The sequence below is a fragment of the Pantoea sp. 1B4 genome (assembly GCF_016925765.1).
In the GTDB taxonomy this organism is placed as follows: Bacteria; Pseudomonadota; Gammaproteobacteria; order Enterobacterales; family Enterobacteriaceae; genus Pantoea; species Pantoea agglomerans.
Genome location: NZ_JAEUWZ010000003.1, coordinates 115,344 through 173,014, shown reverse-complemented (window position 1 = coordinate 173,014; position 57,671 = coordinate 115,344). Strand labels below are relative to the sequence as shown.

Annotated in this window: 46 protein-coding genes and 5 pseudogenes (1 of these 51 only partly in view); 21 read left to right on the top strand and 30 right to left on the bottom strand. The window is 51.8% G+C overall.

What is annotated here, in order from left to right:
- The first annotated feature begins 1,792 nt into the window (after nucleotides 1–1,792).
- Nucleotides 1,793–2,866 carry a RepB family plasmid replication initiator protein gene (locus tag JNO11_RS20535; protein WP_010256943.1) on the top strand — a complete coding sequence of 358 codons (1,074 nt, stop codon included), beginning with the start codon at nucleotides 1,793–1,795 and terminating at the stop codon, nucleotides 2,864–2,866.
- A gap of 1,365 nt (nucleotides 2,867–4,231) precedes the next feature.
- Here the strand turns inward: JNO11_RS20535 and JNO11_RS20530 are convergent.
- The 4 genes from JNO11_RS20530 to JNO11_RS20515 all read right to left on the bottom strand — a co-directional run bounded on the left by JNO11_RS20530 (nucleotide 4,232) and on the right by JNO11_RS20515 (nucleotide 8,611).
- Nucleotides 4,232–5,419: a diguanylate phosphodiesterase gene (locus JNO11_RS20530; protein WP_325177767.1), complete on the bottom strand. Its 1,188-nt coding sequence runs from the start codon at nucleotides 5,417–5,419 to the stop codon at nucleotides 4,232–4,234.
- Nucleotides 5,420–5,671: 252 nt separating this feature from the next.
- Nucleotides 5,672–5,881: a DUF1471 domain-containing protein gene (locus JNO11_RS20525; protein WP_325177766.1), complete on the bottom strand. Its 210-nt coding sequence runs from the start codon at nucleotides 5,879–5,881 to the stop codon at nucleotides 5,672–5,674.
- A gap of 200 nt (nucleotides 5,882–6,081) precedes the next feature.
- Entirely contained in the window at nucleotides 6,082–7,866 is a 1,785-nt protein-coding gene (locus JNO11_RS20520) for a GGDEF and EAL domain-containing protein (protein ID WP_325177765.1), read from the bottom strand.
- A gap of 520 nt (nucleotides 7,867–8,386) precedes the next feature.
- Nucleotides 8,387–8,611 (bottom strand): DUF3606 domain-containing protein, encoded by a 225-nt coding sequence (locus JNO11_RS20515; RefSeq protein ID WP_325177764.1) that lies wholly within the window; start codon nucleotides 8,609–8,611, stop codon nucleotides 8,387–8,389.
- 376 nt (nucleotides 8,612–8,987) lie between these two features.
- On the opposite strand from JNO11_RS20515, the gene JNO11_RS20510 reads away from it, so the two are divergent.
- Together JNO11_RS20510 and JNO11_RS20505 are read left to right on the top strand one after the other, a co-directional pair.
- On the top strand, nucleotides 8,988–9,221 hold the full coding sequence (locus JNO11_RS20510) for a transcriptional regulator (RefSeq protein ID WP_325177778.1): 234 nt from the start codon (nucleotides 8,988–8,990) through the stop codon (nucleotides 9,219–9,221).
- Nucleotides 9,222–9,396: 175 nt separating this feature from the next.
- Nucleotides 9,397–9,885, top strand: coding sequence for an Hsp20 family protein (locus JNO11_RS20505; protein WP_010671953.1), 489 nt, complete (start codon nucleotides 9,397–9,399; stop codon nucleotides 9,883–9,885).
- 74 nt (nucleotides 9,886–9,959) lie between these two features.
- Here the strand turns inward: JNO11_RS20505 and JNO11_RS20500 are convergent, their stop codons facing one another.
- The 4 genes from JNO11_RS20500 to JNO11_RS20490 form a co-directional block, all read right to left on the bottom strand.
- The gene (locus tag JNO11_RS20500; RefSeq protein WP_325177763.1) at nucleotides 9,960–10,478 is read right to left on the bottom strand and encodes a MerR family transcriptional regulator; all 519 of its coding nucleotides are present in this window, start codon (nucleotides 10,476–10,478) and stop codon (nucleotides 9,960–9,962) included.
- Between the two features lie 67 nt (nucleotides 10,479–10,545).
- Entirely contained in the window at nucleotides 10,546–10,725 is a 180-nt protein-coding gene (locus JNO11_RS24875; RefSeq protein ID WP_346267501.1) for a MerR family transcriptional regulator, read from the bottom strand.
- A gap of 196 nt (nucleotides 10,726–10,921) precedes the next feature.
- Complete coding sequence (locus tag JNO11_RS20495; protein WP_010256969.1) at nucleotides 10,922–11,131, bottom strand: CsbD family protein; 210 nt, start codon at nucleotides 11,129–11,131, stop codon at nucleotides 10,922–10,924.
- A 171-nt stretch (nucleotides 11,132–11,302) separates the two neighbouring features.
- Entirely contained in the window at nucleotides 11,303–12,520 is a 1,218-nt protein-coding gene (locus JNO11_RS20490; RefSeq protein WP_010256973.1) for a diguanylate phosphodiesterase, read from the bottom strand.
- A gap of 959 nt (nucleotides 12,521–13,479) precedes the next feature.
- On the opposite strand from JNO11_RS20490, the gene JNO11_RS20485 reads away from it, so the two are divergent.
- Entirely contained in the window at nucleotides 13,480–13,713 is a 234-nt protein-coding gene (locus JNO11_RS20485) for a hypothetical protein (RefSeq protein WP_060678836.1), read from the top strand.
- 75 nt (nucleotides 13,714–13,788) lie between these two features.
- On the opposite strand, the gene JNO11_RS20480 is transcribed toward JNO11_RS20485, so the two are convergent.
- On the bottom strand, nucleotides 13,789–14,118 hold the full coding sequence (locus JNO11_RS20480; RefSeq protein ID WP_010256979.1) for a hypothetical protein: 330 nt from the start codon (nucleotides 14,116–14,118) through the stop codon (nucleotides 13,789–13,791).
- Between the two features lie 642 nt (nucleotides 14,119–14,760).
- Here JNO11_RS20480 and JNO11_RS20475 point away from each other — a divergent pair.
- Complete coding sequence (locus tag JNO11_RS20475; protein WP_187508462.1) at nucleotides 14,761–16,419, top strand: methyl-accepting chemotaxis protein; 1,659 nt, start codon at nucleotides 14,761–14,763, stop codon at nucleotides 16,417–16,419.
- 603 nt (nucleotides 16,420–17,022) lie between these two features.
- The gene (locus JNO11_RS20470; RefSeq protein ID WP_311974018.1) at nucleotides 17,023–18,948 is read left to right on the top strand and encodes a methyl-accepting chemotaxis protein; all 1,926 of its coding nucleotides are present in this window, start codon (nucleotides 17,023–17,025) and stop codon (nucleotides 18,946–18,948) included.
- 55 nt (nucleotides 18,949–19,003) lie between these two features.
- Here the strand turns inward: JNO11_RS20470 and JNO11_RS20465 are convergent, their stop codons facing one another.
- From JNO11_RS20465 to JNO11_RS20450, 4 genes and pseudogenes are all read right to left on the bottom strand, one after another.
- Complete coding sequence (locus tag JNO11_RS20465; RefSeq protein ID WP_033774061.1) at nucleotides 19,004–19,804, bottom strand: MBL fold metallo-hydrolase; 801 nt, start codon at nucleotides 19,802–19,804, stop codon at nucleotides 19,004–19,006.
- A 77-nt stretch (nucleotides 19,805–19,881) separates the two neighbouring features.
- Complete coding sequence (locus tag JNO11_RS20460) at nucleotides 19,882–20,997, bottom strand: metallophosphoesterase (RefSeq protein WP_323169550.1); 1,116 nt, start codon at nucleotides 20,995–20,997, stop codon at nucleotides 19,882–19,884.
- 98 nt (nucleotides 20,998–21,095) lie between these two features.
- Nucleotides 21,096–21,218 (bottom strand): hypothetical protein, encoded by a 123-nt coding sequence (locus JNO11_RS20455; RefSeq protein WP_325177762.1) that lies wholly within the window; start codon nucleotides 21,216–21,218, stop codon nucleotides 21,096–21,098.
- Nucleotides 21,219–21,234: 16 nt separating this feature from the next.
- Nucleotides 21,235–23,563, bottom strand: a pseudogene (locus JNO11_RS20450) (FdhF/YdeP family oxidoreductase).
- Nucleotides 23,564–23,830: 267 nt separating this feature from the next.
- Between JNO11_RS20450 and JNO11_RS20445 the strand changes: the two are divergent.
- On the top strand, nucleotides 23,831–24,271 hold the full coding sequence (locus tag JNO11_RS20445; protein ID WP_325177761.1) for a cyclophilin-like fold protein: 441 nt from the start codon (nucleotides 23,831–23,833) through the stop codon (nucleotides 24,269–24,271).
- Nucleotides 24,272–24,537: 266 nt separating this feature from the next.
- Here JNO11_RS20445 and yajD read toward each other — a convergent pair whose 3' ends face one another.
- Nucleotides 24,538–24,885, bottom strand: a complete 348-nt coding sequence (yajD, locus tag JNO11_RS20440) for an HNH nuclease YajD (protein WP_003850685.1) — start codon at nucleotides 24,883–24,885, stop codon at nucleotides 24,538–24,540.
- 334 nt (nucleotides 24,886–25,219) lie between these two features.
- On the bottom strand, nucleotides 25,220–25,387 hold the full coding sequence (locus tag JNO11_RS20435; RefSeq protein WP_009093121.1) for a hypothetical protein: 168 nt from the start codon (nucleotides 25,385–25,387) through the stop codon (nucleotides 25,220–25,222).
- A 290-nt stretch (nucleotides 25,388–25,677) separates the two neighbouring features.
- Here JNO11_RS20435 and JNO11_RS20430 point away from each other — a divergent pair, with 290 nt between their 5' ends.
- Nucleotides 25,678–28,782 carry an efflux RND transporter permease subunit gene (locus JNO11_RS20430; protein WP_045139847.1) on the top strand — a complete coding sequence of 1,035 codons (3,105 nt, stop codon included), beginning with the start codon at nucleotides 25,678–25,680 and terminating at the stop codon, nucleotides 28,780–28,782.
- Nucleotides 28,783–28,841: 59 nt separating this feature from the next.
- Here JNO11_RS20430 and JNO11_RS20425 read toward each other — a convergent pair whose 3' ends face one another.
- Both JNO11_RS20425 and JNO11_RS20420 read right to left on the bottom strand, forming a co-directional pair.
- Nucleotides 28,842–29,867: an alpha/beta hydrolase gene (locus JNO11_RS20425; RefSeq protein WP_325177760.1), complete on the bottom strand. Its 1,026-nt coding sequence runs from the start codon at nucleotides 29,865–29,867 to the stop codon at nucleotides 28,842–28,844.
- A 68-nt stretch (nucleotides 29,868–29,935) separates the two neighbouring features.
- Nucleotides 29,936–31,060, bottom strand: a complete 1,125-nt coding sequence (locus JNO11_RS20420) for an MFS transporter (protein WP_081113840.1) — start codon at nucleotides 31,058–31,060, stop codon at nucleotides 29,936–29,938.
- A 203-nt stretch (nucleotides 31,061–31,263) separates the two neighbouring features.
- Between JNO11_RS20420 and JNO11_RS20415 the strand changes: the two genes are divergently transcribed.
- A complete protein-coding gene (locus tag JNO11_RS20415) occupies nucleotides 31,264–32,208 on the top strand; it encodes a LysR family transcriptional regulator (protein WP_325177759.1) in 945 nt (314 codons plus the stop codon).
- A 16-nt stretch (nucleotides 32,209–32,224) separates the two neighbouring features.
- Here JNO11_RS20415 and JNO11_RS20410 read toward each other — a convergent pair whose 3' ends face one another.
- On the bottom strand, nucleotides 32,225–32,401 hold the full coding sequence (locus tag JNO11_RS20410) for a KGG domain-containing protein (RefSeq protein WP_010257023.1): 177 nt from the start codon (nucleotides 32,399–32,401) through the stop codon (nucleotides 32,225–32,227).
- 202 nt (nucleotides 32,402–32,603) lie between these two features.
- Here JNO11_RS20410 and JNO11_RS20405 point away from each other — a divergent pair, with 202 nt between their 5' ends.
- On the top strand, nucleotides 32,604–32,900 hold the full coding sequence (locus tag JNO11_RS20405) for a hypothetical protein (RefSeq protein ID WP_033770131.1): 297 nt from the start codon (nucleotides 32,604–32,606) through the stop codon (nucleotides 32,898–32,900).
- Between the two features lie 44 nt (nucleotides 32,901–32,944).
- Here the strand turns inward: JNO11_RS20405 and JNO11_RS20400 are convergent, their stop codons facing one another.
- Both JNO11_RS20400 and JNO11_RS20395 read right to left on the bottom strand, forming a co-directional pair.
- Nucleotides 32,945–33,232, bottom strand: a complete 288-nt coding sequence (locus JNO11_RS20400; RefSeq protein WP_010257030.1) for a type II toxin-antitoxin system RelE/ParE family toxin — start codon at nucleotides 33,230–33,232, stop codon at nucleotides 32,945–32,947.
- Nucleotides 33,232–33,471: a type II toxin-antitoxin system RelB/DinJ family antitoxin gene (locus JNO11_RS20395; protein WP_010257033.1), complete on the bottom strand. Its 240-nt coding sequence runs from the start codon at nucleotides 33,469–33,471 to the stop codon at nucleotides 33,232–33,234. Before JNO11_RS20395 ends, JNO11_RS20400 begins: the two co-directional genes overlap by 1 nt.
- A gap of 359 nt (nucleotides 33,472–33,830) precedes the next feature.
- Between JNO11_RS20395 and JNO11_RS20390 the strand changes: the two genes are divergently transcribed.
- Together JNO11_RS20390 and JNO11_RS20385 are read left to right on the top strand one after the other, a co-directional pair.
- Nucleotides 33,831–35,804 carry a methyl-accepting chemotaxis protein gene (locus tag JNO11_RS20390; RefSeq protein WP_325177758.1) on the top strand — a complete coding sequence of 658 codons (1,974 nt, stop codon included), beginning with the start codon at nucleotides 33,831–33,833 and terminating at the stop codon, nucleotides 35,802–35,804.
- 104 nt (nucleotides 35,805–35,908) lie between these two features.
- Nucleotides 35,909–36,925, top strand: coding sequence for an NAD(P)-dependent alcohol dehydrogenase (locus JNO11_RS20385; protein WP_010257039.1), 1,017 nt, complete (start codon nucleotides 35,909–35,911; stop codon nucleotides 36,923–36,925).
- A 49-nt stretch (nucleotides 36,926–36,974) separates the two neighbouring features.
- Here the strand turns inward: JNO11_RS20385 and JNO11_RS20380 are convergent, their stop codons facing one another.
- A complete protein-coding gene (locus tag JNO11_RS20380) occupies nucleotides 36,975–37,643 on the bottom strand; it encodes a DUF2268 domain-containing putative Zn-dependent protease (protein ID WP_163641587.1) in 669 nt (222 codons plus the stop codon).
- A 350-nt stretch (nucleotides 37,644–37,993) separates the two neighbouring features.
- Between JNO11_RS20380 and JNO11_RS20375 the strand changes: the two genes are divergently transcribed.
- Both JNO11_RS20375 and JNO11_RS20370 read left to right on the top strand, forming a co-directional pair.
- On the top strand, nucleotides 37,994–38,773 hold the full coding sequence (locus tag JNO11_RS20375) for an MBL fold metallo-hydrolase (protein WP_061703005.1): 780 nt from the start codon (nucleotides 37,994–37,996) through the stop codon (nucleotides 38,771–38,773).
- A 76-nt stretch (nucleotides 38,774–38,849) separates the two neighbouring features.
- Nucleotides 38,850–39,842, top strand: coding sequence for a helix-turn-helix domain-containing protein (locus JNO11_RS20370; protein ID WP_325177757.1), 993 nt, complete (start codon nucleotides 38,850–38,852; stop codon nucleotides 39,840–39,842).
- A 91-nt stretch (nucleotides 39,843–39,933) separates the two neighbouring features.
- On the opposite strand, the pseudogene JNO11_RS20365 reads toward JNO11_RS20370, so the two are convergent.
- Nucleotides 39,934–40,337 (bottom strand): annotated as a pseudogene (locus JNO11_RS20365) (H-NS family nucleoid-associated regulatory protein).
- Nucleotides 40,338–40,612: 275 nt separating this feature from the next.
- On the opposite strand from JNO11_RS20365, the gene JNO11_RS20360 reads away from it, so the two are divergent.
- Nucleotides 40,613–42,175, top strand: a complete 1,563-nt coding sequence (locus tag JNO11_RS20360) for a sensor domain-containing diguanylate cyclase (protein WP_325177756.1) — start codon at nucleotides 40,613–40,615, stop codon at nucleotides 42,173–42,175.
- 68 nt (nucleotides 42,176–42,243) lie between these two features.
- On the top strand, nucleotides 42,244–42,681 hold the full coding sequence (locus tag JNO11_RS20355) for a VOC family protein (protein WP_022624259.1): 438 nt from the start codon (nucleotides 42,244–42,246) through the stop codon (nucleotides 42,679–42,681).
- 237 nt (nucleotides 42,682–42,918) lie between these two features.
- Here the strand turns inward: JNO11_RS20355 and JNO11_RS20350 are convergent, their stop codons facing one another.
- Nucleotides 42,919–43,320 (bottom strand): H-NS family nucleoid-associated regulatory protein, encoded by a 402-nt coding sequence (locus tag JNO11_RS20350; RefSeq protein WP_010257055.1) that lies wholly within the window; start codon nucleotides 43,318–43,320, stop codon nucleotides 42,919–42,921.
- 886 nt (nucleotides 43,321–44,206) lie between these two features.
- Between JNO11_RS20350 and JNO11_RS20345 the strand changes: the two genes are divergently transcribed.
- Nucleotides 44,207–44,380 carry a DUF2256 domain-containing protein gene (locus JNO11_RS20345; RefSeq protein WP_325177777.1) on the top strand — a complete coding sequence of 58 codons (174 nt, stop codon included), beginning with the start codon at nucleotides 44,207–44,209 and terminating at the stop codon, nucleotides 44,378–44,380.
- A gap of 52 nt (nucleotides 44,381–44,432) precedes the next feature.
- Here JNO11_RS20345 and JNO11_RS20340 read toward each other — a convergent pair whose 3' ends face one another.
- From JNO11_RS20340 to JNO11_RS20330, 3 genes are all read right to left on the bottom strand, one after another.
- Entirely contained in the window at nucleotides 44,433–44,735 is a 303-nt protein-coding gene (locus tag JNO11_RS20340) for a hypothetical protein (RefSeq protein ID WP_029519489.1), read from the bottom strand.
- Between the two features lie 105 nt (nucleotides 44,736–44,840).
- The gene (locus JNO11_RS20335) at nucleotides 44,841–45,383 is read right to left on the bottom strand and encodes a YfaZ family outer membrane protein (RefSeq protein ID WP_033770122.1); all 543 of its coding nucleotides are present in this window, start codon (nucleotides 45,381–45,383) and stop codon (nucleotides 44,841–44,843) included.
- Nucleotides 45,384–45,446: 63 nt separating this feature from the next.
- Nucleotides 45,447–45,683: a YgdI/YgdR family lipoprotein gene (locus JNO11_RS20330; protein ID WP_010257065.1), complete on the bottom strand. Its 237-nt coding sequence runs from the start codon at nucleotides 45,681–45,683 to the stop codon at nucleotides 45,447–45,449.
- A 1,011-nt stretch (nucleotides 45,684–46,694) separates the two neighbouring features.
- Here JNO11_RS20330 and JNO11_RS20325 point away from each other — a divergent pair.
- The 3 genes and pseudogenes from JNO11_RS20325 to feoB all read left to right on the top strand — a co-directional run bounded on the left by JNO11_RS20325 (nucleotide 46,695) and on the right by feoB (nucleotide 50,124).
- Entirely contained in the window at nucleotides 46,695–47,075 is a 381-nt protein-coding gene (locus JNO11_RS20325; protein WP_089415104.1) for a YgiW/YdeI family stress tolerance OB fold protein, read from the top strand.
- Between the two features lie 495 nt (nucleotides 47,076–47,570).
- Nucleotides 47,571–47,795 (top strand): FeoA domain-containing protein, encoded by a 225-nt coding sequence (locus JNO11_RS20320; RefSeq protein ID WP_022624265.1) that lies wholly within the window; start codon nucleotides 47,571–47,573, stop codon nucleotides 47,793–47,795.
- Nucleotides 47,795–50,124: pseudogene (gene feoB, locus JNO11_RS20315) on the top strand (Fe(2+) transporter permease subunit FeoB). The gene JNO11_RS20320 and the pseudogene feoB overlap by 1 nt, the downstream one beginning before the upstream one ends.
- Before the next feature lie 435 nt (nucleotides 50,125–50,559).
- On the opposite strand, the pseudogene JNO11_RS20310 reads toward feoB, so the two are convergent.
- A pseudogene (locus JNO11_RS20310) lies at nucleotides 50,560–51,598 on the bottom strand (tyrosine-type recombinase/integrase).
- 956 nt (nucleotides 51,599–52,554) lie between these two features.
- Between JNO11_RS20310 and JNO11_RS20305 the strand changes: the two are divergent.
- Complete coding sequence (locus tag JNO11_RS20305) at nucleotides 52,555–53,004, top strand: SgcJ/EcaC family oxidoreductase (protein WP_325177776.1); 450 nt, start codon at nucleotides 52,555–52,557, stop codon at nucleotides 53,002–53,004.
- Nucleotides 53,005–53,301: 297 nt separating this feature from the next.
- Here the strand turns inward: JNO11_RS20305 and JNO11_RS20300 are convergent.
- The 3 genes and pseudogenes from JNO11_RS20300 to JNO11_RS20290 all read right to left on the bottom strand — a co-directional run.
- Nucleotides 53,302–54,522, bottom strand: a pseudogene (locus tag JNO11_RS20300) (monooxygenase).
- The gene (locus JNO11_RS20295; protein ID WP_325177755.1) at nucleotides 54,515–55,975 is read right to left on the bottom strand and encodes an MFS transporter; all 1,461 of its coding nucleotides are present in this window, start codon (nucleotides 55,973–55,975) and stop codon (nucleotides 54,515–54,517) included. The pseudogene JNO11_RS20300 and the gene JNO11_RS20295 overlap by 8 nt, the downstream one beginning before the upstream one ends.
- Nucleotides 55,976–56,331: 356 nt before the next feature.
- Nucleotides 56,332–57,671 carry the 3' portion of an LLM class flavin-dependent oxidoreductase gene (locus tag JNO11_RS20290; protein WP_325177754.1) on the bottom strand. Its footprint extends 70 nt past the window's final position, so only the last 1,340 of its 1,410 coding nucleotides appear in the window; the start codon falls outside the window, past its right edge; it ends in the stop codon at nucleotides 56,332–56,334.

Genomic DNA, 57,671 nt, shown 5'->3' with positions numbered 1-57,671 from the left:
GCATTCCGATTCTGATAAATCATCTGCCAGTCTGCAGGTTGCTCGTTAAATTGTTTTCGTGTTTTTTTAATGGTGTTTTCAGCATGAAAATTCAATAAAAGTTATTATAAATCATTTAATTAAGCGTGAAATGGCCTGGTGAAAAATTTCCAGGATTAATGCACTTTCACTCAACATTTACTGCTGACGTAGAGTTTTACTCAGAAGCTATTACAGTGCTTTTGAACCTGAAGGAGTAGGCATAACGGTAAAGTACGCAAGTAATCGTTACCGCTATCATTGCTAAATTAAGATCACTGCTTCCAAATCTATACCTTTTATGCCTTGTCATTATGTAGCGTTCATAATCTGCGTTGCTGCCTGTCAACATAATGTCAGGCGTTTTTCCGCATAGGGTTTTTATTGCAAGGCTTAATCCAGAAAAGATAGGGATTTAATTCCCTTCATCATTATGTGATGTCACGAATCAAAATCATGGAAGAGTTAAGACTGCCGATTTTAGAGCATGAGTAGGAGTAGAGAACAGGCTTAATGCGGCAAGGCTTAGAGCAATATTAATTGGGGCAAGTCACCATAATGTAGCTATGCCGGACAGTCAGAATTAACGCTCTGCTGTGCTTGATTCAGATCCGGATACTATCTCTTCATCTTCATGTCATTCTTACATTCCTGAAATTACTTCATTCATGCTAAGCCTATTTATTAGTTTAAGTTATTATGCCGAAAGCATTTTTTCTTACTGTCGTTCTTCCTGTTGTTCCTTCACTGGCGCCTTATTAATTTATTCCGGGAACGTTATTTTAAGTGCTTTTTTTAGTATGTCTGACAGATTCTGAGTACTGACAAAACAAAGATATTACGTTAAGTAAAAATCGCATGGTGTTTTCATCATGAAAATGAAAAATAATTCATTATTTATCAAATAGATAGGCGATTAATGTCATGGTGAGTTTTCTGTATTTTCACTGACCGATTTTCTGAGGCCTGATTTAAACTTATAACCTTAAAGATTTAATGGTTATAGGTGTATGCAACATTCCAGTCTTACCTATGCTCAGCGTTAGATCGTTTTAGCAGTAAAAGACCTTCTCAGTCGTGCTTCTGATAAACCGCACATTCAGAACTGAAGGTGAAAATCACTTCTGACTGGGACTCTCAACTAATTCTTTGTTTTGTGTGTTTTATCCCCGTTATCCACAGGCCAGATCCAATTGGTCGATCCTCAATAGATCAAATTGAGATCCTTAACAGATCCCTGCAGCGTCTGAAGCCTTGTGACACAAGGCCTGGAAGGAGGTCAGTAACCACTGTAGCGAGAAGAATAACCACTATAACGAGTATAACAACCACTATAGCGAGAAAAGCAACCGCGCTGGCGAGTACTCAACAACCACTATAGCGAGTAAATGGCCTGAATCGGTGTGCATAACCCTGATTATGCGTAGATGACGGCTTCTTCCAGGGTGCTTGCGATGAAAGAGTGAGATCCAGTAAAGGGGGGAGGGCGGTGGCTCGACTCTTTTTCAGTTAGTTTTCTCAGGTTATCCACTGAATAGATCCAATAACAGATCCATTTAAGATCCTTATTAAGTTCCTTAAAGATCCCAGCACCGCCTCAGGCCACGGTATGACTACGTTAAAGCCGGGTCGCTAACCACTATAACGAGTAAAACAACCACTATATCGAGAGAAATAACCACTATGGTAAGTAGATTAACCGCTGTAGTGAGTGATAGTATCCACTGTATCGAGTAACAGCGGCTCTCGCCTGTTCACATCACGGATCTTCCTAATGCCAAGAAAAGAACCAGATATCCTGAACATAGCTGATGCGTTTAGCGAAACAGATAAACGTACAGGTGAAGTTGTTACTCTTACCCCCAACAGTAACAACACCGTCCAGCCGGTAGCATTGATGCGACTCGGTTTATTTGTTCCGACGTTAAAATCCACAGCGCGCAGTCAGAAAAACCAGATGAACGCCATGGATGTGACCCAGGATCTTAAACAGTTATCCCTGGTCAGGTCAGAAGGCTATGACAACATTAAGATTCTGGGTGCCCGCCTGGATATGGATAATGATTTCAAAACCTGGGTCGGGATCATTCGTGCATTCGCTACGCATGAGTGTCTGGGAGACACGGTAACGCTCTCTTTCGTTGAATTTGCCAAACTATGCGGCATACCCTCAGTGCGTCTCTCCTCGAAGCTCAGGAGCCGTCTGGATGCTTCGCTGACGCGTATTGCCTCTAACACCCTGACTTTTACCAGCAAGGGCGGAGAGAACTACACGACGCACTTGGTGCAGTCTGCGAAATACAGCATCAAGAAGGACACGGTAACGCTGCAGGCCGATCCCAAGATCTTTGAGCTGTATCAGTTCGACAGAAAGGTTCTGCTGCAGCTTAAAGCCATCAATGAGCTGGCACGCAAAGAGTCTGCTCAGGCGCTCTACACCTTCATTGAAAGCCTTCCGCCGAAGCCTGCGCCGATATCTATGGCGCGTCTGCGCGCAAGACTTAACCTGACATCGCGTGTGATTACCCAGAATGCCACCGTCAGAAAGGCCATGGAGCAGTTAAAAGAGATCGGCTATCTCGACTACACCGAAACCCGACGTGGCTCATCAGTCTACTTCTGGGTTCATTACCGTCATCCTAAGCTGCGCCCGGCCGAACTGCCGCTCAGTAAGTCAGGCCTGATCGATGATGAGATGGATGAGTTTGACGATCTTGATATCGATTCCGACGTAATTGACGTCAGCCTGCCTGAACCTGTGATTGAAGAGGATAGCAGTGAGCTGGTTATGGTCTCGCGTGAGGAAAAAGAGCTACTGAACAAAATCAGGAAGCAGAAGAAGCAATGACACGCTTTCTGTAAACATGCTACTCCGCTTTCAACCTTTTATCGGGAACACCGGGCTGAAAGCCAATAACCACTGTAGCAAGTAACGTTACTCACTATAGTGGTTAGCAGCCCTACAGCAACATACGTAACGCCTGTCTGAACAGGTTAATCGCGTTATTAATCACTCCCCATCGACAGGGCCTGAATTGAGCCCGGTGCTGTGTTTACTCTCTATAGTGGTTAGGCTCTCCCGGGAGAGCTGTCTCAAAAAGCCCAATAGTCAGAATGAGCCCCAATATTTACTCGCTATAGTGGTTACCCGCCTGATCACGGCACAGAAAGTGCGCCCGTCATGAAGTATTCACGCTGGCTGTGCAGGAAATTCGGTGTTATTACTCTTCTCGCTATAGTGGTTATCTCCTCCGTTACCGCGCTTTTTCATCTCCCTTTCATCCACCCAGGGTGGGTAAACTACTCGCCACAGTGGTTATCAGGTTTTTTTATCGCTAAAGCGGTCAGTTAATGTTCAGATATTGGCGCTGATGAATGAGATATTCTCGCTACAGTGGTTGTTAATTGGGAGCAGAAATGAGGAGCTTACTCGCTATAGTGGTTGTTATTGTCACTGGCCTATGCTCGATATAGTGGTTACCTTGAATATAGTAAGCACTCACTATCATTTATTGCACTGTCAGTAAAAGACTTCCTGTTAAATTGCCAAATGCCCACACCTATAAATGGTTACTCGCCACAGCCGTTAAACGGTGTGCCGTGCTTCAGGTTTTTGCAGTTATAGAGCTTAGCAGCATTATTAAAAGCACCTTTGCAAGGCCCCACACAAGGCGGATTGTGCAATCAAGGGGCAAAATTCATTGTTGAGAGAGAGATCGGTTTTTTTACTCGCTATAGTGGTTATGACTGAATGAAACCGTACCTGGAGTACCTGAAACAAAGGGTAATGCGCCTTCGCGCTGCAATTTAGAAGGACGGATGACGATTTACTTGCTCTGCTTACTCGCTACAGTGGTTTCCGAACCCTGAATATCGTTACTTTACTCGCTACAGTGGATAGGCGATGAAGTTTGATCCTAAAGAAGGATCCGCCACTGATTTGCTTACTGGAAGAGTTAAACAGGTAACTTTACTCGCTACAGTGGTTATCAAATAGAGTTAAGCCAGAATGAGTACAGAGATTAAGGTATGGCCGGAACCATCAGGAATGCGCTGCCGTTATCCCTGTCACAAGAACGGGTCCGATGGGGGCGCGGGGGGAGGGGAGGCGTTTAGCGGGGCCGCTGCGGCTTTGATGCTGCTCTGCAGGACATTGGTGAAGAAAGCGGCCTCGCGCTGACGTACCGCTTTATCACCGTTGGGACAGAGAGTGTTACATCGCCTCCCGGTATTCCGGCCAGGCAACGGATTGTGCTTCATAGCGCCCTGCGGCTGCGAACAGCGTGCCCTGGAAGTTGATCACACCTGCAGCCTCCAGCCACATCCACTCTTCTGCCTGTACGATCCCTGCCGCGATAACGGTAATTTCCAGTGCTGAACAGCATTTAATAATCGCCTGAACCACCGCCTGCTTTGGTCCACTGCGATGAACGTCGCGGGTGATACCGGCATCAATACGAATGCGGTCGGGCTGAATGTGAGTCAGCAATGACAATCCCGCGGAGCCGTCACCAAAGTTGTCGATCGACAGACTGATTCCGACCGCTTTTAGCGCGCGTACAGCTTCAGAGAACGCTTCCAGCTGCGAGATCACTGCGGTTTCACTTACGCCAACTACAACCTGCTCAGGAACCAGTCCCGCCTGCTTAATAGCGGTCACAATATGATCGACGGCATCGGGTATCACCACCAGCGTCATAGGCAGCAGGCTGACGTACAGTGTCATACCGTCCGGGCAGACCAGGCCAGCATGGGCAAACGTCTTTTTCACGGTTTCCAGATCGTTAACATAAAGCTGATCACCTGAGGTGTCGTCGGCGGGAGCAGACCTCAGGGTGGTCGCTTCAATCGCTGTAACCTGACGAGCGAGGGGATCCACCACCGGGCGGAAGCTGACGCCTTCTGTCTCCGGACGGGAGTCCGGCACATCATTGTGCTCAGAAATAAACTCCCAGTAACCCGGCGGGAGGACCTCGTAGTAGTTCTCTTTCTCACGAGACTCTACAAACGTGCGCAGGAATTGCAGTGCCCGATCATCATAGGTCAGACGGTATTTTGACGTCCCTTTATCCAGCACAGCCTGCAGGAGCGACGAGCGATCGTGTTCACGCAGGTCAAAGAGTGCCATGCCCGCATTACCAAAGCGGCGGTAAGGCGCATAGTCGCGCATCAGCTCCACCACATTGTGGTGCCGTCGATCTGCACAAATTCTCTGATAGACTGCCTTAATGCCCGCTTCCGGACCCTCAAGTAATTGAAAAAAATGGGTACCGTTAAATAATAAGATGCCGGTCACGTCGTGAGCTGCATTTATTTTGCTGGCGTTGTCGACCATCGCGGGCAGAGTTCTGATGGGAAAGTCATCTGAAATATGGCTGCGGTATATTATGGTAGTCAGCATGTGCAGCTCCGTTTTATAAGATTGTTGCGCACACGCTAGCATTGTTCAAAGAATGTTTCATCTCTCCTTATTCACTGTCGCACAGACTGCACCACGGCAGGTGGCAGTAAGCGAAGCGGCAAATTACGGGGCTCGGTTGCAACAATCGTAATGGGATCAGAGACGCTGAACCTGAGCAGACGAACTTATGCTTCCTGCATAATAAAAAAAGGCCGCCGTAATGGCAGCCTCATCGTATTGGAGGGTTAAATGTTATTTGATCAGTTCAGCAGAGACATAAGCTCGATTATCAACGCGTGCGCCGGTAATTTTATAGGATGCACCTGAATCTTTGGCCTGTGCCGCGACTTTCGCTTCAGCAGCATCCAGCGTAGAAGCGGTAGCGGTAACAGTCTGGGCAAAACTACCGAATGAAATCAGAGAAAGTGCAGCAACAGCAACGAAAGTTTTGATGGATTTCATGGTCAATTCCTTAGCGTATTTCAGTCAGGGAGAGGCGTTTTTCCTCGATGGAATGAATGATAGGCGCGATATCGCCAGACTGATATAGCTAACTTTTGCTGATATTGATCAAATATTTTGAATTATCTCCGTGGGAGATATCAGAGATCGTTCAGATCGCTAAAAACGCAATCTGATATCAGATTGCGCCAGCTCCAGTTTTAATGACACTCGCCACGCAGCTTCCAGTGCAGCCAGTGATCCAATGCTTCTTCGTTCAACGGCTTCGAATAGAAATAGCCCTGAGCCTGATCGCAGCCATACTCGGTCAGGGATGTTACTGCATCCGGACACTCAACCCCTTCTGCCACCACGGTATAATCCAGCTCTTTAAGCATGGCGATGATGCTGCGTGCAATGATGCGTGAAGCCGTGTCAGAGGAAAGCTCACTGATCAGGGAACGATCCAGCTTAATCACATCAAGCGGCATGCGACGCAGATAACTGATATTGCTGTAGCCGGAACCGAAATCATCGAGTGAAATAGTGAATCCTCGTGCTCTGAGCATCTCCAGCCCGCGCAGGGCGGCCGGGCTTTCAAGGATACGTTCGGTTTCCAGACATTCGATTCCCAGCAGAGAGGTCGGGAGCTTAGATTTGACCATCTTACTTTCCAGCGCTGAAGCGAACCCCTCGCGCGCAAAGTCACGTACGCTGACGTTTATCGTTAGCGGCAGCTGGATGCAGTTATTCCTCAGCCGGCTAAGGCGCTCAACCGCCCGATCGATAATCCAGGCTGTCAGCACAGAGAGCAGATCGGTCTGCTCAGCCAGCGGGATAAAGGCGGCAGGTGAAAGCTCGCCCCGGCTGGGATGTTGCCAGCGGATAAGCGCTTCCAGACCCACGGGTTTACCACTTTGCAGGCAAATTTTCGGCTGATAGACCATATATAGCCCGATGTTCTCGCGTAATGCCGTTTTAAGATCGGTCATCAGCAGGAAATCTTCTGAACGCTGCGTTTCAGCCTCAGCGTCAAAGCGCTGAGAGGGCAGTCCGCGGCCGACCGCTTCATGCAACGCACTGACCGCACGGCCTAATATTTCAGATGCTGGCATGCTGCCAGCGACAAAGTCAGCCTCACCGGTATGGGGAGTCAGCGCGACCGACAGACCTTCATCCATGTCCGCACTGATACCTTCCAGACGACCGGCTACCCACGCGGCACTGAGTCGGCTATCTGCTCGGGTCAGGATAGCAAAGCGGCCGGTGGCCACCGTATAGATCATCTCCCCAACCGCCGGACGCAGGCGCAGCGGCAGCAGAGTGGCCATATCTTTCAGCAGGCTCTCAACCGGGCTCATTCCCATGGTGCGGGCCAGTTCATAAGCACGCGACATATCGATGCAATCAATCAGAACCAGACGGCGTGGCGTGGTATCGCCGGCAACGGCAAGATATTGCAAATCACGTATCAGGCGCTGACGGTTAGGTAGCCCGGTCACCGGATCGGTAAAACCCGCCGAGTGCCAGGCTTCAAGAAAAGACATTACCAGCGTAGAGAGCAGCGTTAAGGTCGTCACCTGGTCACTGGGAAACGCATGCGGTTCGGTGTCGGTCACACATAGTGTGCCCAGAATAATACCATCGCGTGTTTTCAGTGGCACACCGACATAAAAGCGGATAAAGGGTGAGCCAGTGATCAGGGGATGCGTGACAAAACGCGCATCGTAATAAGTATCAGGGACGATCACCGCACTGTCGCTATCAACCACGTGACGACAAAGTGAATCCGCACGCGTTGAGCGTTGCAGTTCAAAATTGTGTGATGCCCGAACGGTCTGGAACTCATCATCCAGCACCGATATAAAGCTGCCCGGGATACCCAGGGCCTGACTGGCTAACCGGACAAACTTCCGGAGAACTTCATCGCGGCTTTCATCAGGGTCGCGCAACGCCTGTAAGGCGCGACTGCGGCGCTCATTGTCGCCGTTTAAATTGTTTAACATGTGTGTAGAACCCCCGCACCGGCTGATTACGGAGCGAAAAAAGAAAACTGTCCGGAGCGAAATGTGATTCGGGCGGCAGGAATTATGGCGTGATTTTTTATTTTCAACTTGATAATAAGGGACTATGCAGCGGGTGTCTCTTAATATTTTCTTTAACGCATTAAAGGGGTTGTTACGATTCGAAAATTTAATCGAAGATGCGCCTGATTATTTACATTTGTACATTTTATATAGCCAGGAGAGGGTTTTTACGGTTGTTAATGTTTATTTTCCGTCAGGAGATGAATAAGCATTCAGGGTGGTTAATGTTATTTCTAAGTCAGTTTTACAATTAAACAGGTCTGCAGCCAGAGACGGATCGCTATCCGCTGGTTGCTCAGGAAGATAACCTATTAAAAATACAGGTAAAAGCCTGAAAAAATGAAGACCGGCAGATATGACCTGTCAGTGTACTCCTGACTGCTATAGGTCAATCCACCGCAAGACTGCCAGTAACGTGTCGCTTCAGACAGTAATCAGTTTAACCTTTCATGCCGTGTGTGAATTGTATCGGACGACGTGGCGGCGGGTTTTGCTCCAGCCAATCACGAACCTGTTCGGTCCGCGGCCCTCGCTCGCGGATCGCGCGTGTCAGCCTTTCCTGTGTTGTCCTCAGTTCCTGGGTCCAGTAGGTGATTTGCCACTGTTCACGAATTTCCACCTGCGACAGATCGTCGGGCGAGCGACGCTGGATAGGATTTTTCATTCATTATCCTCCTCTTTTTCAATGATGCAGCCTGAACATGACTCTCAGGCTATACCTCTATCCTGATGAAAAAAGGAAGATTGAGGTAGCGGATTAATCCCTGAATGGCCCTTAAGGCAAATAACAGGATAATTCCTGGCAGGAGGAATAAAGCACTCTATGGAAATAGAAAAGTCTCCGTCAGGGCGAAATATGCCGCTTCGCTTATAAAAAAAGCATGCATGATTTTTAAACCTGAAATTTGACATTTATTTAAAATAGTCAATTATTCTGTGGTCTTTTCGTTATGGCCGCTCTCAGGTCGCTTCGCTTTTATTGATGGCGAAGCGCTGTGCCTTTGCGGTTTAATCATGTTGAAGGAGTCTTTGTTTGGTGAATCGTCCCCCCCAGGCCGCCTGTGGTCGTCCAGAGTAATGTGCGTGAACTTCGTCTTGCCGCCGGGCTCTCACAGCAGAGCGCCGCTGAGCGTTTTGACCTTAGCCTGCGCGTCTGGCAAACCAAAGAAGCCGCAGGTAACCCGACACTATTAAGTCAGGGAGAATATGAGTTGCTGTTATTACTGGCTGGCTGTCATCCCCATTTTGCTCTTGCACCTCAGAGCAAAAAGTAACGGCTGTGTTAATACCCTGAAATTTATTTCTGTTGTAACCGGCTGTCTGATAACGGTAAAAAAATTATATTTACCGACTTGAAAACTGACTACTGATCCCTATTTATAGAGATGATCGGAAATATGAGCCCGATCAGATGAACTTTTGGATGAACCTGTTCAGGAGATTATCACCATGTCAGTACAACAATTTTCAGTGTTCCCTTCGCTGGCTGATTCAGTCTTTTCAGACCGCTTTAACCGCATCGATAAATTGTTCAGTCAGCTTACTGGCGACAGCCCGGTAACGTCGGTTCCCGCTTACGATCTGCAGCGGGTAGAGGATAATCGCTATGCGTTGACCGTCAGTGTACCTGGCTGGAAAGAGCATGAACTGGAAATCGAGTTACGAGGCGGACGGCTTTCAGTGGCCGGTCACAGAGAGAAACCGTCACAGGAAGCGTCTGGCGAGGCCCGGGAAGAGAACACCAGCTGGATCCACCGCGGCATTTCCCGACACGATTTCCAGCTGAGCTTTTCCATTCCAGAGCACATGAAGGTCACCGGAGCCAGCCTGGCGGAAGGTCTGCTTAGCATTGATCTGATCCAGGAAATACCGGAGAGCGAGAAACCGCGCCGTATCCCGATTGCGATCGGCGGTCAGCGAACTCTTGAACATCAGTAACATGAACAGGGCGGAAACGGCACAGGCTGTTTCCGCCTTTTTTATTCACTGGCAGGTAAGAAAGTCAAAAGAGTTCAGGCGCTGGCTGCCATAAGGCTGATTTGCGACGGTAAGCCGGTATTCGTTCCGGTCAGCATGATCGGTTCACCCGCCTCAAGACTGGAGTGAAATGCAGCCTTCATCGATGCACTGATACCATCACCACACCACATCAGATGATGCTCAAAGCGGCGTTGCGCCACGGCGGGGATACCTGACGCATCTGCTGCAACTTCAACCCGAAAGCCCTGTCCGTTAAGCCGTATCGCTTCCATCCAGATCTCGGTTTCATCTGTGACGCTGACCGCTTCAAGAAACAGCGGTACGGTGCTGCGTCGTTGTGAGGCTAGCGCCAGGCGCTCCCACTGACTGACTACCGCTGAATGAAAGCGCTGCTGGCGCCGCGCCGCACCTTCGCTGAGGTCAGTGCGCAGCCAGAGGTTGAGCGGCCGCAGGTAGCGATTAACATAATCATCACCACAATAGTCGGTATTCATCATCTGTAGTTCGCGATCAACATCTGCGTCCGTATTGTGCGCCAGCAGATGCAACATATCCTCTTCCCGACAGGCCCAGCCGCCAGGCAGCGTAACGCTGGGCCAGTTAAATGCAGTATGGATATCAAAGAGCGTATGGCCCCCCTGAGGTCATTTCACGCACACAGAGCGCACGCGTAAGCTGATTATCTGAGTAACCAGCTGGGCCAGGCGGCGTTATCAGCCCGGCACGGCGCCAGCGGCGCAGAGTTTCAGGAAGAACACCGACGAGACCACATACGGTGTCGGTAGAGTGCTGAGGCATAATTGATATCCGGAAGGCATTGAGATCCCATGAACAGGGAAGATGACGCAGTATGCGCGTCAGGAATAAATAAAGAAACAATCATTTCCAAAATCTGCTGGTGTATCGGGTGCAGAGAGGGCAGTGGGTGAGGGGGGATTAAACAGGGGTACAGAGCAGATGCCGGACGCAGAGACGCCCGGCGATTAAGCACACGTTACCAGTGGTACTTGTTGGAATCTTCCCACTCTTTCACTTCTTTTTCGGCACGATCTTTCTCGTAGCCGTAGCGTTCCTGAATTTTACCGACCAGCTGATCGCGCTTCCCTTCTACAACGGTCATATCGTCATCCGTAAGATCACCCCATTTTTCCTTAACTTTACCTTTGAACTGCTTCCAGTTACCGCCAATGCGATCTTCGTTCATGGTGACTCTCCCATTTCCGGTTGTTATCCAGTGACCTGATGAATATCTGTGTTGCCTGAAGGCTGTCAGATGAATCAAGCATGGCACAGCTTTTGCCTTTTGCAGCGAAGCGGTGTGAGCCGCATCAAATTATGGGCAAAAGGGAAGGAAAGGGGATTATCACGGCGGGGTCTATTCCGGGCGTCGTGCTGGCCAGCTTACTGCAGGCAGGGCATTGAGGGCTGGACGGGCAAACAGAAAGCCCTGGTAATAGCGTACCCCGGCACCTTCCAGCCAGAGCCACTCTTCAATTTTTTCAACCCCTTCCGCAATAACCGTAATTTCCAGCGCCTGACAGCATTTAATGATGGCCATCACTATCGCCTGACGCGGTCCACTGCGGTGGATATCGGTGATCAGCTTGCGATCGATTTTAACTTTGTCGGGTTGGAAATCGGCTAACAGCGACAGGCCGGCGAAACCGGCGCCAAAATCGTCGAGCGCCAGGCTGATCCCGGCCGCTTTCAGCTGCTGGACAGCAAACTGGAATGCGTCGAAGCGCGAGATGATCTCATCTTCGGTCACCTCAACCACCACCTGCTCTGGTCGCAATCCCTGCTGCCTGATCTGCTGGATAAGATGTTCAACAGCGTCGTCAATGACCACCAGCGACATGGGCAGCAGGTTGACGGAGAGCGTTTGCTCGCGCAACCCCAGATGTCTGGCCAGCTGGAAAGCGTAGGTTTTAGAGTGCAGATCGCCCTGATAACGCTCGCTTTCTGGCAACTGTGAAAAGTAATCAGCGGGTGATGCGCCATGCTGACCACGTATCAAGGCTTCACAGGAGACAATCCGGCGATTTGCTGTATCCACGATAGGCTGTAGCGCAAATTCACAACGCTGACCCGGTGCCGGTTGCCAGGCTGGCTGAGATTCGGAGGTGACGGGTGTTGTCAGCGTCCACTGACTGGCAGGATCAATTTTGATAAACGTCTCTTTATCCCGCCCCTCGACGAAAGAACGCAGGAACTTCACCACCCGGTCATCTCTGATCCGTTCATCACTCAGGGTGACCCGCTTAAGCAGGGCATCCACTACGGTGTGTTTCTGATAATCACGTAAATCAAATAAGGCCATACCGGCATGACCGAAGCGACGCGCAGGGGCGTAATCCCGCATCAGCTCAATCAGGTTAAAATGCCGCTCATCCTGACTGATACGCTGGAAAACCGTGTGAACGTTGTCGACGCTACCCTCCAGCACCTGAAAAAAGTGCTGTCCGTCATAGAGCAGTATCCCGGTGACTTCAGCCTCAGCATTTTTGATACTGGCGCGCTCCACCAGCGCTTTCAATCTCTCTGGCGAGACAGAACCCGCAAGCTGGCTACGGTAAATAAGGGTGGAGAGCATAATCAGACTCACGTGGCAGAAAGTTACTGATTAAACATATCACAGAAATATTGCTGGTTAAGGGCACAACTACGACCATTATGCCGTTATATTTGCAGCATTAATTTAATCGTAGATTCAGGTAGTACTAAAGGATTCGACAATCAGGACATCAGATCGCAGTGCGGCAATAACCGGGCATAGAAATGAAGGGAAAAGAAAAACCCCCCATAAAATCGGGGGCGAACAGCAGATATAGCGCATTATTATAACGTTACAGCATCCCTGGTGAGGCGCTGGTCAATCTGATATTGCCAGATTATTACGCACTTTTTACTCTCCTTACCACGTCATTCTGGCGAGGCTTTTAAGCGGGTAAAGATCCGTTTATTTGCTATTTCGGAAAATTATTTCAGATTCAACCCAATGTTTCAGGCTTCAGGCGATGTCAGCACAACCAATGAATTATCAGGTTACAAATCAACCACTTTCCAGACACTCCCTTAACGTCATCAGCAGATCAGCCCGGAACGCATGAACGTTGCCGGTCTGCAGAGACAATCAGATGTTGATATCTGCGTTATCTTAAAAAAAGTGCCCCCTGTAAAAGGGGGCAAGGGTAGGAGTCAGATCACTCTGCAAAAGAAGTGGATTTCATTACAGAGCCATTCAAAGATAGGGCAAAAACGATGTTTATGCCGCTACGGTTAACTCTTTTTTTTAATTAGATATCAAACAATTAAAAAACTAACAATATTTAATGGCTATTTAAATCAATAGTTTAATCAGATATGAAAACGATTTCTAAGATTAGGATTAAAGTCCTGTTTCGCCTGCTGCTTCTGCTATAAATGGCCACAATTAAGCCATTGCTTAGCGATCTGAGACAGGTACACAGAGCAGACTTGACCGTATAAGAGAATAATTGTACTGTTTATATATACAGTTTATTATCGATTGAGAGCCGGTGTGGGGTAGAGATGTCACAGGATGATGAGGTCTGGTCAGCATTCAGAGAGGCGATGAGGCGGGATGATACCGGTCAGTGCACAGTGAGTACCCGGGACTTTGTGGCTGAACTGGAACAACGCAACTCACCTCACACGCTTCGGGCCGCGAATACCTGGATCGAGATGCATATCACGACTTTCAGTGATATCTCAATTGAGCCCGGGGAATGTCGGCTGTTCCAGGTGCCTGCGGCGCGTGATTAAAACGTGCCGCAGCGCAGACAGGATAAGAAAGCGTTTCAGCCTGCCCGCTGTAACAGGTGCAGGCTGAAGCAGGCATCAGAGCCTGGATGTGTTCCGACGCATGTCAGACCGATCCTGGAATTTAGGATTCGCGGGGAAGCTCTTCTCGCACGCCATGCGCGCCAGATTCAATGCGACTTTGCGTTTTTTAAGCTTTAACTTCGGCAACCACTCTTTGAACTGTGCCGTTAGCGACGCTGCCTGCTGCTCGTTGGTGACACGACAGATAAATAGCTTGCTCTTGGTCTGACGACTGACATCAATGGCATAGATCTCTACACCTGCGCTGCACACTTCATATTCAACATCCGTAAACTGCATGTGTGGCCAAAGACCGGTTCTGGTTTCAAATGTGGCTAAATCCATGACGACTACCTTTTTTTATTTTAAGCGTTATTGCTACCCAACAGACTAAAGCCTGGTCGGGCCAGTGAGCATAGACCAGATTCAGCATTCCGCCAGCGATTTCACTGATTTAATCTGGCCCTGACACAAAAGGCTAAAATCTCCTACCGTCGCCTGTTATCTGACAGGTAGCCAGTCATCCTCTTATCAGAAAATCTGATGACAGACTGTCATGCTGGTTTTTCACCCCTTCAGCTCTTCAGCTTTACAAGCCCTGCCTTTGCTGCGTCTGCGACGGTATCCCACGAATTTAAATCGCCTTCTCCTTAACAATTATCGTCAGCATCGCTGTTGAATTAGCGGGCTAATTATCAGATCCAAATGAATGGCTGCTTCCGCGTCATTGTGGCCATCCGGCAATGGAAATCTTCTGACAGGAGATGTGGCAAATTTATCTCAGATGATGAGATGTAAAAAGGTGTGTCAAAATAAAAATGAATAAATGGCAGAGTAGTGTTCTGGCTAGTTCACTCTGTACCATTCGCAAGGAAAAATAAAAAAATATATTCGCCATGCTTAATTAAAGCCCTGCAGACAAAAGCCGATAAGAACGATCCAACTTTAAATTATGTCCAAATTATTCTTTTTTTGCCGGGGGCAAGTATGACTATTACACAACGTCTGGTATTGATTTTCTCACTGCTTGCAATGTCACTGATTGCGCTGGTGATTATCTCTTTATCAGTGATTTCGGGCTTTCAATCCCGCTTTGAATATGTACAGATGAACGCAATACCCAGCATTCGCGATCTCAATAAATCGATCAGCGTGACCAATCAGTTGGGTATTGCGCTTTATCGCCACCACAGCACCAGCGATGCGACAAAATTCCCTGCTGCGGAAGAGCGCATTGAGAATCTGCTTTCGCAGATTAAGTCGCTCAATGATTACTATATGGCTAACGACATCTCCAGCGATGAAGATAAGGCGATGACTGTAGAGGCCTATAAAAATCTGGATGCGGTCCGCAGCGCATTGCCGGCATTTCTTGCCGCGTCACGCGCCCATGATGATGCGGTCACGCTGCCGTTATTACAGAGTGAGAACGGAGTAGGTGCTGCAGCCCGTAAGATGGAAGCGGATTTCACCCGTCAGATTCAGCTGAACATTGATATTGGTGAACAGCTCAGGGCGGAGAACAAGCGCGTTTATAGTCAGACCCTGTGGGCGATGTCTGGCGGGTCGCTGCTGCTTATTCTGATACTGGCCGGTTTCTCCGCTAAGGTGATTCTCGGCATCAAAAAGAGCCTCTCAGGCATGGTCAATACCATGACGCAGGTGAGTCATACCCTCGACCTGACTCATATCGCGGAGGTCCGCAGTAAGGATGAGATCGGCAAAACGGCGATGGCATTTAATCAGCTGCTGGCGCGCGTCTCCGGCACGCTGCTCTCCGTCAGTCACGCCGCGCAATCGGTGAGTACCGGATCAACGCAGATAGCGGCGGGCAATGAAGATCTCTCTGCACGCACGGAAGAACAGGCGGCTTCACTGGAGCAAACCTCAGCCAGCATGGCGACACTGAGCGAAACGGTGCGACAGAACTCAGAAGGTGCGCAACAGGCCAGCAGCCTGGCAAATAACGCGAATCACATGTCAATCCAGAATGGGACGGCGGTGAAGCAGATGCTCAGTACCATGGATGAAATCCGCGCCAGCTCTGCCAAAATCTCTGAAATTACCGGACTGATTGAAGGTATCGCGTTTCAGACCAATATTCTGGCGCTGAATGCGGCAGTCGAGGCAGCGCGTGCGGGCGAGCATGGTCGCGGCTTCGCCGTTGTTGCCTCTGAAGTGCGCAATCTGGCGCAGCGCTCCTCTTCTGCCGCCCGTGAAATTAAGGATCTTATCTCAACATCGGTTTCACAGGTCGAGCACGGTTTAGAGCAGGCCAGCGGCGTTGGATCTAACAGTGAAAATGTCCGTCAGGCGATTCAGCAGGTGGCCGATCTGGTCAATGAGATTGCGGCGGCTACCTCTGAGCAGAGTAAAGGCATTGAACAGGTTCATCAGGCCATTGGTCAGATGGATGAAGTGACGCAACAGAACGCCTCACTGGTGGAAGAGGCCTCATCCGCCTCTAAGTCGCTGCAGGAGCAGGCAGAAACGCTGTCGGGACTGGTGGCGACCTTTAAGCTGGAAAGCAATCACCGTGCAGTGCAGTCGCAGCAGACCGCTGCAGTACGGCGTCCGGTATTACACGCAAAGCAGCCTGAGCAGCAGACCATCGACCTGACTAAGGCGAACTGGGAAAGTTTTTAATGGTTGAGCAGTAACTTAAGGGCCTCCACAATGTGGGGGCTTTTTTTTTATCATTAATCAGAATAAATAAACGACTTTTTCTGAAATAAATATAAAATGAAATCGATTTCATTATAAAAGTGCAGTTAACTCTTTAGAGTTATAAGGTTTAAATTGGAATTTGCCGGGCGTAGATATTTGTTTTGATAGTCTGGTGATAATGAGTCAGATACAGGCAGGATTTCAGTTATCGGCTATTCATGACGCAACTTGAATTTCTTTATCTTCAAAACAATAACGCTGAAGTCAGGCTTGTGGCTTAATGATTTTTGCGAGGTGTTTTTATTTCAATTTTATGATTTTTAAGGGTATTTTTCAAGTTTGGCTTAGGTGAATATTGAAGTAAATATTGTCATTTTATTCGCTGTAAAATAACGCAGCGCAATCTATACTCCCTTCCGTGTTATATGTACTTCTGATTTTTATACGAAACTCCTTTCTTCATAGCGATATTGTGCTGCATGAGGCATCTCTGGCTATGTAAAAGAAAAGGTATAAATAATATTACGAAAGCTATTTCGTGCGCTACACACCTGCACGCCTCACACATCAGAGCGGAAAAGAATGAAAAAAATACTCGACCGGATTAATTTGCCAGCGAAATTCCTGTTACTGGGATCCTTTGCGCTGGTGCTGTTTATTTTACCCACCTTTCTGTTTATTCAGACGGGCAACCAGCTTATCGATACAAAGAAAGTTGAGCTCACCGGGATTCCGGTTGAGAAAAAAGTTCTTCAGTTACTTAACCTGCTACAGCGTCATCGGGCTGAAAGCGCAATCGCAATTGGCCAGAATAAACCAGATAACCCGCCGCGTATGGCATTAGTGACCCAGATTAATAGTCTGTCTGAGAGCATTGCTGCCGATTTGCGCCAAAGCGATGAGCAGGCGCAGCCATTAAAGCGCCTTGAGCAGGTTAATCAGGAGTGGCGTCAGTTACAGGAGGACCTCAATGGCGGCCGACTGACGCTGGCGAGCAGCCTGACGAATCATACTCATCTGATTCAGGTACTGCTGGATACCAATCAGGATGTGCTGGATTTTTATCAACTTTCACTGGATGCCGATTTAAATACCTACCAGCTGATCGTCAGTATCTTTAGTCGCCTGCCGCTGCTCACTGAAACGCTGGGTCAGATTCGCGGCAATGGTGCCTCGCTGATTGCCAGCGGTAAAGCATCTGATGCCGAGCGTAGTCGTCTGGCTTTTCAGCTTGATAATGGTAAAACGGCTCTGTCGCAGTTCAGCAGCAATATGGATAAGGTGTTTATGATCGAACCTGATCTCAAAGCGACCTTTGGTGATCTGGCGCAGAATGCGAAACAGCAGGCCCTGAGTGCATTGCAACTGGCTGAAGGCGCTATCGTAACCGGACAGGTCAGCATTACGCCGGTTGAATACGTGCGGGTCTTAACTGAGGCGATTAACCGCTACGGCATGCTGGGTAATCAGAGCAGCGATCGACTGCAGGGATTACTGCTATCGCAAATTGATGAGCGTCGTCAGGGACAGTATCTGTTACTGGCAGGTCTGTTTGCTGTCGCGCTGCTGGCCATTCTGCTGGCCGTCATGATTACCCGTTCAGTGACCCGTCCGGTTAAAGAAGCGGTCGAAGTTGCCAGCCGCGTCGCGGCGGGCGATCTGACGGCACAGCTGAACGTTTCCGGCAGCAATGAGATGGCTGAGCTGCTGAATGCACTGATGCGGATGCAGCAGCGTCTTGCTCAGCTGGTGTCGGATATCAAAGGTAACGCGGCTACCATCGCCAACTCCTCAGAAGAGATTGCCCGTGGCAATGGCGATCTGTCGTCGCGCACCGAGCAACAGGCGGCTTCACTGGCTGAAACGGCTGCCAGCATGGAGCAGCTGGCGGCAATCATTCAGCAGAACGCGGATAACACGCGCTTTGCCTCTGCCCGTGCAGAATCTGCCACGCAGGCTGCACTCTCCAGTGGTGCAGCAATGGATTCGGTGATGGAGACCATGCACAAAATTCGTGGCAGCTCAGGTAAAATTGAAGAGATTACATCGGTGATCGACAGTATCGCCTTCCAGACCAACATTCTGGCACTGAATGCGGCCGTTGAAGCGGCACGCGCTGGTGAGCAGGGTAAAGGTTTTGCGGTCGTCGCGTCGGAAGTGCGGGCACTGGCACAACGTTCAGCCAGTGCAGCTAAAGAGATCAAGGGTCTGATTGAGCAGTCGGTCGGCCACGCCCAGGAAGGGATCGCCATGGCGCAGAACGCAGGCGATAAGGTGAAACAGAGCGTCAGCGCCATTGAACAGACCTCTCAGCTGATGCGCGACATCACTTCTTCATCCGAAGAGCAGAGCAGTGGCATTTCGCAGGTCAATATTGCGGTGAACCAGATGGATCAGGTGACGCAGCAGAACGCCGTGCTGGTAGAAGAGTCGGCCTCCTCAGCTGATGAACTCGCCGCACGCGCAGGGCAGTTACGTACGATGGTTGCGGTGTTCCAGACCGCATAATGGTGTTAAACAGCCGCCTTTGGGCGGCTGTTCTCTTCTCAGCATTTATTCCGCGCTACGCCTGATGATCCTGCAGACAGGCCAGATACTTCTCTCCCGACCGCATCACCTTCTCTTTTGCCTGCTGATGGAGATCCTGCCCTTCAAACGCGCCATACAGTTGCCCGAATGTCACGCCGGAGAGCCGATGCAGTATGTCGCCTACCGTAGCGGCTGACAGCGGCAGCATATTCGGGTAGCTCCACATAAACGACACGCCATGCGCACCCGGCGTGACCTGGATAATATCACCCGCCAGAATCATCCCATCACCTTCGTCCCAGTGCAGCACGCTGCCGCCGGGAAAATGGCCGCCCAGCCGTAACAGCGTCACAGAGGGCATCAGCGTCAGCGACTCGCCCTGCCATAACTGGATATGCGGACTCTTCCGCACAATCCATTGACGATCGCGGGCGTGCAGATGAATGGGCGCATTAAACGCTTCAGCCCACTCCTGCATGGTGGTGTAGTAGTGCGGATGTGAAATCGCGATAGCATCAATGCCGCCCAGCGCCGCGATCAACGTGTAGGTGGCATCATCAAGGTTGGCAATGCAGTCCCACAGTACGTTGCCATGCGGCGTGCGCAGCAGAAAAGCGCGCTGGTTGATAGCAAACTCAGGCACGGTTTTAAGACTTAACAGCGCATCGCTGTGAGCCGTCCACTTATTGGCGTGGCAGGCGCGCAGTTCATCAAACACGATCCAGCGCTGACCGGCGGCTGGAACGTACTGGCGTTCATCATCACAGATTTTACAGTGCTGATGAGTGGAATGAGCGGGATAAGCCGTTCCGCAGGCGGTACATAACATCGTCATGGTGATCTCCTTTGTCTCACTCAATCTTATGCACACCTGCGAAAACCGCACTTTCCTGACGCCATTTTGTTACGCGATTACGGCTGGCGGCGAAGGGTAATCCGGGTGAGTTCTGAGGGACGACCCAGCCTCACCGCCATGCCTGGCCAGAGTGCCGTGCCGTTATTCACATAGAGCTGCATTCCACCGACCTGATAAAGCCCGGAAACAAACCCGGCGTTGGGTTTAGCAAACAGCCTGTCCAGCCCGATAATCAGGCCGCCATGTGTATGTCCTGAGAGCTGCACATCCACGCCCTGCGCTGCGTTCTGGCGTGCATTGCGTGGCTGGTGATCCAGCAGGATTACCGGCGCGTTTTCAGGTGCCTGTTCCAGCGCGCGGGCCAGATCCGGGCCGACCGCGTTTCTGCCGGGTGCGGAGGCGTCCGGCAGGCCGGCAATCACCAGCTTTGCGGTTCCGCGCTGGATCACGGAATGGCTGTTGAGCAGAGGTTGCAGACCCAGTGAGGCCAGATGCGCCGTCCAGATTGCCTGATGGAAGAAATATTCGTGGTTGCCGGTGATAGCCCATACGCCGTCAGGCGCTGCCAGCCCGCGCAGCGGCGCAACGTCCTGTCGTCGATGCGCCAGACTGCCATCGATCACATCGCCCGTGACCACAATCAGATCGGCTTTGAGAGACATTGCCCGTTCAACCATTGCGGCGGTCCAGGCCGCATTAAACAACCGGGTGATATGCAGGTCGGTCAGCTGCAGCAGCTGATAGCCATCGAATTCAGCGGGCAGATTGGGCAGCGTAAGGGTCACCTCTTTGACTGGCGGCACGCGTATCGCCTGCTGAACGCCAAAGGCAGCCAGCCCCACCGCCAGCACTACGGCCAGATAGCGAACACCGGGAACCAGCTCCAGAGGATGACGCAACAGCAGGGCAATCAGCATGACCGCATCCATCAGCATCTGAAGCAGCGCCAGCAGCAGCACGGTGCTGTACGCCCAGTTAAACAGAATGATGATGATGCGGGGCATTTCAGCGGAGAAGATCCCGCCCGAGGTAAAACGGCTCACCAGAAGATATTGTGACGCCAGCAGCACCAGAGCGGAGAGCAGGATCTTTACGACAAGTGGCAGGGACAAAGGAATAATGACGCGCGCAATTACATACCAGCTGGGTAAGCTGAAAATCAGGTGAAACATGGCATTTTTCCGGTAGGGCGCTGAACATCTGCGCAGGCAAAAAAGAGTCGATCGTTTATAGAGCCGTTTTCAGGACTGTAGTGTATATGATGTTACCGTCAGGCTTGCTTCACGTCGGGTGCTTTACAGGCGGTAAAGAAGGCAGAGAGGATCGATAAAACTTCAGGGCGCAACAATGAAAACAGCGTGACCGGAGCACCGGCCACGCTGGCAACATTCACGTATTGAGACGCCTGACTAGCGTAAAACGCCTGAGGTCGTCTGGGTCTCGTCAGTTACACGCTTCATGGATATCGGAATGCTTTTATAGGCGGGAATGCCGCTTTTGGTATCGTGGCTGTCAAGCGGAACCATCACATTGGCCTCCGGATAGTAAGCGCCGACCGAACCTGGGGCCATATCAATAATCACGATGGTCAGGTTTTTCATCTGGCGCGAAGTGGGATTGCCATCCGGGTCCAGCGCCATCAGATCGACACGGTCACCGACCCGTAACTGTCGCTTCTCCGCCTCTTCTGCATTGATAAACAGCACATCGCGGCGGCCTGTCACGCCACGATAGCGGTCATTCAGCCCGTAAAGCGTGGTGTTGTATTGATCGTGACTGCGCAGGGTAGTGAGCACCAGATCATGGCACTTCAGCGAGCGGGGATCTTCATTGATGCCCTGCATCACTTTAAACTGCGCACGGCCAGATGGCGTCAGCCAGACCCGTTCTGATGCGGCGTTATAGAGCCGGAAACCGCCCGGATGCTTAATCCTCTCATTGAAGTTTTCAAACGCCGGGAACACCGCTTCAATGGCATCGCGGATGCGGCTGTAATCGGCTGCCATGGCTGACCAGTCAACCACGCTGTCCGGCAGCGTTGCCTTCGCCAGTGAGGCGACCAGCGCCGGTTCAGACTTAAGATGGGGTGAGGCGGGATCCAGCGAACCGCGTGAGGCATGCACCATCGACATCGAATCTTCCACGGTGACGCTCTGCGCGCCGGTTGCCTGAACATCGGTCTCTGTTCGGCCCAGCACCGGCAGCAGATAATTATGTTTACCCAGTAACAGGTGCGAGCGGTTCAGTTTGGTCGCCATATGCACCACCAGATCAAGATTGCGCATCGCCGGGAACGTGACCTGTGGATCGGAAATCGCTTCCGCCAGGTTGCCGCCCAGACACAGCAACGCTTTGGCTTTGCCATCGCGCATCGCCTTTATTGCCTCAATGGCGCCGTGACCATGCTTCTGCGGCGGGCGGAAACCAAACACCCTCTCTATGCCATCCAGCAGCGACTGCGGCGGGATCTCTGTGATGCCCACTGTGCGATCGCCCTGCACATTTGAGTGACCGCGTAACGGACAAATACCTGCACCCGGCTTGCCGATATTGCCGCGCATCAGCAGCAGGTTAGCGATTTGCTGCACGTTCTGAGTGCCGTACTGGTGCTGGGTAATTCCCATGCCATAACAGATGATGGTACGTTCAGCGCTGGCGTACAGCCGGGCGATATGCTGGATTTCCTCACGCGCCATGCCCGAGACTTTCAGGATATGCTCCCAGTCTGTGCTTTCCAGGTCGGCTTTCAGGGCGTTAAAGCCTTCAGTGTGCTCAGTAATAAATGCTTCATCAATGACGCCGGGTTCGCCTTTGCTCAGCGCCTCCTCGTGCATAGTGAGCAGGATCTTCATCACCCCTTTCAACATCGCTGCGTCACCGCCCACCCTGACCTTGTAGTAGGTCGATGCCAGCTCAGTGGAGCTCATTGACAGCATCTCAATCGGGCTCTGCGGCGAAGTAAAGCGCTCCAGGCCACGTTCACGCAGCGGGTTGATCGCCACAATAGTGGCACCGCGTTTCGACACTTCCCGCAGCGTGCCCAGCATGCGCGGATGGTTGGTACCTGGATTGTGACCGATACAAAGCACCAGGTCGCAGTGATCAAAATCTTCCAGCTCTACCGTCCCTTTGCCGACGCCAATTGACTCCGGCAGCCCGACACTGGTCGGTTCATGGCACATATTTGAGCAGTCGGGGAAGTTATTGGTGCCATATTCGCGGGCGAAAAGTTGCCACAGAAACGCCGCTTCATTGGAGGCGCGTCCCGAGGTATAAAACTCTACGCTGTCCGGATCGTCGTAGCTGCGCAGATGCTCTCCAATTTCCCGGAACGCCGTCTCCCATTCGATGGGCTGATAGGTATCCGTAGCGGCATCATACTTCATCGGATGGGTCAGGCGGCCTTCGCCCTCCAGATGCAGTGCGCTGCGCTCCCACAGTTCAGTCACGGTATGAGCGGCGAAAAATTCCGGTGTGGTGCGCTTACTGGTCGCTTCCCAGGAGACAGCTTTTGCGCCGTTTTCGCAGAACTCAAAAGATGAGGCATGTTGCGGGTCCGGCCAGGCGCAGCCCGGACAGTCAAAGCCCTGTGGCTGGTTGACTTTAAACAGGGCGATCACATCCTGCTTCACAGACATCTGGCCGCGGATAGCATCGGCAACCGCCTTCAATGCGCCCCAGCCTCCGGCGGCACCCCCCATAAGGAGCGATGCCATTTGTGCGATTTTGCTCTTTCATAATGCTCCACATTGTCTCTGTTGTTATTTGTTAAGCCTGGTACAGAAATAGTTGCAACAACGTGGAAACCGGCTGTTATTCAGGGAAATTATTTCTCAAAATGTTTCGACAGTCCGAAACGTAAGCCGCAAATCAGTTCAGCACATCAGATGAAGCGCAGCGCATCCGGGCTGTTGCAGAATAAGCGGCGCGCGAGTTCCGCCGACAGGGTGATGGTGCAGCGAAAGGGTGAAGGATAAATCTTTACCATCAGATAACGGCGGGTAAGTGAGCCAGTTTATTCAGGGCTGGACGGCGATCGCAGCAACGCACTCCATGTCTGAACAGATGCACCATAATCCGGAACGCGACCTTATGAAAAGAGCCTTACTTTTGCTGGTTTTACTTTCCACCTATAGTCTGATGCCCGTTAAAGCCAGTGGCCCGGTTCGGGCAGGAGAGCTGCGTCCCATGAAGATTATTATGACGATCAACCATCAGTCGTATGAGATTGCGCTGGCTGATAACGCCACCGCGAAAGCATTTGTACAGCAACTCCCGCTGACCATGACGATGGAGGAGCTGAACGGCAATGAGATGTTTGCAGACCTGCCTGCTGCTCTTAATAGCGATCCGCATAAATCCGGCACGATCCAGCAGGGCGATGTGATGCTGTATGGCAATAAGACGCTGGTTCTTTTTTTACGAGACATTCCAGAGCTCATATAGCTACACGCCAATAGGAAAGGTGCTGTCGACAGATAGCCTCAAAAAGCGTGTCGGTGAGGGGGGGGGATTGACGTACGGTTCTCCCGGCCATAACTGATATCAAAATCTGAAATAACCGGCTGGTAAAGGATTCATATTGCGCTGAGTCTGGCCAGGGTGGCATCTGGTATGACGGACTACGTTATGTTCTGGCCGCGGCCAGACGTTGTGATCCTCTTCGGGAAGCGAGACTGTCAGGCCGGTCGGCCAGCCTGACAGTTCAGTCATTACTTCTTCTTATTCAGCATCGACTTCAGGTCAGCAAAGGGATTGTAGGTAGCTTCGCCGACATCTTTTTGTGCGTCCTCGCCAGCCACTACACGGGTGCCATACTGGTCAGCCTCGGTGTACTTTGAGTGTTCGTGGTCATGACAATAGAGACACAACAACTCCCAGTTACTGCCATCTTCCGGGTTGTTGGTATGATCGTGATCGATATGGTGAACCGTCAGTTCGCGCAGGTTTGAATAAACAAACTCGCGTGAGCAGCGTCCACACACCCACGGATAGATTTTAAGTGCTTTCTCACGGTAGCCGCTTTCCAGCCGCGTATAGTTTTTAGGGATCAGAGCCATTGCCGGGATAACCTGTTATGCAGAGAAAATTTCACGATAGTGATGCCAATATATCCCATAACGGCACAGAAGAAGAAATCATCGTGTTCCGCGGGACGGGAGGCTTTAAAATCCAGAGGGTTAGCTGAAAATCAGCGTAGCCGCCTTATATGATTTTTCCAGCACGTCTCGCAATCCTGAATAACTGCCGGGCCTGTGAGAAGGCACAAAATCATGTCGCTGTGATGAAAACTCAAAAATGATATATCTCTAAGCTCCCGCTCACGCTAACCCAATTAATCAGCAGGATAGCGCCCAAAACATCCCTGTTTACCGCTTTGCTTAAAAAATGACTTCAAATGTAATGCATGACACCATAAACGGCCCAGAAAATGGCGTTAGCACCCAGATAAGTCCAGCATCCCCAGTAGGCTATGGGTTCACGACGGGTGCGGAGTTTAGGCAGGAAGGCCAGTAAATAGAGGGCAGAGGCGATAAGCGAAACGAAGTAGAAAAATTTCATGGTTTTCTCCTGATCAATATCCTTTATTTGAGAATAGTCAGGGCTCACCATTTTGCTTAATGCATCAGCAGATTCGTTATGGATCGGCTTTCTCTTTGATGCCCACATCGGATGTCAGCACAGTTAAATCCGCGATAAATCGAAAATGCAGCGTCACGGTACGATCAGCCAGCCTTAAGAAAAGATCACGTCAGGATGTTCAGCCTGAGGTTACACCCTATAATCAACGCTGTTTGTTAGCCTGCAGGAATGCAGGTTTTGCACCCGCCCAAAAGGAAGAGATCCCGCTGATGTTTTCTCGTTTTTTTATTTATCGTCCCGTTTTCGCATGGGTTGTTGCCATTTTAATCATGTTGCTTGGCGCGCTCTCCATTACCCTGTTGCCGGTTGAACAATATCCCGATGTTGCGCCACCTTCGGTGAATATCAGCGCAACGTATACCGGTGCTTCTGCGGAGACGCTGGAGAACAGCGTCACGCAGGTGATCGAGCAGCAGCTTACCGGGCTGGATAATCTGCTCTATTTTACCTCCAGCAGCAGTTCACAGGGAAATGTGTCGGTTACCGTCACCTTCAGTCAGGGCACCGATCCGGACACGGCTCAGGTACAGGTGCAGAACAAGGTGCAGCAGGCGCTCTCCCGTCTGCCCAGCGAAGTGCAGCAGCTTGGTGTTACCGTGACCAAATCGCAGTCAAACTTCCTGCTGGTGATGGGGTTGTATGACACCACGGGCAAAAGCAACAGCACGGATATCGGTGACTGGCTGGTCAGTAATATGCAGGAGCCGCTGGCCAGGACCGAAGGGGTAGGTGACATCCAGGTGTTCGGCGGTCAATACGCGATGCGCATCTGGCTCGATCCCTTCAAACTAAACTCCTTTGCGTTGCAGCCCTCCGATGTGTCGGCGGCGATACGCTCGCAGAACATTCAGGTTTCAGCCGGTAAAATCGGCGGCCTGCCATCGCCTGATAATCAGCAGCTCACCGCCACGGTCAGAGCGCAGTCGCGACTGCAGACGCCAGAGCAGTTCCGAAACATCATCGTCAAAAGCGACAAAAGCGGTGCCATCGTGCGCGTGGGTGATGTGGCGCGGGTGGAGCTGGGCGGCGAATCCTATGACATGACCACACGACTCAACGGGCATCCTGCGGCGGGTGTCGGTGTGATGCTGGCGCCGGGCGCGAATGCGCTGGCCACCGCGACGCTGGTGAAAAACAAAGTTGAAGAGTATCGCCACTCAATGCCGGAAGGTTACGAGGTGGCCTATGCGCTCGACAGCACTGACTTCATCAAAATCTCCGTTGAGGATGTGGTGATCACCCTGATTGAAGCGATCGCGCTGGTGGTGGTGGTGATGTACCTGTTCCTGCAGAATATCCGTGCGACGCTGATCCCGGCGCTGGCGGTGCCGGTGGTACTGCTCGGCACCTTTGGCGTACTGGCGCTGTGCGGCTACACCATCAATACCCTGACGCTGTTTGCTATGGTGCTGGCCATCGGGCTGCTGGTGGATGATGCCATCGTGGTCGTCGAAAACGTCGAACGCATTATGCATGACGAAGGTCTGCCGGCGCGTGAGGCAACGGAAAAGTCGATGAAAGAGATCTCCGGCGCGCTGGTGGCTATCGCGCTGGTGCTATCCGCGGTATTTCTGCCCATGGCCTTTTTCGCCGGGTCGACCGGTGTGATTTACCGGCAGTTCTCCATCACCATCATCGCCGCCATGACCTTCTCCGTGGTGGTGGCACTGACCCTGACGCCTGCACTGTGTGGCATGTTGCTGCGGCCGACCTCACCCCATCGTAAAGGCTTCTTTGGCGGTTTTAACCGCTTTTATGCCGCCACCGAGCGCCAGTATCGTCACAAAGTGGTGAGCACTCTGCGCCGTCCGCTGATCATGGTATCGCTTTATGCGGCAATGGGCGTGGTGCTGTTTGTGATGTTTACCCGCTTGCCGGGCAGCTTCCTGCCGACTGAAGATCAGGGCAGCATCATGCTTCAGGCAACATTGCCAGCGGGTGCCACGGCCAGCCGCACTGAGGCAGTCAATCAGCAGATTGTTGACTGGTTCCTGACTGAAGAGAAACAGAATATTGATGTGGTCTTCACCATCAATGGTTTTAACTTCAGCGGTGCTGCGCAGAATGCCGGTATGGCATTTATCAAGCTTAAGAACTGGGATCAGCGACCGGGTAGTGAAAACTCTGCCGAAGCGATTGCCGGGCGCGCCACCTACGCGCTGGCGTCGATTCGGGATGCGCAGATCTTTGCGCTGACGCCGCCGTCGGTGCCGGGTCTGGGACAGAACAACGGCTTTACCTATGAGCTGCTAGCCAGCGGTGGCACCACGCGTGAGCAACTGGGCAACCTGCGCGATCAGCTGCTACAAAGCGCAGCGCAAAGCCCGGAACTGCTTGGTGTGCGGGCCAATATTCTGCCGCAAACGCCGCAGTTGCAGGTCGATATTGATACCAGCAAAGCGGTGGCACTGGGACTGCAGCTGGATGACGTGACCGATACGCTGACCAGCGCCTGGGGCGGTGCCTATATCAATGATTTCATCGACCGGGGTCGGGTAAAGCGGGTCTATGTTCAGGGCGACGGTCAGTATCGTTCATCACCTTCGGATCTGGATAAATGGTACATCCGTAACAGTGAGGGCACCATGACGCCATTCTCGGCTTTTGCCTCGACCCGATGGACCATGGGACCCGAAAGCCTTAACCGCTACAACGGCTCTGCCTCCTACGAAATACAGGGGCAGAACGCCGAAGGGTTCAGCTCCGGCGATGCCATGAACACCATTGAGCGACTGGCCAATGAACTCCCGGCAGGGACCACAGGAGCATGGAGCGGTCTTTCGCTGCAGGAGAAGCAGGCGGGCGGGCAGTCAACCACGCTGTATGCGATCTCGATTCTGGTGGTGTTCCTCTGCCTTGCTGCGCTGTATGAGAGCTGGTCGGTGCCTTTCTCCGTGCTGCTAGCGGTGCCGCTCGGCGTACTGGGTACCGTGCTGGCGGTGGCACTGCGCGGGTTAAGCAACGATATCTACTTCCAGGTGGCGTTGCTGACCACGGTCGGACTCACCTCCAAAAACGCGATACTAATCATCGAATTTGCGGAGGATGCGGTTCGCCGGGGAAGTTCGCTGAGCGCGGCTGCGTTGCAGGCAGCGCGAACCCGTCTGCGGCCGATTATGATGACGTCGCTGGCCTTTATCGCCGGTGTGATCCCGCTGGCGGTGGCGACGGGCGCCGGTGCTAACAGCCGCATCGCCATCGGTACCGGTATCATCGGCGGTACGCTGGCAGGCACGGTACTGGCGCTGTTCTTTGTTCCGCTCTTCTTTGTCCTGGTGAAGCACTACCTGACCCGCCATCGCAAAGGCCAATAACGCAGAAAGCCCGTCTGCAGGCGGCTGCAGACGGGCTGGGATCAATGATCAGCGGAAGATTACAAATGCTGTTTAAAGAAGGCGGTCAGCTTAGCAAACGGGATCAGGTCAGTGCGGTCATAAAGGTCCACATGGCCTGCATCAGGCACGATATAGAGCTCTTTGGGCTGTGCCGCACGCTGGAACGCATCTTCGCTGAATTCGCGTGAATGCGCTTTATCACCCGTGATGAAGAGCATCGGGCGCGGTGAGATGGTCTCAATGTCATTAAACGGATAAAAGTTCATGAATTTCACGTTGCTGGTGAGCGTCGGGTGCGTGGTCAGCGCAGCTGAACTGTTTTTCGGTGTGAACTCACCGCGAGGCGTCCGGTAAAAATCATAGAACTCTTTGGCTATCGGAGGCGAATCAGCATCAATTTTATGTGGTGTACCACTGGTGTACTCAGTTTTACCCCCGGTGAACTCTACATAGCGTTGCTGTGCCGCCGCTTCAATGATTTGCTTGCGCTGCGCCAGTGTCTGGCTTTTATTCAGCGCATTACGGTTGGCTGACCCCATGTCATACATGCTGACGGTAGCAATGGCTTTCATGCGGGGATCAATCTTCGCTGCGCTGATGACAAAACTGCCACTGCCACAGATACCCAGCACACCAATCCTGTCGCGATCGACAAATTCGCGGGTACCCAGGTAATCCACGGCGGCGCTGAAGTCTTCGGCATAGATATCCGGAGAGACCGCGTTGCGTGGCTGGCCTTCACTTTCGCCCCAGAATGAAAGATCAATTGCCAGGGTAACAAATCCCTGCTCAGCCATTTTCTGCGCATAGAGGCTGGCGCTCTGCTCTTTGACTGCGCCCATCGGATGACCTACCACAATTGCCGGAAGGTGCGCCGTTTTACCGGCCTCTTTCGGTCTGTACAGGGTGCCGGTCACACCCATCTGATACTGGTTTTTAAAGGTGACTTTCTCGCGGGTGACTTTCTCGCTTTGATAAAAGTTATCGGCGCCGCGTGACATATCGGCAGCGCTGGCCGCAAATGAACTGATCAACAGTCCAAACATCAGGGTTAATGCTCTCATAAGAAGATCCTTATCGGGGTTGACGACGTGAGGGCAACGGGTTGCCCGGTTAAACAACGCATCTGCTATCAGGCAGCGCTTTCCTTACGGGCAGTGATCATCGCCAGTCCGGCGGCAGTGACCAGTAATGTGGCGCTGATGGCAAAGGTGGTCTGCCAGCCTGCATGGTCAAAGGCCAGGCCACCCAGCGTCGACCCCAAAGCAATCGACAGCTGTACGATGGCCACCATTAATCCGCCGCCGGTCTCGGCATTATCCGGAAAGGTTCTGGCGATCCAGGCCCACCATCCGGTTGGTGCCGCTGTTGCCACCAGTCCCCAGATGCCAAGCAGTGGCGCCACCAGCCACAGGTGATGACCGAACACCATGAGCAGCACCGCAACCAGCGCCATAATCAACGGGATGATCATCAGGGTCAGATAGAATCCGCGCTGCAAAACAGCACTGATAATCAGCGTGCCGATAAAGCCGGCGACACCAATGGTCAGCAGCACCAGCGACAGCGCAGAAACGTCAACCTGCGTCACGGTTTCCAGAAACGGACGGAGATAGGTAAACAGGGTGAACTGGCCCATAAAGAGCAGGCCGCAGGCGGTCATACCCACCGTAACCAGCGGCGAACGCAGCAGCTGCAGAATTTTTCCGCTGCGCTGCCGGGCCGAGTTGACCGGCATCGATGGCAGCGTGAACGCCTGCCAGATCAGGGCGATCAAGGCTACCGGCACCAGGCTGAAAAAAGCCCCGCGCCAGCCAATGACAGAACCGAGATAGCTGCCCAGCGGTGCAGCGATAACCGTCGCCAGCGCATTGCCGCCGTTGAAAATGGCCAGCGCGCGCGGCACCTGCCCGGAGGGGACCAGCCGGATAGCGACCGCCGCTGACATCGACCAGAAACCGCCAATCACCACGCCAATCAATGCCCGGCCAGTCATGTAAGTCAGATAGTTGGGTGCCATCGCCACCATCAATCCGGATAGTGCCATTACCAGCGTGAGCGCCAGCAACAGAATTTTGCGGTCGAGGTTCCCTGCGATGCGGGTTATTGAGAGGCTGGTGATCACTGCCAGTGCGCCGGAGATAGCGATGCCCTGTCCGACCAGACCTTCGCTGACCGCCAGATCTTGTGATAACGGCGATAACAGGCTGACCGGCATGAATTCAGAGGCGATGAGCGCGAATACACACAGCGTCATTGCCCATACACTACCCCAGTGCGCTTCTTTATGCCGGGGGGGAACAGTCAGTTGTTTCCGTGGAAGTCATGTTGTGTCCTGTTTCATTGTTTGCGGTGCTGATGAACTCAGGAAATTTTACTGTTTCGCTTTATATTGACTAGCTAATGAATCCTTAATGGGGTTATAAGCAGACCTTATAAATCTATCGGCGGGAGTGCAGTATGAAGCGCAACATGAATGACCTGCAGGCTTTTATTACCGTGGCGCGTGAGGGCAGCTTTACCCGCGCGGCAGCGCTGCTGGGCGTGACGCAGCCCGCGTTAAGTCAGACCATTACCGCGCTTGAAAACCGGATGGAGATTCGGCTGCTTACCCGCACGACCCGTAACGTTTCACCGACCGCGGCGGGTGAACGGTTAATCCAGGCGATTGGCAATCGGTTCGATGAAATTGAGGCGGAACTGGATATGCTGACCGCGATGCGGGACAAGCCAGCCGGCACGGTACGGATCACCTGCGGGCCGCATATTCTCAGCTCACTCCTGATGCCAAAGCTGACGCCATTGCTGGCGGCTTATCCTGATATCCGGCTTGAGTTCGATGCTAATCATGGCTTACGCAATATCGTGGCCGATCGATTTGATGCAGGGGTCAGGATGGGAGACACCATTGATAAAGACATGGTGGCGATGCCGATAAGCCCGCCATTACGGATGGCTGCGGTGGCCACGCCCGACTACTTTCGTCGTCATGCTGCGCCGCAGGTTCCGCAGGATCTGCTGCATCACAACTGCATTAACATGCGGCAGGCGACAGCGGGTGGGTTGTACGTCTGGGAGTTCGACGGTGAAGAGGGGCCGTTAAATGTACGGGTGGATGGACAGCTAACGTTCAACACTTCGGCACACATTGCAGAAGCGGCTCTCGCCGGGCTGGGGATCGCTTTCCTGCCTGAGCAGGAAGTCGCAGAAGGGCTGGAGCAGGGCACCTTGATCCGCGTGCTGGAGCGCTGGTGCGAGCCGTTTCCCGGCTATTACCTCTACTATCCCAGCCGCAAGCAACATTCACCCGCTTTTACCCTGGTCAGAGAGGCATTAAGGCTAAAAGAGGGGGGCATGATGAACCTGATTGGAATAGATGCCATTCCATGGCGTAATACGTCCTAAAGCGCTTTATTCAGAATTACTTAGAAGGACGGCGACTAATTTTGCCTCCTTTCCGACCGGCTTCCCTGGCTTTTTCAGGATCGTTTTTGAAATTGCCCCCACTGGCCTTGCCTCCTGCACTGCCAGCTTCACTCGCCCGTTCTGGATCGTTGGCAAAATTGCCGGCACCACCTCTGTATTTCTGTTGTGTCATAGGAAGACCTCATATCAATGTTCCATTAGATAAAAAGGACTAGCTAGTCACATCTGCAAGCATAGTCGTCCGCTTCGTTTATGCAAATGCACATACTTAATTGATTGATAATAGTGATGTTAATTTTTCGAAGGGGGGATAGTGTCGGCAGGGCCGTAGGTGATGAACTACGCTTACAGACCTGACGAAAAAGGAGAGTGCTATGAGTAATGCGACCTTAATCGATACGCTTGAGCTGGGCTCTGACGAGCAGAAGCAGAAATATGAGATTTACGGCGATGATGCACAGACGCCCACTTTTGCTGTCATCTACCGGCAGCAGGGCGATAGCTGGCAGCAGCTGGATGAGAAAATCACGTTCGCCGCGCAGGATGAACAGCAGGAAGCGAGGGGATCAATGGGCTACGGTTCCGGCGACACGCTGCCAGATTTACGCGACCTGCCTGCCGAAGCTCGGGAGCGCTGCGAACAGCACTGGAACCAGCAGAGTGACAGGTAAACAGGAATAGCGCCGCTTTGTTTGTTAGCGGTGAAGTCGCCTGTTTAAGAGAGACGCCTGGAAGCGGCAGAATAAACCTCTGAGCGCTCTCTTTTCCCGACAGCCACCACAAAAACCACCACCCGGTCATCAATAACCTGGTATACAAGTCGATAACCGGATGACTTTAGCTTGATCTTATAGCAGTCAGGTATCCCGCTGAGTTTGTTCGCCTCAATTCTGGGTGACTCAAGACACTCAGCCAGCTTCTTTTTAAGCTGTTCACGTACTGTCGGGCCCAGCTTGCGCCACTCTTTCAGTGCCCTCTGATCGAACTCCAGTTGCCAGGTCATTAAAGGTCATCCAGTGTGACCCGGACAGGCTCAGGGTTTCGCAGGCGTTCTTTAACTATGTCTACTAACGCCGCATCTTCGTCACTGAGTAACGTTTGCTTAAAGGGAAGACGTTCATTATCTGCAATATATTCAAGCATCAGGCGCAGCGCATCAGAAGGAGTCACACCCATTTTTTCGAGCGCAGCATAGGATCGTGTCTTCAGGTCATCATCGATTCGAATGTTAATTGTGCCCATAGCGAGTTCCTTTGTATTTACACTTGACATTACAATTGTCGCACTGATGAGTCTGTATCGCAAACAGTAAACATCAGTCACCCGCACAGCCTTATATCTTCCCGGTAAAATCACGCTAAAGCTTATTTTATGCTACGAAAATATAACATCTTCATCCAATAAACCAACTGCAGCAATCGTTAAAGGTTTTCCCGCTACTGGCGATAACCAACAGGCGTTGAGTGCGCCGATCATTGATGAACCCGGCACTCCGCGACGAGTTCTGAACGCGAACGGACCTGCTTTTAGCCCTCCTTTTATACACACCAGAAAGCGCTAATTTAAGCGCAAATTACTCAAATAAAAGCGAAAATAATAATATGTCGATCATTAAGACGATCAAAAGACACCTGCCTGTTGCCCGTCTTAGGCGTAGCAGTCAGCCTGCCAATGGCACCTACGATTGTTGTGCGTTGCCAGATTCACTGGCCTCCGTGGGTTTAAGCTCGCGGGCGGGCGGCATCCTGATGACCTTCGTTCCGCCTGAAGCCGATTTTCAGCGGGTCAGTCAGGCCTGGCAGCGATTCAATTCCGCCGACCTGACGGTGTTGACGCTCTCTTCCAACGGCGCGCTGAGCAGCAGCAGATCGCAAAGCACCTACTGTGATGGCAATGGCCCGGAGGGAAGCTACCTCTGGCTGCCGGACACACTGATCGCACGCCATGAGACGCATATTGTTGATCTGCATGTCGCCGACACGCAGACTGCCAGCCAGCGCATCACCGCCATCCAGCAGGAGCTGGCGCGCTTGCAGGTGCGGATGCCGCTCTCGGCCGATCGTACTTTCGCCATGATTTACTGTGACGGATTGTCGGCATCCGAAGGCTTTCTGATGCAGGCCTGGTATAACAGCGGGCGCTTTCCCTGCCTGGCGATTGGTGGTTCGGCGGGAGGCAAAATCACCTTTGATGGCACCTGGATTGGTACAGGTGGCAAGGTGTTGCAGGGCAAGGCGGTGATTGTGTTCTGCCAGATGGCGCCAGGAAAATCATTTGCTCCTTTTAAAAGCCAGAACTTTACGCCACGCGATCAGAGCTGGCTGATTGCTGAAGCCGATCCGATAGCGCGTACTGTGACGTCAGTATTTAACCGTCAGGGGCAGCAGCAGCCGTTTGTTGCGGCGCTGTGTGAACATCTCAACTGCAACGAAGCGCAACTGAGCGAACGGCTGAAGGGACTCACTTTCGGCGTTAAAGTTGGCGGCGAGTACTTTATTCGCTCAATCGCCAAAATTGAATCGGGCGGCGTACACTTTTTCTGCGATCTTGAGTTTGGCGATCGACTGTTCCTGATGGAAGAGAAAGACTTTAAACAGACGACGCAGCAGGAGTGGCAGGCATTTACCGCTCAGCATGGCAAACCCGCGGCGATCCTGATGAACGACTGTATCCTGCGCCGTGTCGGTAATGCCGATAAGCTGCATAATGCCCATTTCTTCAAAGGCATTGCCGCCGCCGGTTTTTCCAGCTTCGGCGAAATCCTGGGTGTGCCCATCAATCAGACGCTCTCCGCGCTGGTGTTCTTTAATCATGACGTCAAAGCGATGAGCCAGTTCCCGGTAGAGTACGCCGGCTACGCGGCACACTACGCGCAGCGAGCGTTGCGCCGCTGGGAAGCGCTGAACAGCATCCAGACGCGGGTGCTGGATCGGGTTATCACTTATCAGCAGGCGCTGACGCCGCTGATGGAGGCGCTGCCGGTGCTGGAAACAGCCACTCAGAGCCAGGGAGAAACCCTGAGCCTGGCAGAGAGCAGTATCCGTAACATCAGTAACATCGCCACCGAGAGTCAGCAGGCGCAGGGCCGGCTGGATGATGGTCTGGACGATCTGGAGAAAATTTCCAACGGCATCAATGAGATTACGCATGGCATCAGCAATATTGCTTTCCAGACCAATATCCTGGCGCTGAATGCCGCAGTAGAAGCGGCTCGTGCAGGCGAGGCTGGGCGGGGATTTGCTGTGGTCGCGGGCGAAGTTCGTCGTCTGGCGCACTCCTCAAAAGAGCAGGCTGAAGCTACGGCCAGTAACATCGGTGAGGCAGTCAGCACCATCTCACGTATCCGGCTGGTGGCCAGTGATTCGGCGCAGACCGCCGCCCAGATGGCAGAGCGCAGTATCAGCGCAGCCGATACGCTGGCGGCCATGAATCAACAGACGCGACATGAGCGCGCTGATATTGCGAAGCATCTCGGCAGCCTGCGTGAACTGACGCAGGGGATGGATGCGATGCAGGAAGCCGTCGCGCAGCTCAAGGTGTTACAAACTCTTTCCGGTGCGCAGGTTAAGGGCTGATTTATCAGCATAAAAGACAAAAAAGTGCGGTGTAAGCGCAACGACCAGGCAGGGCGGGCTTTCAGTTGTTACACTTGTCGGTGATTAACCACGCAGAGGTATGAATGAAAATTAAAAGTTATGCAGCCATGCAGGCTGGCCAGGCCCTTGAACTCTATGAGTACGATGCCGCCGAACTGGCAGCCGAAGAAGTCGAAGTCCAGGTCGAATATTGTGGCGTCTGCCACTCAGATCTGTCGATGATCGACAACGAGTGGGGCATCTCTCAGTTCCCGGTGATTGCAGGACATGAAGTGATTGGCCGGGTTTCAGCCCTGGGCGAAGCGGCTAAGAACAAAGGTCTTTCAGTCGGCCAGCGTGTAGGAATCGGCTGGACAGCAAAAAGCTGTCAGCACTGCGATGCCTGTATTAACGGCGAGCAGGTTAACTGTCAGCAGGGCAGCATCCCGACCATCATGAACAAAGGTGGTTTTGCCGAGAAGCTGCGTGCTGACTGGCAATGGGTTATTCCGCTGCCGGAAAAACTGGATGTGGCGAGCGCCGGTCCGCTGCTGTGTGGCGGTATCACCGTGTTTAAACCGCTGCTGATGAGCAACATCACGGCAACCAGCCGTGTGGGTGTGATTGGTATCGGCGGACTGGGCCATATCGCAATCAAGATCCTGCACGCGATGGGTGCCGAAGTGGTGGCATTCAGCTCAACGCCAGATAAGAAGCAGTCGATCCTGGATATGGGCGCGGATGAAGTGGTTAACAGCCGTGATCCAGAAGCTCTGAAAAAGCAGGCAGGCCGTTTTGACCTGATCCTGAGTACTGTGGCGGTCGACCTGGACTGGAAACCTTATTTCGCTGCGCTGGCACCTCAGGGTAAATTCCACACCGTGGGTGCCGTGATGAAGCCGATTGAAGTGAGTGCTTTTGATCTGATCCTGGGCGATAAAGCGGTGACCGGTTCATCAACCGGCTCACCAGGCCAGCTGCGTTCGCTGCTGCGACTCGCCTCGCGTGCGGATATTGCGCCACAGGTTGAGTTCTTCCCGATGTCTGACATCAATAAAGCGCTGGATCACGTTCGCGCCGGTAAAGCCAATTATCGTGTGGTTCTGAAAGCCGATTTCTGATGCGAATCTGAAATGACATGCCGCAGCCTGCTGCGGCATTTTTTTATCCTCAATTTGTCAGCAGTCCCTTAGCCAGCCCCGCGGCAATCACCTCATCGGCTGTCACGCTGAACCATTTCTCTGTAGCGCATTCCGCGTTATCACGGCGCCATGCGGCAACCATCTGGTAGCCCAGCGTATAGCCATACCATCGGCGAAAGTCGCCCGTGCCGAAGAACCAGGCAGAATGATCATAATGAGGACTTTGCAGCGTGGTCAGCGGCACTGGATTAGCCTGTAATTCGCTTAGCTCTATGGCCCGTTCCCAGGGCTCTGCTGCCGTTTTAAGCAGCCAGCAGACGAACTGACCCGCCAGACCTTCGCTGACCAGCGCTTCACCCAGCGTCCAGCCATATCCCGGCCCGCGCATTCGCAAACAGTGATGGACTTCATGCACGATATGACGCACCAGCGTGCCATTTTCCAGCATCCCGGGCAGATTCGGATTTGCCGGGTCAATGGCCAGGCCGAACAGGGTGGGCCCGTAAGCCCGGCCTGCAAAACCGGTTTCAGGTATTACTGCCTCCGGCATGCACTGAACCAGAATATCCAGACGAGGGACACGTGTCACGGAGGAGAGGTGCTCGCAGGCGAGCTCAGCGGCCCTGACTATTGCCGATTTATAGGGCCCAACATCACCCGATGCCTCCAGCCAGTGCAATTTCCATAAGTCGTTCACAGACTCTCCTGTCAAAGGTTGATAATCAGAACACAGGTCCGGGACCCGCCAGGGCTACTAATACCTTAACCGGCAATGCTTTAAACAGACATCGGCAGAGAGCGTTATCGTTGTCGGTAAAGAGTTAAAAGCAACTTCCGGAACGCCTGCCATTACTGAACATTCAGGGCTGTTTCGTCGCGACGCCAGCACCGATAGATACCCTGCCACAAGAAAATAGTGCAGTTTGGCCCGATTCCATCGAACACTGTCCTTTGAGCCTGTTACGCGCAGGTAAACAGTGCCGTAAATTAACCTGATGGTAGCCAGTAAGCCTGGCTGATTTCACTGAGACTGTTTACGGAGCCAAAATGAAGCTGACCCAGATTCGTAATGCCACACTGCTACTGGACTATGCAGGCAAAAAATTCCTGATCGATCCGATGCTGGCCGAAAAAGAGGCCTGGCCCGGATTTGCCGGAAATGCCCGTCCCCATCTGAGAAATCCGATGGTTGAGCTGCCTGTTCCGGTCGCTGCACTGCTGGCAGTCGATGCGGTTATTATCACTCACACGCATATGGATCACTGGGATGAGGCTGCGCAGAAGCTAGTGCCGAAGACGATGATGATCTACAGCCAGGATGAAACGGATGCAGCGCTGATTCGTTCGCAGGGGTTTGAAAATGTTCGCGTGCTGCAGGATGAGAATCCGTTTGTTGATGGCCTGACGATTTATAAAACCGACGGTCAGCACGGCAGCAATGCGTTATATGCCGACAAAGTGATGGGGGATATTCTGGGTGACGCCTGTGGTCTGGTCTTTACCCATCCGGCAGAAAAAACCCTCTACATTGCTGGCGATACCGTGTGGGTTAAACCTTATGTCAGAGCGCTGCAACGATTTCAACCACAGGTGGTGGTAATGAATATCGGCAATGCAACCAACGATCTCTATGGCCCGATTATCATGGGAAAAGAGGATACCCAGCGCACGCTGAATATCCTGCCTGACGCAACGCTGGTTGCCTCACACATGGAGGCGATCAACCACTGTTTGCTGACGCGCGCGGAGCTGCGTGCCTGGACTACCGAACAGGGTATTGCTGACCAGGTGCTGATCCCGGAAGATGGTGAAACAATGACGTTCTGAGCGTCGTGGCACTAAACCGGCACAATTGTGCCGTGAGTTCTCAACACTACGCTGTCACACAATAAGGGGGGAGAGGATGGCTGCTCTGAGAGTCGCGGTGCTGGCAACGGCCGGTTTTAGTCCGTTTCATTTTTCAGTTCCCTGTATTCTGTTCGGCTCAGCCCTGCCGCAGCAGGATCTGTTTCATGTCGATATCTGCGCACTGAAACCAGGCCCGGTCATCTCAGAGATGGGGTTGTCAATTACGGTGGAACAGGGTCTTGACCCGCTTGATCAGGCGGACATTATTATCGTGCCCTACTGGCATAATCCGGCTGAAAAACCTGCGCAGGCGCTGCTTGATAAGCTGGTGGCAGCCTGGCAGCGCGGCGCAGAGGTCGTTGGACTATGTCTGGGCACTTACGTACTGGCTTATGCAGGTTTGCTCGATAAGCATCGTGCTGCCACTCACTGGGAATTTGAGCGTGACTTCTGCGAGCGCTTTCCGCAGGTTCACCTCGACAGTAATGCTCTTTATACCCGGGACACTCGTCTGATCACTTCTGCCGGCACCGCGGCGGGCATCGACTGCTGCCTGGATATCATCCGTCACCACTATGGCAGCGCCATGGCTAATCGGGTAGCCAGACGCATGGTGGTGCCGCCTTACCGTGAAGGCGGTCAGGCGCAATTCATTGAGCGGCCGGTTCCGGAAACAACGCGTGACAGTAAGATCAACGCGTTGCTGGCGTCGCTGCGACAGAATCTGCATCAGCCGCAGGATCTTGACTCACTTTCGCGGACGCTTGGCATGAGCAGGCGAACGCTGACGCGTCATTTTCACAAGGCGACAGGCATGTCCCTGGGAGAGTGGCTGACAGCAGAGCGTCTGCAACGCAGCCAGCTATTACTCGAAACCACCGGCATCAGCATTGAATGTGTGGCAGAAAAGGCGGGTTTTGATTCGCCCGTGTCATTTCGTCAGCGTTTTAAATCCCGGTTTGGCGTCTCTCCCAGTGAGTGGCGCCGGACATTTCGGGGGCCGCATCCGGTGATGAGTGATGAGACATTACGACAGGACGATGAGTGACCAGGCCCGGATGAATTTCTGCGCCTGTGACTTTGCCTGCCGGAATATTCCCGCGTAATGACGGTCACTATTCCGGCAGAAATAAATGCGACTACAGCAGGAAATCATCCAGCGACTGGCCGTTTTCAATGGCCGCCTTAATTACGGAGGGCGTTCGGCCCTGACCCGTCCAGTAACGAACCTGACCATTTTCGTCATTGTAACGGTATTTCGCCGGACGCTTTGCGCGTTTCTTTTTTGCCGGTTACCGAGGGGGGATGCGCTATTCACCAGCTCCGCCGGATTAATCCCTTCTTCCATTAACAGCTCCTGGTAGAACGCCAGTTTTTCTGCTTTCTCACGGGCTTCCGCTGCCCGCGCGTTTTCCTCTTCACGACGTTCATTTACCACGGTCTCTAATTTCTGGCGTAACTCTTCCAGCATATCCAAAGCCATATTGCGCGCCTCTGCACGAAGCGTGCGGATATTGTTCAGGCTGCTCAGGTTCTTACTCATAACAAATCCTCAAATACTCAACTTAATCAATGAAGTGCAAATTATTCAGCTGGCAAGGGTAACATTTACCCACGTGATATTTGAAGCGCTAGTGTAGCCTTATTCGCTATTAATCCTCTATTAAAGGTGCTGGTTGAACCAATAAAGAAGAAATTTTAAGCGAAATCTGCTGGTTAATTGCGGATTATCATTGTTGAAACAGGATTGTGGGATTTGCATTTTTGCTTTTGATTAACTGTGCTTAAATCAGTCAACAGGGTTTATTAAGGACAGGCATGAAGTTTCGCCAAAAAAATGAGGGTTCAGCGCCAAAAATCTCGCCGCTGCTAAGAAGTATTATCCTTTCAGGCGTATTGCTCAGCGTGGCGGTGATTGGCTTAAATGTGTGGACGCTGCGGGAAGACTGGAATGAAACCGTCGATAAAGCTGAAGATACGGCGGTTAATCTGTCACTGTCACAGGCGCGCCAGGCGGACGATACATTTTTGCAGACCGAGCTCTCTTTGCGCGAGGTGCAACGCGAGCTCGAAAAGCAGATTGCCACAACCGGTGTAGATGGCGAGGCGCTGAGCCAGACGATGCGCCTGTTGCATAGCCACCTGCCACAACTACACGGCTTGTTCTACTATGATGCGCAGGGGAAATGGATAGCCACTTCTATGAGCCGGATACCGCCTGACATCAATAATTCCGATCGTGAATATTTCGATTATCACCGCACCAGCCCGCGCGATACCCTGCACGTCGGCCCGGTGCTTCGCAGCCGCACCACTCACGAGCTGGTGATCCCGGTTACGCTGCGTGTGAACGATGCCTTTAACGGCTTTCGGGGTGTCTTACTCGCCACCATCAAAGTGGACTATTTCCGCCGTTTCTACAGCTATTATGAACTTAGCGAAGGCGATGTACTGGTACTGATGCTGGCAGACAGTACCGTGCTTTACGCCCGTCCGATGCCGGATAGCTACATCGGCAAAAACCTCTCAGTGAGTCCGCTTTTCCTCAGGATGCTGGCCCATGCGGATAAAGGCAGCGGTCAGTGGACCGCTGCGCTTGATGGTAAAAAACGCATCTTTGGCTTTGTCCGCTCACAGCGATACCCGCTGGTGGTGGCCGCGGGATATGACAAGCGCGCGCTATTTAACCACTGGCTCAAGAGCTGGGTACATGATCTGATTCTGAGCCTGGCGCTGCTGATTGTTATTCTTTTACTGGGTGCATTTGTACTGCGTCAGGCACGGCATACACTGCGTTATCAGCTTGAGCTGACCCGATTACGCGATGACCTGACCGCGGCTAATCGCGCACTGGAAAATCTGGCTCAGAGTGACGGGCTGACGGGTGTTGCCAACCGGCGCCATTTTGATCACATGCTGACTGAATGCCTGCAGAACGCGGAGCACAGTGGCCTGCCCGTGTCATTGATCCTGCTCGATATCGATTATTTTAAACGTTTCAACGATACCTACGGCCATGTGGCGGGTGACGACTGCCTGAAAAAAGTGGCTACTGTTCTGAAGAACGCCGCCCGCCGCAAAAACGAACTTACGGCCCGATATGGCGGCGAAGAGTTTGCCATTATTTTGCCCGGACAGCCGTTGTCAGCCGCGTTGAACTTCGCTGAATCGATCATAGACGCTGTTAACAGGCTCGATATTCCGCATCTCACCACGGAACTGCCGCAAAAGCACGTCACCCTGAGTGCAGGCTGCGCCGTCTATCTTGCTTCAGACTCACAACAGGAAAAAGAATCGCTGATAGCGCGCGCGGATGAGGCTTTGTATCACGCGAAACGGGCAGGGCGTAACCAGGCCATGTGTGAAGAACGTAGCGGCTGAGCATCCGTGATCAAATCCTGAATCCTGCCTGTGGCATGGTGACTGCTCAACTTAAACAGGGAGCGGCCATGTCAAACGATACCGGTTTCACTCATCTTGCTTTACAGGTACGGGATTTAGAGAAGAGCGTAGATTTTTATCAGCGTTATGCCGGGATGCAGGTGATACATCAGCGTGAACCTGGCATTCCTGAAGCACAGAAAGTGGCATGGCTGTCGGATTTAACCCGACCTTTTGCGCTGGTGCTGGTGCAATCTGACAACAGTGAAGATACGCCGCTGGGTCCATTTGGTCATATAGGGGTGGCCTGTAGCAGCCGTGAAGAGATAGATGAAAAAGTGGCACTCGCACGGCTCGAAGGTGTGTTGCGACGCGACGCGCAGCAATCTGGTGTGCCAGTCGGCTACTGGGCATTTTTTGCCGATCCTGATGGCAATACGCTAGAGCTCTCTTATGGTCAGCAGATCGGACTGGAAATTATCACAGCCGCCACACGCAATCGCTGAATAAATAAAGCGGTTGAGAGAACATAATGAAACCCATTACCTGTTGCGTGACTGCGTAAAGCTTTTCAGTTATTGAGTTCAGGGTAACGCCTGAGCAGGATTATGGATGGAGAGACAATATCAAGATGAGAAAGGAAAGGGTACAGGCTGGCCGGTAATTGAGATGCCTGAGTCTGACGATTTATGGTGAAAAAACCGCCTGCCTGATGCAGGCGGTGTTTCATTATGCATACTGAATTAAATCAGGAAATCATCCAGCGATTTACCTGCATCGATGGCAGATTTAATAGCAGATGGGGTACGGCCCTGGCCAGTCCACTGCTTAACCTCACCATTTTCGTCGGTGTACTGATATTTAGCCGGACGAGGCGCGCGTTTTTTCTTCACGGCTGGTGCAGTCGGCATACCATTTAACAGTTCGTTAGGATCGATACCTTCCTGCAACAGTAATTCACGGTATTTTGCCAGTTTCTCAGCTTTTTCACGATTAGCTGCTTCAGAAGCCTGTGCTTCTTCACGTCGCTCACTCACCACAACCGACAGTTTTTCCAGCATTTCTTCCAGGGCAGCAAGGTCAAGCTCGCGAGCGTTTGCGCGAAGGGTACGGATATTATTCAAGCTGTTGAGAGTGTCACTCATCAAAGTCACCATAGTCATGTTCAGATAATAAAATACAGAGCGGGTTCACGCTGATGCTTTTCGTCAGACCTGCTTTTTTAAGATGCTTGCCTTCGAAGAATCAAAATACAGAACCGATAGTTCAACGCCAACATATTAATCGCTTTCTCAAAGAGTTTAAACTGTAATTAACGTAAGACCCTTAAACAAAAGTAAAGTTACTCTTTTTTTTACACTCTTCGCTCAAAATGTCAAAAAGGTGCCTCATCTGATGATGCTCAATAATTTAGTTACGTTATGGATAAACCGGGCTTTCACGCCGCTTTTCCAGCGGAATCGCTTCGCTAATCGCGGACCTGCTTTGTTCCGAGAGGCAGTCACCGTGCATACTTCTCCAGATAAAGCTGGATATGTCCATCAGGCCACCATAATAGGGTTGTAAAGAACGCATAGCAAAATTACTAAAAAATAACCATCAGGCGGCTGATTTATTCAGACTATATGTAAGATCATGAAATCAGATTAATTTATCACTTAAATAACGTTCTGGTTAAGGCGATCATCACCAGACGGGTTATGGCTTTGTTTTAAAAGCCTGGAGAGAAAAACCCCAGTAAAGGGGGGATAAAACAGTCAGAATCACGCGTGACCTGTATGACCGTGGATTGATTATTTACGGGCGTAATGACTTTTTAGCCGCCGTATGGGGCCAGAGAGGCTGTCCGCTAATCAAGGCAACCAGAGCCACATCATCCGGGTACCATATTGCCTTATGCGCCGATGAAGCGGTAAACAGTGCGATCTCAATTGCCCTCAATACTTACTCACAAGCAAGCTAAACTGTATAAGAGACGCTATTGTCAGCGTTATAAGGGGTTATCAGGAGAGACTGGCGTGTTCAAAGGCAATAAAAAAGTCATTACCGGTTCGCTACTGCAAAACGTGTAATAAACCGATGTCATGGCGAAAAAAGTGGGAACGATGCTGGGACGAGGTGTTGTATTGCTCGGAACGGTGCCGGCGGCAGCGTACTGATCGGCAAGAGGATGATACAGAAATAAAACCTGAACCTGACCTCTGACGCTGACTAGAGCAGGCCAGGGATTGACCTGGCCTCAGTCAGGGGAATGGGGCTATTGCTGTACCTCGATCTGTTGCCAGCCTCTTTTAAACATACAATCTTTAACCAGTATCTCTCGCTGGCTTTCATTGGCGTCGCTGGTGGAGTAATCGGTGTCAGTGGTTTTATATTTACTGTCTTTTGAGGTGTATTTACCGCTAACGACATTGTCAGGGGGTAAATCCCGCAGTGCCTGGGCCCGACAGGCTGTTTCCGTTATTGTTTCCTGCTGTTCAGATGCATCTGGCTTGACCCATTTATACTGCACACATCCGGTCAGACAGAGAGTAAATAACATCAGCATAAGAGGTTTCATAATCTGTTTCTCAGTGCTCCCCGCCTGAGTTGAGACGAGTGATTGAGTAAGGAAACCGATCGGCAGGGTTTCCTCACCACAAAAAAAGGGAAGAGTCATCCGACGTTAAAATGTCAGGCCGCCACCGATATAGGGACCATCGATCAGGGTATGACCCGGACGTCCATCTTTGCCATCAACACCCGCATAGCGATAGCCCACTTTTAAAACCAGTGGATCTACAGGTGACCAGCTGACACCGCCATTGGCCTCAACGAAATTCTTAACGCTGTTGGTCAGCTGTTCCGGGGCGGAATAACCTTCTCCATACAACGCAAAATTAGCGGGCAGATTGATTTTCACACCGCCGCCAACAGGAAACGCAACGCCGTTATCTCCTTTTTTGCCGCCGATGTAAGCGGCTTTAACGCCAGCCGTCAGCATCACCGGACCGATTTCAAGGTTATAACCGGTACCCGCCTGACCAATCTGAACACCATCCGCCGTATTTTTGATCCACTGACCATCAACATAAAGCCCGCCGGATGAACGGCCGATTTCTGCGTCCAGTACCGAGGTGTTTTTACTTTGTTCGGCATTCAGGCCAATGGCCATGGCAGAGGAGGATGCACACAATAATAAGCCAAAGCCAATTACAGAAATTTTCATTGCTCAGTTTTCCCACAGAATCAGATTTTCAGGATAATGATTAAGAGTGCTATTAAAGCAGATTTACTTTTGCACAATCTCTTTAACATCGTGCTGTTGTAACTGATGCATGTTTCCATCCGTGTCTTTATAAGAGATCATGCCTGTTTCTTTATCTTTTGCGGGTTTGCCATGAGTCGTAATCATGTGCCCATCGTTGGTGGAGATCACATAATTGCTTGAGCAGGCGGAAAGGGACATAACAGAAGTTATCATCGCTATAGCAAAAGCGAATTTCTTGCCAGAATTAAAAGATGTCATTTTACTTTCCTGTCGTTTCTTTTTAAGAAGATGCGGCATTATTCGCTGTGATTGTTAAACGACATGCTAACAATCCGGCAGTTTGCCTCTTTATCAGGATGAGAATGATCTGGATCAATATCATGGGTTGCTCAGGAGTAAGCAACCATGGCGGGTATTGATTGTTTTGCGACCAGTACTTGCGGAAGCGAAGGCAGAAGGTTGTACTGAGAGAATCAGGAAGAAAACCAGCAAGGTAGAGGAAAAGAAACTTAAGCTCGAATCCCAAAAATGAATCTGTAAGAAGCAAAGGCTGATGCTCAAAGACTGAACTAAACGCATTTATTCGTAGGCTCACGCTGGCGAATCTCCGAACTTCGGTAAATTCCGCATTTTCCTTTATCTCTTGTCAGTTTGGGGGGGGCATCAGGCTATCACCACTCTCTGAGAAAGTTGCAAAGCATATCGGCCTTTAACCACTCTCCTCTTCTGTTTATGCATTTTCAGACAGTATCAGGCAACATTCTTCCCCTTTTAATGCCAGAAAGGGCTGCATTCCGAATCGGAGCCGTTGTCGATACACTGCATACTCAGCGTTACCGGGTTCTGTTACTATCATCGGGAACCAGGCATAGAAAAAAACCACTCAGTTGAGTGGTTGTAAAAAAGAAAAAATAGTTAATGAGCAAAACTGCGATACATAATGTTTTAATACTGGGATATATCTATGCCAGGAAATAATATCCGTTAACAGACATGTTAGCTATGGAATTTATATGAAATGATGCAAAGTGAAAGCGTAACAATGACCATAATACACTGAATGTTAAAAATTCACCACTCACGTAACTGTTTATCGATTAATTTATTTTTTTAACAACATGGATTAAACTTTGATTGTTTTTCTGATGCGGATTTATCGTGCTCATCATGCTCATTACATTTTTAAAACACATGGAGGTAATCACTTTTCTTAAGATCCCGTTAAGATCTGCATCGTAAATTAGCCCGACAATTTTAACGGAGATAAGTATGAAAAAGATTCTTTTAGCAGCATTGTTTGCCGGTATGAGTTTTGGAGTTGCTGCACAGGAAGGTTTTGTTAATCCAGCAGGGCAGGGGTATTCTCAGGGCGGATTTAAAGGTCCGACACCCGGCGTCTCTTCTGTCGCTCAGGTTAAGACGCTGCGTGATGACGCATGGGTCGTTCTGGAAGGTAACATCATCAGACAAGTGGGGCATGAACTTTATGAGTTCAAAGATGCTACCGGAACGATTAATGTCGATATTGATGACAAGCGCTGGATGGGACAATCGTTATCACCGAGTGATAAAGTCCGTCTTGAAGGTGAAGTTGATAAAGACTGGAACAGTGTTGAGATTGATGTAAAAACGGTTCGGGTTCTTAAGTAATCCTTATTCGCTCATCACCTGGTGGTGGCCTGAAAATCAGGGCACTGCCATTGTGAAAATGATCCTTCCAGGACGCCTTTCTTTCATTACAGTAGCCGCAATTTAGTTACAACACCCTATTTGAGCAGATTACGTTACCGGCGATATCCTGCCAGATTGGTTTTTTTGATTAAACCTGAACGGAGCCGTTCTGTGAATCCGAGTGCTCATTGACTAGCCGCCCCGCACGGCCCGAAGGGCCGTAATAGTTATTTACGGCATATTGAATGATGTAACTAAATGGATACTCTCTGCTAGAGTGCGGGAATGATTCAACATTCTCCACATCCGCCTTTAACTGTTGAACCCGCGCCTGGAAGAACCCCCATTTAATGCGCTGTTGACCTGCCGTTGACCCTGACGGCAGTTTTCTTCTGCCTGCCCGATGCCAGATCAAAAACCGAAACGAGTATCATTTATAGAATGAGTGCTTCTTACTTTTAGGCAGGGCGTGATATGGCAATGAATATGGGCAGCACCTACCGGATCCTTGGCTATCAGCCATCGGTAAATTCCGCCTGGCGCCAGAAATTACTGACAATGGGCATGCTTCCCGGCGCAGTTATTGAGGTCATTCGCGTGGCGCCAATGGGCGATCCGGTGCAGATCTCTACCCGCCGTGTCAGCCTGGCGGTGCGGCAGCGTGACCTGGACGACATCATCCTGGAGGAAATCGTCTGATGAAGAAGATAACCATCGGGCTGATTGGTAACCCTAATACCGGCAAAACCACGCTGTTTAACCAGCTCACCGGTGCCCGACAGCGGGTCGGGAACTGGGCTGGCGTCACGGTTGAGCGCAAAGAGGGTCAATTTTTTACCGCGCAGTCAGATGTCAGGCTTATTGATCTGCCAGGCACCCGATCGCTGACAACGCTATCTGCTGAAAGCTCGATAGATGAGAGCATCGCCTGCCAGTATCTCTATCAGGATCACGCCGATGTGGTGATTAACGTCGTCGATGCCTCCAGTCTGGAAAGTAATCTGTTCCTGACCTTTCAGCTGCTGGAACTGGGCGTACCCTGCATTGTCGCCCTGAACATGCAGGATATTGCCGCCAGCCAGAACATCACTATTGATGTCGCAGCACTGTCAGCTCATCTGGGATGTCCGGTCATTTCACTGACCTCAACCAAAGGTGATGGCATTGCCCAGCTCAAAGCGCTGATTGACCAGCCCCATATTTACCGCGCACCTGAACGGGTACGTTATCCGGCCGCGATTGAAACGGCCATTGAGCAGCTCTGCCAACAGATGCCCGCCGCCATAGCCCCACAAAAACGCTACTGGCTGGCCTTGCAACTGCTGGAAGGGGATATCAACAGTCAGAAACTTTGTCCGGCGCTGGTTCCGCATTTGCCCGAGATTATGCAGCAGGCCGGAGGAGAGACCGGCGTACAGATTGCCGATTACCGCTATCGCACCATCAATGCGCTTTGCGCGGCAGTGAGTAACATTCATCACGCAATGCCCGCCGGTCTGACCCGCAGGATCGATAAAATTGTGCTGAACCGCTGGCTGGGCATTCCGATATTCCTGGCGGTGATGTATGTAATGTTCGTGCTTTCAATTAACATCGGTGCTGCGCTACAGCCACTGTTCGACAGCAGTTCGGTGGCGATATTCATTCATGGTGCGCAATGGCTGGGCTATGTCTGCCACTTCCCTGACTGGCTGACGGTTTTCCTGGCGCAGGGTATCGGTGCCGGTATCAATACCGTGCTGCCGATCATTCCGCAGATTGGCCTGATGTTCCTGTTCCTCGCTTTCCTTGAAGACTCCGGCTACATGGCGCGCGCCGCTTTTGTGATGGATCGTCTGATGCAGTCACTGGGCCTGCCGGGAAAATCCTTTGTGCCGCTGATTGTCGGCTTTGGCTGTAATGTCCCGTCGGTCATGGGGACACGGACGCTGGATACACCGCGTGAGCGTCTGCTGACGGTGTTGATTGCGCCTTTTATGTCATGTGGCGCACGGCTGGCGATTTTTGCGGTTTTCGCTGCGGCATTCTTTAACACCCACAGTTCCAGCCTGGTTTTCTCCCTCTATCTGCTGGGCATTGTGGTGGCCATCGCGACCGGGCTGGTGCTTAAGCATACCCTGCTGGGCGGAGAAGCCTCGCCGTTTATCATGGAGTTGCCGGCCTATCACCGGCCTCACCTCAAAAGCCTGCTCTTGCAGACCTGGCAACGGCTGAAAATGTTTGTGGTGCGAGCCGGACAGGTGATTATCCTGGTGAGCATGCTGATTGGCGTACTGAGCAGTTTTGCCTTTAATGGCCAGATGGTTAATGACATTAACCACTCTGCGCTGGCGGCGACCAGCAAAGCGATCACCCCCGTGCTGTTGCCGATTGGGGTCACTCAGGATAACTGGCAGGCAACAGTGGGGCTGGTGAGCGGCATCATGGCGAAAGAGGTCGTGGTCGGCACGCTCAACAGCCTTTACACCACAGAGGCAATCCAGAGCAGTCCATTTGATCCGCAGGCTTTTGACCTGCCTGGTGAGCTTAAAGAGGCGCTGACAGAGACCTGGGCGGGGTTAACGGCTGCCTTCAGAATTGATGCGCTGGCCCATCCCATCGATGCCAGTAAAGGCGATGGTGAGATGGCGACTGGTTCGATGGGCGTGATGTCTGCCAAATTTGGCAGTGGTTTTGCCGCTTACAGTTACTTAATTTTTGTCCTGCTCTATGTTCCCTGCGTCTCGGTCATGGGGGGCTATTGCGCGAGAAGCCGGTCAAAAATGGATGATGTTCTCATTCTTCTGGGGACTCAACATCGCCTACACCACGGCCACGCTGTTTTACCAGACCGTCACTTTTGCCGACCATCCTGCATTCAGTGCGACCTGCCTGATAAGCATGCTGGTGCTGAACGGAATCATCCTGCTGGCATTGCGAAAAGCGGGAAGCCGGGTGCAGTCAATACCGGTCATGCTCAGGGAGGAAAAGGGGGAGTTGCAGCGGCTGCCACGGCGGCTGTGATAAGCAGAAAGGCTTTGCCCGGTAAAAATATGTACTGATGACATTCACTCTTTCCGCTGCCGGCGATTCCTGGCCGCAGCGGACAGGTGAGGATTGTCCTGTTGATTATTCTTACGATTTGAAGCCAGAATAGTGGGATGATTAGCGGATGAGCAGTGACAAAGGCTGCATGACAATTAACCCGGTCAGAAGCATTATTCTTCCCGCTGAAGGCAGATGTTTACCAAAGCAACTCTGACCATGCACTGCAGCATGCCCTTATTATGGATAGCGGCTCCTGTTTTGCAGACAGATTCGCAGCATGCGGTATGGCAGTAAGAATAAATCAACTAAATCAGCCGGATGAGCGCTGTTGATACCCGCTTCAGCGTTCATCCGTACCGGCTTACACACAGGCTGTCCACTTTTTCTGTGGATAACTTCAGCCTGAAAAAGGACTTTATTCTCTTTTCAGGAGCCATCAGCCAGGATAATCAGGGTCACCATATTGCTCCATAAACTCCACCATGGCACCTTTGTGTGCATCCACATGGCGAATATAGCGCATCAGTGTTTCTGGTTTTTTCCACGTGCCTTCCTGCATGATCCTGGCAATCGGATAACCTTTATCTGCCATATCCTGCGCAGCTCCTACCCTGGCGCTGTGGCCACTCCAGCCGGTGTAGCGATTTTTGTTGGCCTTTACTGCGCCCTCTTTTCCGGCAGTGCGCCATGCCCGGCTAAAAATCTGTTCCAGTGCCCTTGTGCTCATCGGCTTTTCGGCAATCAGTGGCCGGCCAGACCGATGTACTGCAGTAAACAGCCAGGCATCAGGCTGGCTGGATAGCCCGGACGCTTCAATCCACTCTTCCAGTCGCTGAGTTGAACGGGCGCTGAGCGCCTTAATCAATCCGCCGGTCTGCACAATAGTTTTTGTCCATGCCACATCCAGAATGATGCGACCATCGCCGGCACGCATCACATCCCGCACCCGCAAACGCGACAGTTCACTGATACGCAGTAGTGTTGCATAAGCCACATGTAAAAAAAGCCAGATCGCGAAGCGCCTGAAGGTTATCAGAACCTGACCATTCTTCATCCAGCGCCAGCAGGTCACCCAGCCTGAAGGGCACGGCCTGGCCTGCCCGCTCTCCGTTGATCACCGCCACACGGTTTATCTTCTTCATCGTCCGGAAAACCAGCGGAGAGACATTGGGCACCGGCAATCCGGCGTTACGGTGTAACATCGAAATTAACGCCGCGTGTGAAGTGACGGTTGAGGAGGCCCGGCCGCTTTCAGCCAGAAAAGAGAGATAGTCACGCAAATCGTCTGCACTCATCGGCAGGAAGCTGCGCTGGTTATCTTCCGACCAGCGATTGCAGATTCGCATCACGCTAAGCAGCTGTCGCCAGGTGTTAGGTGAGAAAGCCTCTTTATCCTGAACGAACTGCCGGAGCCGCTCGGTGATATCGCTATTCCGGTCAACCGTCAGAGGGGTTAACGGTACTAACTCACTCATATTTGCTCACTTATCAACCAAAAACGCCGATGATCGCGCTACGTTAATTCTGAGAACTAAGCAGGGGGGATAACCGGGCAGAATTTACGTAGCGTTGTCATTTTCAGGGCGAACTTTACTGCTATCCATCTTAACCCGGCACCATCCCTATGTCATGACTTCGTATAAGAACAATTATACGAAGTTAGTATGGCGTAACCGATCCCGTCTGGCTTTTAACGGATTGACGCTCATCGCAGTCAGTCAGGGAAGGTATAGGTCACACGCTTTATCGATAGCTGAACGTAACTCACTGCGAGTTGTTCAAGTGAAACCACGATGCAAAAAAAATGTCTCAAACTAAGGCGCGTTTAAACCAAGGTATGAACGGTTTAATCATTATTTAAATAAATCAGCGCATCACGATGCTTTATTTTTCCAGCGCAATAATGACCAGGAGCATCATAATAGAGATGTTGAAAAATGGCAGACGACGTTAATTAGTTAGTCAGTTAAATTAATGACTCATAAAAAGGTTCCATATAACACTGCTCAAAGGCAATACCCTTTGAAAGTTTTATAGAGCACATAAATTAAACACAACTTCCCGATATTACGTTCATAGCTCTGAACAGGCGACATGTCATTTACACTACCAAAAGAGACCCAGGCATTAACCCTCAGAACAAAAAACTAAACACCAGCTTATCGCCGATTTAAATACCAGGCAGCACTTCCTTTCATCTATCTTGTTCCCCTGCATATCAAAAGCGTCGATAAGTATATGCATCAGCTTTTTAATCGAATAAAGCGGCTAATGTATTTATCGCAGCGGTCTTATTCTGGCTGATCAGCCGGATTAAAACGTATTAAAGAGTTATACACATTTTATGGCGGCGTCTGGAAGAACGCACAGAACGTCGGCTTCACTCAGGGTAAATATGAGGATGTTTTCATGAAAAAAAACGTTATTATCGCTGTGCCTTTTAGGTCTTTCCTGCGCCCCAGTTGTTACGCAGGCACAACAGTCCGTGGCCTGTGTCAGAGCCTCAGAGCAGGATGTGGCCAACCTGTTTGACGCCTGGAATGACTCTCTGGCAACCGGTGATGCAACCAAAGTCTCTGAATTATATGTCAGCGATGCCGTTTTGCTGCCGACCATTTCAAATCAGGTACGTCTGACCGATCAGGAACGTATCGATTATTTTAAAGATTTCCTGAAAAAAGGGCCGAGCGGTAAAATTGATTCCCGGACTATCAGAATCGGTTGTAATAAAGCGATTGATACCGGCGTTTATACATTTACTTTTAAAGATAACACGCACGTCACAGCACGTTACACTTTCACTTATGTCTGGGATGGTAAGGGCTGGAAAATCTCAACCCATCACTCTTCAGCTATGCCAGAGCCTGTAAGCAAGCCTTAAAACAGACGCACTGATGAAAAAAGAGCCAGCGTCATGGTGTGATGCTGGCTCTTTTTCCCTTTGCGCGAAAATAAACGCTCGGGCTTGAAGATAATAACGCCTGACTCATACTTAAGAAATGGCAATTAATATTCTTCGCATTTAGCGTGTCTGTTTCCTGTATCACGGACAGTATAAGTGCTATTAAATGGCCAGCATCAGTTTCCCATCCGAATAAAATGAAATCTGTCGGTTTGGTACTTCCATTGCAGGCTGATCAATTCCCAAACGCAAATATCTGCCCATGAAATAGCGGTTTTACACTCCATTTCCATTGCCTATCTGCCAGATGAAGGTCGGATCGGTGCCGTTCACCTCCCAGTCACCCACGTTACGTAGCTTGTAGATCACCGGATTGTGCGACGACACCGTTCGTGCATTACGCCAGTGGCGGTCGAGTGCCTTGCTGACTCGGGTATCAGATGCACCCAGCGCATTGAAGAATTCTGTTGCCGCACGCGTCACCAGCTCAACGGCCACCGCCTGTGCCTGAGCGGACTCTACTTCGGCCAGCACATTTGCCGCATGAAGCTGTGCCTCATCTGCGCCACTCAGTTGCAGCTCAAATGCCCGCTGCAACGAATGGGTCGCCCGGTCGACGGCGGCTTCGGCTGCCCATGCCCAGCTACTTATCTGACCAATCACCTGCAACACCTGCACATCCTGCTTCACCTGCGGCGCATTACCGTGGCTGTAAATACGCTTACGCTGCGCCACGCCCTGAGCAGCATCGCGCACCACCGCTCGCCCGATGCCCGCCAGCGTGGCCAGTAAGACATGCTGATAGAATGCCGTCTGATAGCGGAAACGCTCACTGAAATCATAGACATGTGGCAGTTCAACCCGGGCCTGATGAAAGCGCGTAGTACCACTGCCGGTCAGTCGCTGCCCGAAGCCATCCCAGTCATCATCGCGCTCCACCTCATTCTGGTGGGTGTTCACCAGGGCAATCACGTCACGACCGTTATCCGCGCGCTGAGCATAGACATCAATCCAGTCCGCATAGAGTGTGCCGGTGCTGTAGAACTTCTCACCGCTGATCCGCCATCCCCCCCCTCATCGGGAGAAACCTGAGTGTTGACCTCACCCAGCTTAACCGCGCCGATCTCGCTCCAGCCGCTGCCCACCAGCTCACCGTCCACAAAGCGGCGGAACCAGCGACGCCGATCCTCACTGGCTGGCTGGTTCAGGCGATCCTCAATAAATGCGAAGTGCGCACGCAGCGCCTGTGGCAGGTTCGAATCTGCCTCAGCCAGTTCGGTGAGCAGAGCAAATAACTGCGGCAGAGAAACCCCAAAGCCGCCTTCTTCTTTAGGGATACGCAGGGTGCCGAAGCGCGCCGCTTTCAGCCAGCTGATCGGCTCATGCAACAGTGTGCGTTCGGTTTCACGGGCACTTGCCCCCCTCAGCGATGCGGGCGAACAGCGGCCTGAAATGCTGAACCAGTTCGGCAAATTCGGTACGATTTAATTCAGACATGATCCTCTCCTGAGTCGGGTTGTTCATCGATGTCCTGTCGTGTCGGTTCAAAACGAATGATTAACAGGAAAATAATCGGGATAAGGGCGGCCAGTGAGACAATCCAGAACATATTGGTGCCGTAACGCGCCTGCAAAATTGGCAGAATAAACAGCGCCAGCGCGCTGCCCACACCAGAGAGCGAACGACTAAAGCCGACACCGGTGGCGCGTATGTGGGTCGGGTAGGAGAGCGCCGGATAGATCATCAACTGCGCGCCGGGTCCGAATCCCTCTGCAAAGAGCCACAAACCCAGCATCAGCACCGCAAACACCACGCCAGCTGTCGCCTGCGGATGACCGATCAATGCCAGCGAAATCAGTGCGATAAACTGCAGCGCAAATCCGGCGATCGCGACATGTCGTGAGGGGAATTTCCACGCCAGTCGCATCCCCAACAGCCCGCCGGTAAAGGCGAACAACGCATTCAGTCCCAGCGAGGCAGAGATAGTTTCAAATACGCCCGCGCCGAGAAATTGCGCCAGGATAGAGGGCAGGAAGAAAGCGATGGCGGTGTATTCAAACGAAATACAGACGTTCATCACCGCACTGACGACCGTGCGCTCCAGATAAGGCTTCTGAAACAGTACGCGGAAATGCACTTTCGGCGTCGCTTTCACCGCATCGGTTTGAGCGGGCGGCTCCTCATGCGCAACAATGCCGTAAGAGTCACGCAGAATACGCACCGCACCGCTCAGGTCGCCCTGATTCGCCGCCCACAGCGGTGACTCATTCATAAACTTACTGCGCACCGCAATAATCAGTAGCGCCGGTACGGCGCCAAACAGCAACGAGGCGCGCCACAGCCAGTCGATATGTTCGGCGGGCAGCAGGAAATAGAGTGCAAAAATAATAAAGAAGCAGGCAGATGAAGCGGCATACCACATCGGGCACCAGGCTGCGAGGCGCGATGCTTTATTGCCCTTGCCAGAGAACTTAGAGAATTCTGCCAGATAGGCCATGGCAACCGGCAGATCGATCCCGACGCCGACGCCCATCAGAAAACGGGCACCAATCAACACCCAGACGTTGGGAGCCAGACCTGCCGCAATGGCGGAGACGACAAAAAACAGCATGTCCGCCATAAACACTGAGTAACGGCCATATTTATCGGTCAGCCAGCCGCCGATCAGATTACCCACAATGGTGCCGATCATGATTGACGACGTCACCAGGCCCGTGAGTACCGGGGTTAAACCAAACTCCTTCACCACATCATCGATGCCGTAGGAGAGGGTAGTGAGATCGTAGGCATCAAGAAACACGCCGCCCAGCGCCAGGAAAACAATCCAGCGCGCATAGCTGTTTTTTTCGGTGTTACTGTTAATCAGCCGGGCCACATCACTCACCGATCGAACCGGTTGAGAGTGAGGCGGTGGCGCAGTTAAGGTGTTGTCAATTTCTAATGTACTCATCGTATCCTCGTTATTATATTCAGCAGGTAACGAGGGTTTTATATGAATTCCTGGCATAGTTAACAACCAACAAAATAAGATAACTATTATAATTAATTCAATAAGATAGGATTATATTTCACCCACACCAAATCCCACATGAAATATAAAATTCATCCGGTAGCATTCAGCGAAATTTTGTTTTTATACTGCTGAAACGGGTGAGGTTTCAGCAGTACTGGCAGACCGGTTCAGCAACGGTTAATAGCAATGACCGGTCCGGTAATGCCTGTCATCAACCGGCGACAAGACGCACTCATGCCTCTTTGCGCTTTGCTATGCGCCGGTTATTCATGCCGGACAGCCAGCCGTCTCTGTTATGAAACTTCCACCCTGGCTGCTGGCTGTTCCACACCAGCACTCCGGCGATAACCGGCACCCGGATGCGGCAACGCCAGCCGCGGCCCCTGGCCAAATAACTTTTCACGCAGCGTGCCGGGCTGATACTCCTGCTTGTAGACGCCACGCTTTTGCAGTTCCGGCACCAGCAGTTCCACCACGTCAGTAAAGGTTTCGTGCGTCACGGCGTAGGCGAGGTTAAAACCATCGACGTCTGTCTCTTCGACCCAGCTTTGCAGCTCATCGGCCACCGTTTCGGCGCTGCCCACCAGCAGCGGACCAAATCCGCCAATGCCCACCCAGTCTGCCAGGCCCTGCACCGTCCATTGGCGGTTGGGATCGGCAGTGGAGAATGTCTCAACCGCCGACTGAATCGCATTGGTGTGCAGATGTTTCAGTACCTGATCCGGCTGATACTGCCCGAAATCAATGCCGGTCCAGCCTGAGATCAGCGCCAGCGCGCCTTCGTAACTGACATAGCGTTTGTACTCCTGCCATTTGGCCTGCGCCGCCAGGTCGGTTTCGCCAACAATGACTGTCTGCACGTTGAAGATCAGTATGGAACGGGGATCGCGTCCCGCTTCAGCGGCTCTCCGGCGAATATCCGCCACGGTTTTCTTCAGCAGCACTTTCGAAGGGGCCGCTACGAACACGCATTCGGCATGCTCCGCCGCAAACGCTTTACCGCGGCTGGAGGCGCCTGCCTGGTAAAGTACCGGCGTGCGCTGCGGCGAAGGTTCACACAGATGGATGCCGGGCACCTGGAAGAATTTACCCTGATGATTAATCGGATGGATTTTATTCGGGTCGCTGAAAATATGACGTTCACGATCGCGCAGGACCGCGCCATCTTCCCAGCTTCCCTCCAGCAGCTTATAGATAACCTGCAGATATTCATCGGCATAGTCGTAGCGCGCATCGTGGTCGGTCTGAGCCTGATGTCCGATATTACGCGCACCGCTTTCCAGATAGGAGGTTACAATATTCCAGCCAATGCGGCCTTTGGTCAGATGATCCAGCGTCGAGATCCGTCGCGCAAAAGGGTAGGGGTGCTCAAACGACAGTGAGGCGGTCAGGCCAAAGCCCAGATGTTCCGTAACCAGCGCCATCGGCGTGATTAACGCCAGCGGATCGTTTACCGGCACCTGCGTGGCGTGCCGAATCGCGGCCTGGTTATTGCCGTTGAGCACGTCGTAGACCCCAAGCACGTCAGCAATAAACAGTCCATCAAACCTGCCGCGCTCCAGCAGGCGTGCTAAGTCGGTCCAGTACTCCAGATCTTTGTACTGCCAGGAACGATCCCGGGGATGCGCCCATA

Coding starts and splice junctions, on each gene's coding strand:
- JNO11_RS20535 (WP_010256943.1), top strand. CDS start 1,793: ATGCCAAGAAAAGAACCAGATATCCTGAACATAGCTGATGCGTTTAGC.
- JNO11_RS20530 (WP_325177767.1), bottom strand. CDS start 5,419: ATGCTGACTACCATAATATACCGCAGCCATATTTCAGATGACTTTCCC.
- JNO11_RS20525 (WP_325177766.1), bottom strand. CDS start 5,881: ATGAAATCCATCAAAACTTTCGTTGCTGTTGCTGCACTTTCTCTGATT.
- JNO11_RS20520 (WP_325177765.1), bottom strand. CDS start 7,866: ATGTTAAACAATTTAAACGGCGACAATGAGCGCCGCAGTCGCGCCTTA.
- JNO11_RS20515 (WP_325177764.1), bottom strand. CDS start 8,611: ATGAAAAATCCTATCCAGCGTCGCTCGCCCGACGATCTGTCGCAGGTG.
- JNO11_RS20505 (WP_010671953.1), top strand. CDS start 9,397: ATGTCAGTACAACAATTTTCAGTGTTCCCTTCGCTGGCTGATTCAGTC.
- JNO11_RS20500 (WP_325177763.1), bottom strand. CDS start 10,478: ATGTTGCATCTGCTGGCGCACAATACGGACGCAGATGTTGATCGCGAA.
- JNO11_RS24875 (WP_346267501.1), bottom strand. CDS start 10,725: ATGCCTCAGCACTCTACCGACACCGTATGTGGTCTCGTCGGTGTTCTT.
- JNO11_RS20495 (WP_010256969.1), bottom strand. CDS start 11,131: ATGAACGAAGATCGCATTGGCGGTAACTGGAAGCAGTTCAAAGGTAAA.
- JNO11_RS20490 (WP_010256973.1), bottom strand. CDS start 12,520: ATGCTCTCCACCCTTATTTACCGTAGCCAGCTTGCGGGTTCTGTCTCG.
- JNO11_RS20485 (WP_060678836.1), top strand. CDS start 13,480: ATGTCACAGGATGATGAGGTCTGGTCAGCATTCAGAGAGGCGATGAGG.
- JNO11_RS20480 (WP_010256979.1), bottom strand. CDS start 14,118: ATGGATTTAGCCACATTTGAAACCAGAACCGGTCTTTGGCCACACATG.
- JNO11_RS20475 (WP_187508462.1), top strand. CDS start 14,761: ATGACTATTACACAACGTCTGGTATTGATTTTCTCACTGCTTGCAATG.
- JNO11_RS20470 (WP_311974018.1), top strand. CDS start 17,023: ATGAAAAAAATACTCGACCGGATTAATTTGCCAGCGAAATTCCTGTTA.
- JNO11_RS20465 (WP_033774061.1), bottom strand. CDS start 19,804: ATGACGATGTTATGTACCGCCTGCGGAACGGCTTATCCCGCTCATTCC.
- JNO11_RS20460 (WP_323169550.1), bottom strand. CDS start 20,997: ATGTTTCACCTGATTTTCAGCTTACCCAGCTGGTATGTAATTGCGCGC.
- yajD (WP_003850685.1), bottom strand. CDS start 24,885: ATGGCTCTGATCCCTAAAAACTATACGCGGCTGGAAAGCGGCTACCGT.
- JNO11_RS20435 (WP_009093121.1), bottom strand. CDS start 25,387: ATGAAATTTTTCTACTTCGTTTCGCTTATCGCCTCTGCCCTCTATTTA.
- JNO11_RS20430 (WP_045139847.1), top strand. CDS start 25,678: ATGTTTTCTCGTTTTTTTATTTATCGTCCCGTTTTCGCATGGGTTGTT.
- JNO11_RS20425 (WP_325177760.1), bottom strand. CDS start 29,867: ATGAGAGCATTAACCCTGATGTTTGGACTGTTGATCAGTTCATTTGCG.
- JNO11_RS20420 (WP_081113840.1), bottom strand. CDS start 31,060: ATGACGCTGTGTGTATTCGCGCTCATCGCCTCTGAATTCATGCCGGTC.
- JNO11_RS20415 (WP_325177759.1), top strand. CDS start 31,264: ATGAAGCGCAACATGAATGACCTGCAGGCTTTTATTACCGTGGCGCGT.
- JNO11_RS20410 (WP_010257023.1), bottom strand. CDS start 32,401: ATGACACAACAGAAATACAGAGGTGGTGCCGGCAATTTTGCCAACGAT.
- JNO11_RS20405 (WP_033770131.1), top strand. CDS start 32,604: ATGAGTAATGCGACCTTAATCGATACGCTTGAGCTGGGCTCTGACGAG.
- JNO11_RS20400 (WP_010257030.1), bottom strand. CDS start 33,232: ATGACCTGGCAACTGGAGTTCGATCAGAGGGCACTGAAAGAGTGGCGC.
- JNO11_RS20395 (WP_010257033.1), bottom strand. CDS start 33,471: ATGGGCACAATTAACATTCGAATCGATGATGACCTGAAGACACGATCC.
- JNO11_RS20390 (WP_325177758.1), top strand. CDS start 33,831: ATGTCGATCATTAAGACGATCAAAAGACACCTGCCTGTTGCCCGTCTT.
- JNO11_RS20385 (WP_010257039.1), top strand. CDS start 35,909: ATGAAAATTAAAAGTTATGCAGCCATGCAGGCTGGCCAGGCCCTTGAA.
- JNO11_RS20375 (WP_061703005.1), top strand. CDS start 37,994: ATGAAGCTGACCCAGATTCGTAATGCCACACTGCTACTGGACTATGCA.
- JNO11_RS20370 (WP_325177757.1), top strand. CDS start 38,850: ATGGCTGCTCTGAGAGTCGCGGTGCTGGCAACGGCCGGTTTTAGTCCG.
- JNO11_RS20360 (WP_325177756.1), top strand. CDS start 40,613: ATGAAGTTTCGCCAAAAAAATGAGGGTTCAGCGCCAAAAATCTCGCCG.
- JNO11_RS20355 (WP_022624259.1), top strand. CDS start 42,244: ATGTCAAACGATACCGGTTTCACTCATCTTGCTTTACAGGTACGGGAT.
- JNO11_RS20350 (WP_010257055.1), bottom strand. CDS start 43,320: ATGAGTGACACTCTCAACAGCTTGAATAATATCCGTACCCTTCGCGCA.
- JNO11_RS20340 (WP_029519489.1), bottom strand. CDS start 44,735: ATGAAACCTCTTATGCTGATGTTATTTACTCTCTGTCTGACCGGATGT.
- JNO11_RS20335 (WP_033770122.1), bottom strand. CDS start 45,383: ATGAAAATTTCTGTAATTGGCTTTGGCTTATTATTGTGTGCATCCTCC.
- JNO11_RS20330 (WP_010257065.1), bottom strand. CDS start 45,683: ATGACATCTTTTAATTCTGGCAAGAAATTCGCTTTTGCTATAGCGATG.
- JNO11_RS20325 (WP_089415104.1), top strand. CDS start 46,695: ATGAAAAAGATTCTTTTAGCAGCATTGTTTGCCGGTATGAGTTTTGGA.
- JNO11_RS20320 (WP_022624265.1), top strand. CDS start 47,571: ATGGCAATGAATATGGGCAGCACCTACCGGATCCTTGGCTATCAGCCA.
- JNO11_RS20295 (WP_325177755.1), bottom strand. CDS start 55,975: ATGAGTACATTAGAAATTGACAACACCTTAACTGCGCCACCGCCTCAC.